The sequence below is a fragment of the Streptomyces sp. NPDC050759 genome (assembly GCF_044456945.1).
In the GTDB taxonomy this organism is placed as follows: Bacteria; Actinomycetota; Actinomycetes; order Streptomycetales; family Streptomycetaceae; genus Streptomyces.
The window spans coordinates 168,121-224,177 of the sequence record NZ_JBITGI010000002.1; the positions used below are offsets into that span (position 1 = coordinate 168,121).

The 56,057-nt window shown below is 70.8% G+C and carries 56 protein-coding genes (1 of these 56 running past the window's edge); 22 read left to right on the plus strand and 34 right to left on the minus strand.

The window, feature by feature from the left end:
* Positions 1–190: 190 nt before the first annotated feature.
* Positions 191–904, minus strand: a complete 714-nt coding sequence (locus tag ACIBJB_RS06540; protein WP_398927146.1) for a LuxR C-terminal-related transcriptional regulator — start codon at positions 902–904, stop codon at positions 191–193.
* A gap of 224 nt (positions 905–1,128) precedes the next feature.
* Here ACIBJB_RS06540 and ACIBJB_RS06545 point away from each other — a divergent pair, with 224 nt between their 5' ends.
* Positions 1,129–2,568 (plus strand): hypothetical protein, encoded by a 1,440-nt coding sequence (locus ACIBJB_RS06545; RefSeq protein WP_398928401.1) that lies wholly within the window; start codon positions 1,129–1,131, stop codon positions 2,566–2,568.
* 598 nt (positions 2,569–3,166) lie between these two features.
* Here ACIBJB_RS06545 and ACIBJB_RS06550 read toward each other — a convergent pair.
* From ACIBJB_RS06550 to ACIBJB_RS06575, 6 genes are all read right to left on the minus strand, one after another.
* The gene (locus tag ACIBJB_RS06550) at positions 3,167–4,816 is read right to left on the minus strand and encodes an alkaline phosphatase family protein (RefSeq protein WP_398927148.1); all 1,650 of its coding nucleotides are present in this window, start codon (positions 4,814–4,816) and stop codon (positions 3,167–3,169) included.
* Between the two features lie 336 nt (positions 4,817–5,152).
* Positions 5,153–5,521 carry a hypothetical protein gene (locus ACIBJB_RS06555; protein ID WP_398927150.1) on the minus strand — a complete coding sequence of 123 codons (369 nt, stop codon included), beginning with the start codon at positions 5,519–5,521 and terminating at the stop codon, positions 5,153–5,155.
* Between the two features lie 303 nt (positions 5,522–5,824).
* A complete protein-coding gene (locus ACIBJB_RS06560; protein WP_398927151.1) occupies positions 5,825–5,968 on the minus strand; it encodes a hypothetical protein in 144 nt (47 codons plus the stop codon).
* A 148-nt stretch (positions 5,969–6,116) separates the two neighbouring features.
* Entirely contained in the window at positions 6,117–7,073 is a 957-nt protein-coding gene (locus tag ACIBJB_RS06565; RefSeq protein ID WP_398927153.1) for an LLM class F420-dependent oxidoreductase, read from the minus strand.
* Positions 7,074–7,135: 62 nt separating this feature from the next.
* Positions 7,136–7,600, minus strand: coding sequence for a cobalamin B12-binding domain-containing protein (locus ACIBJB_RS06570; RefSeq protein WP_398927155.1), 465 nt, complete (start codon positions 7,598–7,600; stop codon positions 7,136–7,138).
* Positions 7,600–9,177 (minus strand): methylmalonyl-CoA mutase family protein, encoded by a 1,578-nt coding sequence (locus ACIBJB_RS06575; RefSeq protein ID WP_398927157.1) that lies wholly within the window; start codon positions 9,175–9,177, stop codon positions 7,600–7,602. Before ACIBJB_RS06575 ends, ACIBJB_RS06570 begins: the two co-directional genes overlap by 1 nt.
* A 129-nt stretch (positions 9,178–9,306) precedes the next feature.
* Between ACIBJB_RS06575 and ACIBJB_RS06580 the strand changes: the two genes are divergently transcribed.
* On the plus strand, positions 9,307–10,446 hold the full coding sequence (locus tag ACIBJB_RS06580) for an enoyl-CoA hydratase/isomerase family protein (RefSeq protein WP_398927159.1): 1,140 nt from the start codon (positions 9,307–9,309) through the stop codon (positions 10,444–10,446).
* Positions 10,439–11,854: an amidohydrolase family protein gene (locus ACIBJB_RS06585; protein ID WP_398927161.1), complete on the plus strand. Its 1,416-nt coding sequence runs from the start codon at positions 10,439–10,441 to the stop codon at positions 11,852–11,854. The genes ACIBJB_RS06580 and ACIBJB_RS06585 overlap by 8 nt, the downstream gene beginning before the upstream one ends.
* Positions 11,855–11,865: 11 nt before the next feature.
* Here the strand turns inward: ACIBJB_RS06585 and ACIBJB_RS06590 are convergent, their stop codons facing one another.
* The 8 genes from ACIBJB_RS06590 to ACIBJB_RS06625 form a co-directional block, all read right to left on the minus strand.
* Complete coding sequence (locus ACIBJB_RS06590; protein WP_398927162.1) at positions 11,866–13,281, minus strand: CoA transferase; 1,416 nt, start codon at positions 13,279–13,281, stop codon at positions 11,866–11,868.
* Positions 13,278–14,426, minus strand: coding sequence for an acyl-CoA dehydrogenase family protein (locus ACIBJB_RS06595; RefSeq protein WP_398927164.1), 1,149 nt, complete (start codon positions 14,424–14,426; stop codon positions 13,278–13,280). The genes ACIBJB_RS06590 and ACIBJB_RS06595 overlap by 4 nt, the downstream gene beginning before the upstream one ends.
* Positions 14,427–14,440: 14 nt before the next feature.
* Positions 14,441–15,589 (minus strand): thiolase family protein, encoded by a 1,149-nt coding sequence (locus ACIBJB_RS06600; protein ID WP_398927166.1) that lies wholly within the window; start codon positions 15,587–15,589, stop codon positions 14,441–14,443.
* Positions 15,582–16,445 carry an enoyl-CoA hydratase/isomerase family protein gene (locus ACIBJB_RS06605; RefSeq protein ID WP_398927168.1) on the minus strand — a complete coding sequence of 288 codons (864 nt, stop codon included), beginning with the start codon at positions 16,443–16,445 and terminating at the stop codon, positions 15,582–15,584. The genes ACIBJB_RS06600 and ACIBJB_RS06605 overlap by 8 nt, the downstream gene beginning before the upstream one ends.
* Positions 16,446–16,476: 31 nt before the next feature.
* Complete coding sequence (locus tag ACIBJB_RS06610) at positions 16,477–17,742, minus strand: CaiB/BaiF CoA transferase family protein (protein WP_398927170.1); 1,266 nt, start codon at positions 17,740–17,742, stop codon at positions 16,477–16,479.
* A gap of 59 nt (positions 17,743–17,801) precedes the next feature.
* Positions 17,802–18,569, minus strand: a complete 768-nt coding sequence (locus tag ACIBJB_RS06615; RefSeq protein WP_398927172.1) for an SDR family NAD(P)-dependent oxidoreductase — start codon at positions 18,567–18,569, stop codon at positions 17,802–17,804.
* A gap of 126 nt (positions 18,570–18,695) precedes the next feature.
* Positions 18,696–19,994 (minus strand): amidohydrolase family protein, encoded by a 1,299-nt coding sequence (locus tag ACIBJB_RS06620; RefSeq protein WP_398927174.1) that lies wholly within the window; start codon positions 19,992–19,994, stop codon positions 18,696–18,698.
* A 53-nt stretch (positions 19,995–20,047) separates the two neighbouring features.
* Complete coding sequence (locus ACIBJB_RS06625; protein ID WP_398927176.1) at positions 20,048–20,377, minus strand: hypothetical protein; 330 nt, start codon at positions 20,375–20,377, stop codon at positions 20,048–20,050.
* A 233-nt stretch (positions 20,378–20,610) separates the two neighbouring features.
* On the opposite strand from ACIBJB_RS06625, the gene ACIBJB_RS06630 reads away from it, so the two are divergent.
* Genes ACIBJB_RS06630 through ACIBJB_RS06640 form a run of 3 tightly spaced genes read left to right on the plus strand, consistent with a single transcriptional unit; the run spans position 20,611 to position 22,964 of the window.
* On the plus strand, positions 20,611–21,036 hold the full coding sequence (locus ACIBJB_RS06630; RefSeq protein ID WP_398927177.1) for a nuclear transport factor 2 family protein: 426 nt from the start codon (positions 20,611–20,613) through the stop codon (positions 21,034–21,036).
* The gene (locus ACIBJB_RS06635) at positions 21,033–22,151 is read left to right on the plus strand and encodes an acyl-CoA dehydrogenase family protein (protein ID WP_398927179.1); all 1,119 of its coding nucleotides are present in this window, start codon (positions 21,033–21,035) and stop codon (positions 22,149–22,151) included. The genes ACIBJB_RS06630 and ACIBJB_RS06635 overlap by 4 nt, the downstream gene beginning before the upstream one ends.
* A 6-nt stretch (positions 22,152–22,157) precedes the next feature.
* Entirely contained in the window at positions 22,158–22,964 is an 807-nt protein-coding gene (locus ACIBJB_RS06640) for an acyl-CoA dehydrogenase family protein (protein ID WP_398927181.1), read from the plus strand.
* 78 nt (positions 22,965–23,042) lie between these two features.
* Here the strand turns inward: ACIBJB_RS06640 and ACIBJB_RS06645 are convergent, their stop codons facing one another.
* On the minus strand, positions 23,043–23,381 hold the full coding sequence (locus ACIBJB_RS06645) for an alpha-L-rhamnosidase C-terminal domain-containing protein (protein ID WP_398927183.1): 339 nt from the start codon (positions 23,379–23,381) through the stop codon (positions 23,043–23,045).
* 55 nt (positions 23,382–23,436) lie between these two features.
* Here ACIBJB_RS06645 and ACIBJB_RS06650 point away from each other — a divergent pair, with 55 nt between their 5' ends.
* The 8 genes from ACIBJB_RS06650 to ACIBJB_RS06685 all read left to right on the plus strand — a co-directional run bounded on the left by ACIBJB_RS06650 (position 23,437) and on the right by ACIBJB_RS06685 (position 30,864).
* Positions 23,437–24,102: a TetR/AcrR family transcriptional regulator gene (locus tag ACIBJB_RS06650; RefSeq protein ID WP_398927185.1), complete on the plus strand. Its 666-nt coding sequence runs from the start codon at positions 23,437–23,439 to the stop codon at positions 24,100–24,102.
* Positions 24,103–24,163: 61 nt separating this feature from the next.
* The gene (locus ACIBJB_RS06655; RefSeq protein ID WP_398927187.1) at positions 24,164–24,961 is read left to right on the plus strand and encodes an SDR family oxidoreductase; all 798 of its coding nucleotides are present in this window, start codon (positions 24,164–24,166) and stop codon (positions 24,959–24,961) included.
* Entirely contained in the window at positions 24,958–25,743 is a 786-nt protein-coding gene (locus ACIBJB_RS06660; protein ID WP_398927189.1) for an SDR family oxidoreductase, read from the plus strand. Before ACIBJB_RS06655 ends, ACIBJB_RS06660 begins: the two co-directional genes overlap by 4 nt.
* 53 nt (positions 25,744–25,796) lie before the next feature.
* Complete coding sequence (locus ACIBJB_RS06665; RefSeq protein WP_398927191.1) at positions 25,797–27,260, plus strand: aldehyde dehydrogenase family protein; 1,464 nt, start codon at positions 25,797–25,799, stop codon at positions 27,258–27,260.
* Between the two features lie 9 nt (positions 27,261–27,269).
* Positions 27,270–28,049 (plus strand): carboxymuconolactone decarboxylase family protein, encoded by a 780-nt coding sequence (locus tag ACIBJB_RS06670; protein WP_398927192.1) that lies wholly within the window; start codon positions 27,270–27,272, stop codon positions 28,047–28,049.
* A gap of 12 nt (positions 28,050–28,061) precedes the next feature.
* On the plus strand, positions 28,062–29,180 hold the full coding sequence (locus ACIBJB_RS06675; protein WP_398927194.1) for an XdhC family protein: 1,119 nt from the start codon (positions 28,062–28,064) through the stop codon (positions 29,178–29,180).
* Between the two features lie 3 nt (positions 29,181–29,183).
* Positions 29,184–30,662, plus strand: coding sequence for a mycofactocin biosynthesis glycosyltransferase MftF (gene mftF, locus ACIBJB_RS06680; RefSeq protein WP_398927196.1), 1,479 nt, complete (start codon positions 29,184–29,186; stop codon positions 30,660–30,662).
* 88 nt (positions 30,663–30,750) lie between these two features.
* Positions 30,751–30,864, plus strand: a complete 114-nt coding sequence (locus ACIBJB_RS06685) for a DUF1963 domain-containing protein (protein WP_398927198.1) — start codon at positions 30,751–30,753, stop codon at positions 30,862–30,864.
* Between the two features lie 138 nt (positions 30,865–31,002).
* On the opposite strand, the gene ACIBJB_RS06690 is transcribed toward ACIBJB_RS06685, so the two are convergent.
* The 7 genes from ACIBJB_RS06690 to ACIBJB_RS06720 form a co-directional block, all read right to left on the minus strand.
* Positions 31,003–31,239, minus strand: a complete 237-nt coding sequence (locus tag ACIBJB_RS06690; protein WP_398927200.1) for a ferredoxin — start codon at positions 31,237–31,239, stop codon at positions 31,003–31,005.
* 33 nt (positions 31,240–31,272) lie between these two features.
* A complete protein-coding gene (locus ACIBJB_RS06695) occupies positions 31,273–32,475 on the minus strand; it encodes a cytochrome P450 (protein ID WP_398927202.1) in 1,203 nt (400 codons plus the stop codon).
* Positions 32,472–33,308 (minus strand): mycofactocin-coupled SDR family oxidoreductase, encoded by an 837-nt coding sequence (locus tag ACIBJB_RS06700; protein WP_398927204.1) that lies wholly within the window; start codon positions 33,306–33,308, stop codon positions 32,472–32,474. Before ACIBJB_RS06700 ends, ACIBJB_RS06695 begins: the two co-directional genes overlap by 4 nt.
* A 64-nt stretch (positions 33,309–33,372) precedes the next feature.
* Positions 33,373–33,990 (minus strand): SRPBCC family protein, encoded by a 618-nt coding sequence (locus ACIBJB_RS06705; RefSeq protein ID WP_398927206.1) that lies wholly within the window; start codon positions 33,988–33,990, stop codon positions 33,373–33,375.
* Positions 33,991–34,006: 16 nt separating this feature from the next.
* A complete protein-coding gene (locus ACIBJB_RS06710; protein WP_398927208.1) occupies positions 34,007–34,489 on the minus strand; it encodes a (2Fe-2S)-binding protein in 483 nt (160 codons plus the stop codon).
* Positions 34,482–35,360, minus strand: coding sequence for an FAD binding domain-containing protein (locus tag ACIBJB_RS06715; protein ID WP_398927210.1), 879 nt, complete (start codon positions 35,358–35,360; stop codon positions 34,482–34,484). Before ACIBJB_RS06715 ends, ACIBJB_RS06710 begins: the two co-directional genes overlap by 8 nt.
* Complete coding sequence (locus tag ACIBJB_RS06720; protein ID WP_398927212.1) at positions 35,357–37,705, minus strand: xanthine dehydrogenase family protein molybdopterin-binding subunit; 2,349 nt, start codon at positions 37,703–37,705, stop codon at positions 35,357–35,359. The genes ACIBJB_RS06715 and ACIBJB_RS06720 overlap by 4 nt, the downstream gene beginning before the upstream one ends.
* A 152-nt stretch (positions 37,706–37,857) precedes the next feature.
* Between ACIBJB_RS06720 and ACIBJB_RS06725 the strand changes: the two genes are divergently transcribed.
* Positions 37,858–38,463: a TetR/AcrR family transcriptional regulator gene (locus ACIBJB_RS06725; RefSeq protein WP_398927214.1), complete on the plus strand. Its 606-nt coding sequence runs from the start codon at positions 37,858–37,860 to the stop codon at positions 38,461–38,463.
* A gap of 7 nt (positions 38,464–38,470) precedes the next feature.
* Here the strand turns inward: ACIBJB_RS06725 and uidA are convergent, their stop codons facing one another.
* Positions 38,471–40,270: a beta-glucuronidase gene (gene uidA, locus ACIBJB_RS06730; RefSeq protein ID WP_398927216.1), complete on the minus strand. Its 1,800-nt coding sequence runs from the start codon at positions 40,268–40,270 to the stop codon at positions 38,471–38,473.
* A gap of 41 nt (positions 40,271–40,311) precedes the next feature.
* Between uidA and ACIBJB_RS06735 the strand changes: the two genes are divergently transcribed.
* Positions 40,312–40,695, plus strand: a complete 384-nt coding sequence (locus ACIBJB_RS06735) for a hypothetical protein (RefSeq protein WP_398927218.1) — start codon at positions 40,312–40,314, stop codon at positions 40,693–40,695.
* Between the two features lie 20 nt (positions 40,696–40,715).
* Here ACIBJB_RS06735 and ACIBJB_RS06740 read toward each other — a convergent pair whose 3' ends face one another.
* The 5 genes from ACIBJB_RS06740 to ACIBJB_RS06760 form a co-directional block, all read right to left on the minus strand.
* Entirely contained in the window at positions 40,716–41,564 is an 849-nt protein-coding gene (locus ACIBJB_RS06740) for an ATP-binding cassette domain-containing protein (RefSeq protein WP_398927220.1), read from the minus strand.
* Positions 41,561–43,342, minus strand: coding sequence for a dipeptide/oligopeptide/nickel ABC transporter permease/ATP-binding protein (locus ACIBJB_RS06745; protein WP_398927222.1), 1,782 nt, complete (start codon positions 43,340–43,342; stop codon positions 41,561–41,563). Before ACIBJB_RS06745 ends, ACIBJB_RS06740 begins: the two co-directional genes overlap by 4 nt.
* Positions 43,339–44,283, minus strand: coding sequence for an ABC transporter permease (locus ACIBJB_RS06750; RefSeq protein WP_398927224.1), 945 nt, complete (start codon positions 44,281–44,283; stop codon positions 43,339–43,341). The genes ACIBJB_RS06745 and ACIBJB_RS06750 overlap by 4 nt, the downstream gene beginning before the upstream one ends.
* 22 nt (positions 44,284–44,305) lie before the next feature.
* Entirely contained in the window at positions 44,306–45,868 is a 1,563-nt protein-coding gene (locus tag ACIBJB_RS06755; protein WP_398927226.1) for an ABC transporter substrate-binding protein, read from the minus strand.
* A 162-nt stretch (positions 45,869–46,030) separates the two neighbouring features.
* Positions 46,031–47,011, minus strand: coding sequence for a sugar-binding domain-containing protein (locus ACIBJB_RS06760; RefSeq protein WP_398927228.1), 981 nt, complete (start codon positions 47,009–47,011; stop codon positions 46,031–46,033).
* Between the two features lie 407 nt (positions 47,012–47,418).
* Here ACIBJB_RS06760 and ACIBJB_RS06765 point away from each other — a divergent pair, with 407 nt between their 5' ends.
* Complete coding sequence (locus tag ACIBJB_RS06765) at positions 47,419–48,054, plus strand: TetR/AcrR family transcriptional regulator (protein WP_398927230.1); 636 nt, start codon at positions 47,419–47,421, stop codon at positions 48,052–48,054.
* Positions 48,051–48,239 (plus strand): hypothetical protein, encoded by a 189-nt coding sequence (locus ACIBJB_RS06770; RefSeq protein ID WP_398927232.1) that lies wholly within the window; start codon positions 48,051–48,053, stop codon positions 48,237–48,239. The genes ACIBJB_RS06765 and ACIBJB_RS06770 overlap by 4 nt, the downstream gene beginning before the upstream one ends.
* 15 nt (positions 48,240–48,254) lie before the next feature.
* On the opposite strand, the gene ACIBJB_RS06775 is transcribed toward ACIBJB_RS06770, so the two are convergent.
* Complete coding sequence (locus ACIBJB_RS06775) at positions 48,255–48,860, minus strand: TetR/AcrR family transcriptional regulator (protein WP_398927234.1); 606 nt, start codon at positions 48,858–48,860, stop codon at positions 48,255–48,257.
* Between the two features lie 252 nt (positions 48,861–49,112).
* On the opposite strand from ACIBJB_RS06775, the gene ACIBJB_RS06780 reads away from it, so the two are divergent.
* From ACIBJB_RS06780 to ACIBJB_RS06795, 4 genes are all read left to right on the plus strand, one after another.
* Positions 49,113–50,315, plus strand: a complete 1,203-nt coding sequence (locus ACIBJB_RS06780; protein ID WP_398927236.1) for a glycoside hydrolase family 1 protein — start codon at positions 49,113–49,115, stop codon at positions 50,313–50,315.
* 118 nt (positions 50,316–50,433) lie between these two features.
* A complete protein-coding gene (locus tag ACIBJB_RS06785; RefSeq protein WP_398927238.1) occupies positions 50,434–51,753 on the plus strand; it encodes an MFS transporter in 1,320 nt (439 codons plus the stop codon).
* A 160-nt stretch (positions 51,754–51,913) separates the two neighbouring features.
* Complete coding sequence (locus ACIBJB_RS06790) at positions 51,914–52,228, plus strand: alpha-L-rhamnosidase C-terminal domain-containing protein (protein WP_398927240.1); 315 nt, start codon at positions 51,914–51,916, stop codon at positions 52,226–52,228.
* Positions 52,215–53,021, plus strand: coding sequence for an SDR family NAD(P)-dependent oxidoreductase (locus ACIBJB_RS06795; RefSeq protein WP_398927242.1), 807 nt, complete (start codon positions 52,215–52,217; stop codon positions 53,019–53,021). Before ACIBJB_RS06790 ends, ACIBJB_RS06795 begins: the two co-directional genes overlap by 14 nt.
* A 37-nt stretch (positions 53,022–53,058) precedes the next feature.
* Here the strand turns inward: ACIBJB_RS06795 and ACIBJB_RS06800 are convergent, their stop codons facing one another.
* The 4 genes in view from ACIBJB_RS06800 to ACIBJB_RS06815 are tightly spaced (at most 4 nt apart) and all read right to left on the minus strand, a layout consistent with a single transcriptional unit that may run on beyond the window.
* Positions 53,059–53,526, minus strand: a complete 468-nt coding sequence (locus tag ACIBJB_RS06800; RefSeq protein ID WP_398927244.1) for a hypothetical protein — start codon at positions 53,524–53,526, stop codon at positions 53,059–53,061.
* On the minus strand, positions 53,523–54,272 hold the full coding sequence (locus tag ACIBJB_RS06805; RefSeq protein ID WP_398927246.1) for an ABC transporter ATP-binding protein: 750 nt from the start codon (positions 54,270–54,272) through the stop codon (positions 53,523–53,525). The genes ACIBJB_RS06800 and ACIBJB_RS06805 overlap by 4 nt, the downstream gene beginning before the upstream one ends.
* 4 nt (positions 54,273–54,276) lie before the next feature.
* Complete coding sequence (locus ACIBJB_RS06810; protein ID WP_398927248.1) at positions 54,277–54,987, minus strand: ABC transporter ATP-binding protein; 711 nt, start codon at positions 54,985–54,987, stop codon at positions 54,277–54,279.
* Positions 54,965–56,057, minus strand: the 3' portion of a protein-coding gene (locus tag ACIBJB_RS06815; RefSeq protein WP_398927250.1) for an ABC transporter permease. Its footprint extends 1,025 nt past the window's final position; 1,093 of the gene's 2,118 nt are visible here — the last part of the coding sequence; the start codon falls outside the window, past its right edge; its stop codon occupies positions 54,965–54,967. Before ACIBJB_RS06815 ends, ACIBJB_RS06810 begins: the two co-directional genes overlap by 23 nt.

Here is a 56,057-nt window from a genome sequence, read left to right on the forward strand (position 1 = left end):
GGTGCGCAATCTGCCGGCGCTGCTCCCGCGCTCGGAGGCGAACCAGACCTGCTCGGAGCGGACGGCCACGGTCGCAGAGCTGACCGGGATGGTGCGGACGCACGTCGACGCAGATCCGGGGCACCCGCGCGCCGTCGGATTTCTCCTGGACCTGCGCCTACGCGATCGCGCTCCGGAACTCTCGCGATGTTCATGCCGTTCTGACCCTGACGGGTGGCTGCTCTGCGAGTGTGTCGCGTAGTGCTGCTCGTGAGCTGATGCCGAGCTCGGGGGACGCATTGTCCAGGTGGGTGCTCATAGTGCGGGGAGAGGAGTAGAGCCGTTCGCCAATCTGCTTTTTGGTGAGGCCCGCCGGGGCGAGCGCAGCGATCTCGCGTTGCTGCGGGGGCAGCGTGACGGTCGGTCCGGGGGCCGGGTGGGTGGTGGGTGTGCCGCTTGCGTGGAGTTCGGCGAGTGCGCGTGCCGCCCATGGGGCGGCGCCGAGGCGTTCGAAGGTGTTGGGGGCGTTCCTCAGTTGGTGCCGGGCATCGGAGGCGCACTGTGCTCGGCGGAGGTGTTCGGCGTAGGCGAGCCGGATCCGCGCCTGTGCGAACGGCCAGCGGCTTGCTCCCGGGGTGGCGAGCGCTGTGTTGAACGCCTCGCGGAACGACGCGGCCGGGGCCGTCATCCCGGCTGCAGCGGCCGCGACCATGGCGAGCCGGGGCGAGAGGTCGGCGACGCCTGAGGGGTGGATGTCGGCCAGGTGCGCGTTCGCTTCTGCCGTCCGTCCGGCGCGGACGGCCGCCTCGACGAGGTCGAGCAGAACCCACAGCGCCGCGGGTGTGCAGGCGGGCACCGTCTCTGGTGAGCAGATCTCGACCGGGTGGCGGTAGGCGGTCTCGAACTCTCCGTCGCTCCTCCACACAGCCTGACGCGCGGATTCGTCAACGTCACCCCGCCCGACGCCACTGCCTGACACAGAATCAACTTGCTTCCTTACAACGAGAGTTCGCGTCTCTGTGGCCGTGTTGTAGGTCACTCAGGATGGAGTGGCGACCCGACACCCTTCATGACATGCTCACACCCAGCTGACAGTTACCCACCGGTAACTCCAGATACCCTCCACCCCCCTCAGGACTGATCTTGCGCATTCGCAAGCGGCCCCTGCGCGCCCTCGTGCCCGCGCTCGCCGCCTCCGCCCTGTTCGTCGCAGCCGGCTGCTCCGCAGACCCCGGCTCCCACTCCCCCGCCGCCGAACGGATCCCGGACGCCGGAACCTCCGCGACCGCGACTGCGGACAAGGACCAGCCCCTCGCCGTGGCCGCCGCCCCCGCGGCGGCGCCCGCCTCGACGGCCGTCGCGCGGCCCGGCACGGTCGGTGGAAGAGCACGCAAGACCTCCCTCAAGGTCAGGTCGTACGACAGCCGTACCCGACGGGCTGTCATATCCGCTGCCGACAGCGGGGGTTCCTCGCCGTCGCCGAGCGTGACGCCCGGTGGCACCGCGGCCCCCCGCCCTTCCACCGTCGGTGACGTCATCGCCAGCGCACCCGCGCCCGGCGCACCGGACGGGCTCCTCGTCAAGGTCACCAAGGTGATCGACGAGACGGCCGAGGGCACCGAGGTGCAGACCGCACCGACGACCCTGGACACCCTGCTCGGCGACAGCCAGGCCAAGGGCACCGTCCCCGTCGACCCCGCCTCCTTCGACATCGAGCGCCTGCTGCCCGACGTGAAGGTCTCCTGGGCGAAGACGGGAGACATCCACTCAGGGCCCGAGGGCACGAGGGTGCCGCTCGGCAGCCTGCGGGTCGACGTCGCCACGAAGGTCGCCACGGCCGAGGGCGCACCGGCCTCGGCGGCGGCATCGGTGTCCGGGTTCGTCCAGGTCGCACCCGAGGTCGACTTCTCCTACGACGGAGGGGCCTCGGCCGGTTCCACCGGTTCCGGACCGGGGGCGGCCTCACTCGGTGTCGCCGGTGACTGGTCCTCCCAGTGGGCGCTCAAGGGGCGCGTCGCCGCCTCCGCGAAGCCGTACCGGGTGCCGTTCGCCAAGCTGCACGCCGACCCCGTGATCCAGGTGGGCCCGATTCCCGTCGTGGTGAACCTCGACCTGACCTGCTACTTCGAGGTCAGTGCGGACGGCAGCGTCACCGTCGACGTCCAGCAGAACTTCAAGGGCGACTTCAAGGCGGGCGGCACCTTCGTCACGGGCAAGGGCTGGACACCGGTCAGCGAATCCCACATGGCAAGCACCCCGGTCCGTACGTCCGTCACGGCCGCCGGACGCGTGAAGGCGGCCCTCGGTGTACAGCCCTCCGTCGGCCTCTACGGCGCCGTGGGCATCTCCGCCGACCTGGCCCCCTACCTGCGTGCCGAAGCCGCGGGCACTGTCACCGGCACCATCCCGGCCGGCTCCGACAGCAAGCCCGCTATCGGAGTGACCGGTGCTTGGACGCTCTACGGAGGCGTCGACCTGAGCGGCACCCTGGTGCTCCAGCTGTCCGTCTTTGGCACCCCCGTCTTCCAATACCCCATCCCCCTGGGCACGTTGCACCGGGAGTGGAAGCTCGCGGACGGCAAGGTGTAGCCCGGGCGGGTTCCCCGTACGTCGCCGTGTCCGACCGGCCCCGACCGGAGCAGGTCGGACACGGCGCTCGACCGACGGGCGCACCGCACAGCCTTCTGCTGCCGCCAGGGCGCTGTGCAGGCCACCTGCGTCCAGCCGCCAAACGCATCGCCCACTGCTCCTGCGCGCCCACGCGCGACCTACGACGACTTCGCCCTCGGCCGTGACACCGTCGCCGACACATCACAGGAGCCCGGCCAGCACTCCTCCGGCCCCCGTACGGCGTGATGTCGACCGCCGCTCAGCTGGCCGCCCACCGGCTCGATCTCACCCGGTGCTGTGGACCTGCTGACGCGAGGACTGGACATCCCGTGCCACACCGGCGTCCGTCCACCGCACGGTGACACCGACCTGGACGGAAGCGGCACCTCAGCAACGGCGCGACACCATTGCCGCAAGCCAGGCAATCTGCGTACAAGCACCGCACAACGCCGGACGGGGGCAGCTGATGTGCGTAGCAGCCTCATCGGCCGCACCAGTCATCACCTGGTGCGGCAGTCGGCCGGTGCGTTCGGCCGGTGCGCCCCCGCCCACGTCAGGCCGGGACGCACCGGACCGGTCAGCGGACCGGCAGCGCCGTGGTGTGCTCCTCGCGCACGGCCTGCAAGGAGCGAGGGTTCAGACCGAGCAGGCTCAGAATCGTCGGTGCGATCTGCTTGGTCTGCACGCTCGCGGAGTCGCGCACGCCGACCGGAACTGAGGCGCCCGAGACGACCAACGGGACTTCGAGGTCGTCGGAATGGGCGCCGCCGTGCTCGGCGATCTTCTTGGTGCCGCCGGTGTAGACGACCCCGTACTGTGCGAGGCCGAAGATGTCCGGGACACGGGCGTCGCCGGCTTCGACGTGGAAGTAGCGGGCCGCGGCGTTCCCGGCGTACACCTTGCTGAGCCCGCTGCGCGTGAAGGCCTTGGGTGCGGCGCTGATGTCGGTACCGGTGCCGTTCTGCGCGATCAGGTACGTCTTGGCGAAGTCGGTGGCGGCTTGCGAGCGGTCGGTCAGCCAGAGCAGCATCGCGTCGTCGTCCACGGAGTGCGCGACCAGGTCACCGGCGGCGGGATGGAGTTTCTTCCAGGCGGCGTTGAGGCCGTCCAGGAGCGGGCCGTCGTCGATCCGGGTGAGCGCGGTGGGGTCGGTGGGCGACTGGCCGTGCTTGGCGGACAGGACGATCGTGGTGCTGTCGGCCAGGTGCCGCTCGGCGATCTCCGAAGTCAGGGCGCCTATCTGCGCGTTGACGAAGTCCAGGTTCTTCGTCAGCAGCGGTCCGGGCACGTTCTTGGCGGTGTAGCCGCCTTGGAGGCCGTCGGAGGCGGGCAGCTTCTGCGCGGTGGAGACCGACTGGAAGTTGAGGCCGAAGATCGCCGGGGTGCCGACCTTACGGGTACGGCTGTGGTCGTAACCGTCGATCTCGTTGAGGACGGCCTTCACCTTGTAGCCGTCGTACTGCTCGGTGGCCTGGTTGTCCTTGGTCCAGTCGTCGCCGGCCGGGTAGCCGAGGGCGTCGCTGTTGATCTCGGGCGTGAACAGGTCCTGGATGCCGGTGCCCGAGGGCCCGCTGAGGATTTCGTACGCCGCGTGCTTGTCCGACCACGCGGTGCGCAGCCCCGCGCTGCGGGCCACCTCGAAGACGGTGTTCACCTTGAGGTAGGAGTGCGGGTAGACCGGCTTGCAGGTCTTGGGGTCGACCGGCAGCTTGGATGCGTTGATCAGGCTCGCCGGGTTGCCCGTCATCGACAGGATACTGTCCGGCAGGCCGGTGAGTCCCTGGCCGGCGTCGATGGATGCCTGGTTCTTGTCCAGGTCCTCCGTGAGGTCCACCTCGACACCGGGCTTGACGGCCTTGCAGCTGGTGGTCCCGGCGGGCAGGAGCGCCGCGTTGTAGGTGTCGTCGTAGTAGACACCGGTGGTGCCGGGGCCGCCGCCGGTCGCCTGGGCGACCATGCCGGGGAAGGAGTCGGACGGCGTGGTGGTCTTGGCGTGGGTGTACTCCACACCGCCGCGGACCAGCCGGGCCAGCGCGGAGTTCGGGTGCCGGGAGACGTACCAGGCCAGGTCCGACTGGTGCAGGCCGTCGACCGAGATCAGCAGGATGTGCCTGGCGGGGGCCCGGTGGTGGGAGGCGGCGAACGCCGAGGGCTGGACGGCAGTCACGCCGGTCAGGACTCCGGCGGCTACGAGGATGGAGGCGGGCCTGACGTAACGTCTGGACATATGGGTCTCTCAGGGTGTTCGGGGCGAACTGCGAGGGTCCGGCCCATCAGAGTCCCGCCTTGCGTACCGGGAACGGCGCATGCGTGAACGCACAGCGAAGGAGCGGTCCGGTCTTCATCAAGCAGGTCTGGTTCTCGCCAAGCAGGAGGGACGTCCGCCGCACCGGTGGGCAGCCCGACACGTTCGCCACCGGGACGGACGCCGAGCGCGAGCGTGCTTGCAAGAGCTCACTGCTCTGTTCGGTGAACTGGACGAGGACGTCGAATGTCGGCGACGGTGACCATCCCGGCGGACTGTCAACCGAACGGCAGGGGTGGCGACGTTTGTGGCCACTCGCTACGCAGCACGGACACCGCGCCACCCGCAGATGGCCTGGGCTGAGCCCCGACCATCACCAACTGTGCGCGGTCGCGCTGAGCGGCGAAAGACCTGCTCAAGGACGGGGTTGGCGTTCTGGGCTTCGTCGAGCAAGAGGAAGTCGTCCTTGACCTTCGGTTCCGTCAGGGGCGACATCTTCAGATAGTGGTCGTGCTCGAAGCGCACCACCCCTTCCTCGGGATTCCGCAGATCCGTCCTTGCCTTCCCGGCGAACGGCATCGTCGTGTCGGCGAGTTGGGCGCGCTCATCCGGTGTTCCGAACTTGCGCAGGACCGGTACGTGGCGTGGTGCCAGAGCCCGGTCGGCGGACTGGCAGAAGCGGGTCACCGTACGCAGCATCGTGTGGGACGGGGACCTGTGGCTGATCTCGTGATCACCAATCCGGACCGGTGATCTGATACCGAGGACCTGCCCGATCCGCCAAGCGGGCTGGCGGGGGCTGGTGAGACGGCGAGCGAAACAGTGGCCGATGGCTGCGTAGGCCGGGCGCAGCATTGCTCGCCGCGTGGTGCGGGCCGACGATGCCACCGTTGAGCGCCGCGAACGGAGGAGACGAACAAGGCGCGGACGCGGAGACCGTGGCACCGCACCGGCGGTCCCCGAGGTGCCAAGGCCTCACTTCTGCATCGCCTACTGCCCGGCCGACACCACGCTCCTGACGCTCACCTGCACCGAACCCGCCGAGCGGGGCCGGGCCTTCGGCGTGTACGGCGCCGTCTCCGGCGTCGGCGTCGTCCTCACCCAGTCCACGTCCTGGCGCTGGTGCGTGTTCATCACCCCGCCCCTCGCCCTGACCGCGATGGCCGGACCAGTGGTCCGGAGGAGCTGCAGGGACTGCGCACGCCGCACACGGAGAAGACTGTCGTGCTCTACGTCAGCCAGGCCCACCGGAGGTGACCGTCCCATACGGCAGGATGTCCTCTCAGCGAAGCTCCGCGGCGAGCGTCGCGATCAGTTCGCGGGTCCGGTGCTTGGAGGCGATCAGTTCCTCGCGGTTGTCCCCGATCGGGAGCAGGCGCACCGAGAGGTCGGTGGCGCCCGCGTCGGCGAAGCGGCGCAGACGGGACAGGATCGCCTTCTCGTCGCCCACCGCGCACAGGTCGCCGATGTCGCGGGCCTCGCCCTGCTCGAGAAGGCGCTGGTAGTTGGGGGAAATCTCGGCCTCGCCGAGAATGCGGTTGGCGCGCTCGCGGGCTTCGTCGACCCGCGAGGGCTCGCACAGACAGACGGGGACACCGGCCACGATACGCGGGGCGGGGCGGCCGGCGGCTTCGGCGGCCTTCGTGATGCGGGGAACGACGTGGTCGGCGATGGCGCGCTCGTCGGCCATCCAGAGGACCGTGCCGTCCGCGCGTTCGCCGGCGAGACGCAGCATGACCGGCCCCAGAGCGGCGACGAGGACGGGCAGCGGGGTCACCGGCCCGATGTCGAGCGGGTTGTGGACGTTGAAGGTGGGGTTCTCGACGTCGACCGGACCGGGGGCTGCGCGTGCCGCGTCGAGGACGTCGAGGTAGTCGCGGGTAAGGCCGGCAGGCTTCTCGTACGGCAGGCCGAGCATGTCGCGGATCACCCAGTGGTGCGAGGGGCCGACACCGAGGGCGAGCCGGCCGCCGGTGGCCGCGTGGGCGGAAAGAGCCTGGCGGGCGAGGGCGATCGGGTGCTGTGCCTGCAACGGCACCACGGCGGTGCCCAATTCGATCCGGGTGGTACGCGTGCCCATGAGGGTCACGGCGGTCAGCGCGTCGAAGTCGGTGGGGATCTGCGGGACCCACACCGTGTCGAGTCCCGCCGCTTCGGCCCACGCGACATCGTCGAGCATCCGGGCGGCTTTGCGGGCGCTGTCACCGCGCTCGGGGCCGATCATCACGCCTGTGCGCACGGTATGTCCTCCTGCTGGTTCGGGGCTGGCGCCGCGGACCTGTGCCGCGCGCAGGGGGCGGCTCACACGGCCCGGTCGGATGGGGCGGGTGGCGCGGGTGGCGCGGCGCCCCCGAGGCCCAGGGCCGCCGCGTCCGCCTGGGCTGTCAACTTGCGCACGTTGTGGACGAGTTCGTCCAGTGGCACGCCGGTCGGAAAGACCGCGGCCGCCCCTGCGTCGAGGAGCCGGGGCACGTCGCCCGCCGGGACGGTGCCGCCCACGACCACCGCGATGTCCTCGGCGCCCGCGGCACGCAGTGCTTCCACCGTGCGGCGGGTCAGCGCCAGATGGGCGCCGGACAGGATGCTCAGTCCGACCACCGCGACGTCCTCCTGGACCGCGGTGGCGACGATGTCGTCGATGCGCTGCCGGATGCCGGTGAAGATGACCTCGAAGCCCGCGTCGCGCAGCGCACGTGCGACGATCTTCGCTCCTCGGTCGTGTCCGTCGAGTCCGGGTTTGGCGACGAGGATGCGGGCGCCGGCCATCAGTACACCACCGGTTGCCGGAACTCGCCCCACACGTCCTTGAGCGCGGTCACCATCTCTCCGACCGTGCAGTACGCGAGGGCGCAGTCGACGAGCAGGGGCATGAGGTTGTCCGTCCCTTCGGCAGCGCGGGCCAGTGCAGTGAGCGAGGTCCGTACGGCCGAAGGGTCGCGTTCCGCCTTGACCCGGGCGAGCCGGTCGAGCTGCAACTGGCGCCCCTTGGCATCGAGTTCGTAGGTGGCGATTTCCGGCGCGGGTTCGTCGGAGACGAAACAGTTGACGCCCACCACCGGCCGCTCGCCCGACTCGGTCGCCTGATGGATGCGGTACGCCTCGTCGGCGATGAGGCCTTGCAGATAGCCGTCCTCGATGGCGCGGACCATGCCGCCGTGGGCGTCGAGGTCGTCCATGATCTCGACGATGCGGGCCTCGGTGGCGTCGGTGAGGGCTTCGACAAAGTACGAGCCGCCGAGCGGGTCGGCGACGCGCGTGACACCGGTCTCGTGGGCGAGGATCTGCTGGGTGCGCAGGGCGAGCGTGGCCGACTCCTCGCTGGGCAGCGCGAACGGCTCGTCCCAGGCCGCGGTGAACATCGACTGCACGCCGCCAAGCACGGAAGCGAGCGCCTCGTAGGCGACGCGCACGGTGTTGTTGCGGGCCTGCGGCGCGTACAGGGAGGCCCCGCCCGCCACGCAGCCGAAGCGGAACATCGCGGCCTTGTCGCTTTCCGCCCCGTAGCGCTCGCGCACGATCGTGGCCCACCGCCTGCGCCCGGCACGGTACTTGGCGATCTCCTCGAAGAAGTCGCCGTGCGTGTAGAAGAAGAACGAGACCTGCGGCGCGAACTGGTCGATGGTCATCCGGCCGCGCGCGAGGACCGTGTCGCAGTACGTGACTCCGTCGGCCAGCGTGAACGCCATCTCCTGCACGGCGTTGGCTCCCGCGTCGCGGAAGTGCGCTCCGGCGACCGAGATCGCGTTGAATCTCGGCACCTCGGCGGCGCAGAACTCGATGGTGTCCGCGATCAGGCGCAGGGACGGCTCCGCGGGCCAGATCCAGGTGCCGCGCGAGGCGTACTCCTTGAGAATGTCGTTCTGGATGGTGCCGGTGAGCTTCTCCCGCGGCACGCCCTTGCGTTCTGCCGCCGCCACGTAGAAGGCGAGGAGGATCGCGGCGGTGCCGTTGATCGTGAAGCTGGTGCTGATCCGGTCGAGCGGTATCCCGTCGAAGAGCACCTCGGCGTCCGCGAGGGTGTCGACGGCGACACCGACCCGGCCCACTTCCTCGGCCACCTCGGGGTCGTCGGAGTCGTATCCGCACTGGGTGGGCAGGTCCAGGGCCACGGACAGACCGGTGCCTCCCTGGTCGAGGAGGTAGCGATAACGCCGGTTGGATTCTTCGGCGGTGCCGAAGCCCGAGTACTGGCGCAGAGTCCACAGGCGGCCCCGGTAACCGGTCGCGTAATTGCCGCGGGTGAAGGGATAGCTGCCCGGCGGGGGCGGCTCGGCACCACGGTCCTGCGGTCCGTAGACCGGCTTGAGCGGGATGCCCGACGAGGTGTGCGAGGAGGCGTCCATCGGTGGATACGTTACTTGCGGAATACGAGAATGCCAATACCGCTTTCGAGAACAAGGGGATGGATCAGCGACTGGAAGCTTCACGCAGAGGGCTGTCGGCGGCCTCGACTCTCGTTCTACCCTTACGGGGTGAACTGGGAGAACGCAGGTTTCCCGGAGTGGGAGGGCACGACCGTGTCAGCAGCACGGGCGGCCGCCGCCGACGCCGGTCTGCTGCCGGGCCCGGAGGGAGCACCGGGTCGGGTGCTGCACTTTCTGGATCTCGACCGGTGGCACGCCGCCGGTGACACGGAGATCGTGCGGTGCGCCACGGCTGTACGGGGGATGCTGCCGATGGTCGTCGGCGTGGCCCGGCACACGCCGCCGCAGCGCCTCGCCCCCCTGCTCGACGCCCTGACCCTGACCCTGGCCGGGCCCGATGTCATCGCCGAACGGCCGGAGTTGATGCCGGTCGCGCACGTCGGTGAGGCGTACGCCCAGCTCGAGGAGGCTGTCGCGCACCGGCTCGGGGCGGGCCTGGCCCTCGGGCATCTGCTGCGGCAGACGGCCTGCCTCGACACGGTGCGGGGTCTCGCGGCGGAGGCCGCCGTGTACTCCATGCTGCTCGGCGGACCTGAGTTCGCGCGATGGCTCGCCGAGCGCACGGCTCCGCGCCCCGCTGCCCCGGTGGGGCCTCTCGTACGGGCGACGCGCGACGGCGGGCTGCTCACGATCGAGCTGGACCATGCGGAGCGGCGCAACGCGCTGTCGGCCCTGATGCGCGAGGAGTTGTACGCGGCGTTGGAGGCGGCGGTGTGGGATGCCGGCATCGAGCGGGTCGAACTCCAGGGCGCGGGGCCGGCGTTCTGCAGCGGCGGTGATCTGGCCGAGTTCGGCTCCGCTCGCGATCCCGTGGCGGCGTACGTCGTCCGGCTCGATCGTGCGCCGTGGCGCCTCCTGGACGCGGTGCGCGACCGGGTCAGGGTGCGGGTGCACGGGCCCGTGATCGGTGCGGGCCTCGAACTCGCCGCGTTCGCGGGCCTGGTGACCGCGGCGGCCGATGCGCGCTTCAGGCTCCCCGAGCTGTCGATGGGGCTGATTCCGGGAGCCGGAGGCACGGTCAGCGTCACCCGCCGGGTGGGCCGGTGGCGGGCGGCGTGGCTGATGCTGACCGGGGAGGAGATCGGCGCGGGGACGGCATTGCGGTGGGGGTTGGTGGACGAGGTGGAGGGGCTCGACGCGGCCACGGTACAAGGGAGCCGGATGGTCGACGGTGTGCCGCATGGCTGACCTCCCGGGCGGCTCCGTCTTGTTCAGATCCGTGGAAGTGGCGCCCGGTCACCAGGGCGACTGCCGCGTACGGGGCGGGCGCATCGTCGCCCTCGCGCCCCGCCTGCGGGCCGCACCGGGTGAAAACGTGGTGGACGGCGGCGGTGGCGCCCTGCTCCCGGGCCTTGCCGATCACCATCTGCATCTGACCGCGATGGCCGCGCAGGCCGCGTCCGTCGATCTGTCGGGCCGCACGGCCCCCACACTCGGCCGGACCATCCGCGGCGCGGCCCCCGGTCCGGACGGCTGGATCCGAGCGACGGGCTACGACGACGGCGCACACGGCCCACTGGACAGGGAGATTCTCGACACCTGGGCCGACGGGCGGCCCGTGCGGGTGCAACACCGTTCGGGCGCCCTGTGGGTGGTCAACTCCGCAGCCCTGCAACGCCTCGGCGCCGACTCGGCCGCCGCGCCACCCGGGGTGGAGCGGGACGGCTCCGGCCGTGCGACGGGACGGCTCTGGCGCGTGGACGGCTGGCTGCGCGAGCGCATCGACGCCCGTCCGCCCTCTCTCACCGCCATCGGTGCCCGGCTGGCCGCCTTCGGGATCACTCACGTCACGGACGCGACCCCCGATTCAGCCGCCGTGCCCGTACTGGCCGGTGCACTGCACCGGGGCGAGTTGCCCCAGTACGTCACGTCTTTGGTCACGCACCGCCCTACCCCTGTCAGCCACCCACGGCTGCGGCTCGGCGCCCGCAAACTGGTGGTCGCCGACCATGAGCTGCCGGAACTCGCCGCCCTCGCAAGGGAGATCTCCGCATCCCATGCCGCGCGCCGCCCCGTGGCGGTGCACTGCGTGACGCCCGCCGCGCTCGCCCTCACCCTCGCCGCACTCGACGAAGCCGGACATCACGCCGGCGACCGCATCGAGCACTGCGCCCTCGCGGATACCGCGGCCGTCCGCGAACTCGCCGCACGCCGGCTGCGCGTGATCACCCAACCGACGTTCATCGCCCGGCGGGGCGACGCCTACCTGGAACGCACCCCGCCCGCGGAACACGCCGACCTTTGGCGCTACGGAAGTCTGCTGCGCGCCGGCGTCACCACGGCCCCCGGCAGCGACGCCCCGTACGGCGATCCGGATCCGTGGGCCTGTCTGCGAGCGGCCAGGGACCGGACGACTCCCTCGGGACGAGTCCTGGCACCGGGCGAACGGACGTCGCCGGCACGGGTGCTGCGCGGCATGCTGTCCCGTCCGTGCGACCCCGGCGGCCCGCCTCGCCGTCTCACCACCGGGGCGCGCGCCGATCTCGTCCTGCTGCACGTACCCCTCGATGAGGCCCTGCGTCACCTGGACTCGGCTCTGGTGCGGGCCACATATGTCAGAGGTCGGGCGGTGTACGGCCCCCTGCCCCCGCGTTGACGGCTCACCGTTCACCGGCGTGACGCCGCCACCTCGTCGAGGACTCTGACGGTGTCCGCTCCCAACTCCGGCGCACTGCCCCGTGGTTGAGGTGGCAGCGGTGACCGTACAGCGTGTGTCTGCCGCAGCCGTGGGCAGTGCACGCTCCAGGCACCGTTGTCGCCGTGCAGTGGGTGAGCCGCCGGCGGTGGGCCGCCGGTGAAGGCCGCAACGACCTCCCTCATCGCCACGTCGATCAGGTGACCGCCACCGGTCGCGAGGGAGGCAAGTACTCCGAGCCCGGCCACAAGACCGGTGAGCGGGTCGGCGACGGCATCGGCGCAGAACACCGGCTCGCCGCCCGTCCAACCGACGAGGCCGCCCGCCACTGCGGCGTCGTCCCCGAAAGCCACCCGGTCGGGGTGTGCACGGCCGTATCCGGTGATGGCAAGCCACACCTTGCCCGGGCGGTGTGTCCGCTGTTCCGGGGCCACCCCCAGCTGCCGCAGTGCGCGTGGCCGGGAGGCCTCGATGACCACGTCGGCGGCGTCGATCAGGGCCGCCAGGGCGGTGCGGCCCTCGCGGGTGGTGAAGTCGACGGCGACGCTTTCGTGGCCGGCGTGCAGCCAGTCGTAGAAGAGGCGCTTGCCGTTCCGCGTGCCGTCGGGGCGGCGGGTGCTCTCCACCTTGATCACGCGCGCGCCCGCCTGGTGCAGCAGGTCGGCACACAAGGGTCCGGCCCAGAGCGAGGAGAGGTCGACAACCAGTGGGCGCCGGCCGGGCACCGGGCGTGCCGAGGGCGCAATACGTTTGACCTGCCAGGGAGTTGGAGGGACCGATGGTGCGGGCGAGAGCCCCGCGGCCGGGATACCGAGCATCTGGGCGCGCTCCGCGACGTCCCCCGCCGGCATGCGCCGCACGGCCCGGGTGAGTGCTCGCCAGGGGTCGTCCACGTCGGTACGCCCCAGGAGTGCCGGGAGCAGTTCGAGGTCGTCGGCGCGGCCGAGGGAGACAGCGCACCATCCGTCCGCCGCCCGCAGCAGCCGGGTCGCCCCACCCGCGGAAAGGCGACCGTGCCGGGTCAGCCCCAGTGCGCCCGCGCGCCCGGTGAGCAGGGCCAGGGGGTCCACACGGACCGGGTGGGCGAGGGCAGCTCCAAGAGGCTGGAGTGCGGAAGCGGCGGCCCGCAGCAACGGGACGGCGCTCGCCGGTGAGAGCACGGGCGGGCCGGAGGCGTGACCGGTCAGGGACATGGCGCCGGACGTGGCCCAGTCCCGGCAGGGGCAGTCGGCCGTCCCGGTCGGGGTCGGCGGATCGGCCAAGGTCGACGGGCGGGTCGAGATCGTCGGCCCGGTCAGGACCGGCGGCCCGGGTGCGTCGTCGATCGCGGCCAGCCAGCGCCGTACGGTCGACGGCCCGTCGCCGCCGGCCCGCGCGTGGTCGTTCACAGCCCCAGCGACTTCGCGACGATCACCTTCATGACCTCGCTGGTGCCCCCGTAGATCCGCGTGATCCGGGCGTCGGTGTACAGCCGGGCGATCGCCTGCTCCTGCATGTAGCCGTATCCGCCGAAGAGTTGGAGGCACCGGTCGACCGCCCGCGCCTGCATCTCGGTGCAGAACAGCTTCGTCTTCGCCGCGTCCGGACCGGACAGGTCACCCGCGACCAGGGCGAGGACGGCCCGGTCGAGCATCGCCTGGGCGGCCTCGATCTCCGTTGCCACGGCGGCGAGTTCGAACTTCGTGTTCTGGAAGGACGCGACCGGCTTCCCGAAGGCCTTGCGCTCCTTGACGTAGGCGATGGTCGCCTCCAGGGCGGCGGCGGCTTGTGCGACCGAACCGACGGCGACCGTGAGGCGCTCCTGAGGCAGGTTGTGGCCGAGGTAGCCGAATGCGGCGCCCTCTTCGCCGAGCCGGTTCGCCACGGGCACGCGGACGTCGTCGAAGGCCAGCTCGACGGTGTCCTGCGCTTTGATGCCGATCTTCTCCAGGGTGCGGCCGCGGGTGAAGCCGGGCATGCCGTCCTCGACGACGAGCAGGGTGAGGCCGGCCCGCCGGTCGTCCGGGTCGGTCGACGTACGTGCCACGACGATCACCAGGTCGGCGAGGAGACCGCCCGTGATGAAGGTCTTCGCGCCGTTGACGAGGTAGTGGTCTGCGTCGCGTACGGCGGTGGTGCGGATGCCGGCGAGGTCGGAGCCGGTGCCCGGTTCGGTCATGGCGATGGCGGTGAGGAGACTTCCGGTGGCCAGGCCCGGGAACCAGCGCTCGCGCTGTTCGTGGTTCGCGTACGCGAGGAAGTACGGGAGGATCACGTCGAGTTGGGTGCGTACGGTGCCCAGCGTCACCAGGGCACGGGCGGCCTCCTCCTGGAGGACCACGTTGTAGCGGTAGTCGGCGACGCCCCCTCCCCCGTATTCCTCGGGGATCGCGACGCCGAGCAGCCCCAGGGAGCCGAGCTTGTGGAACACCTCGCGCGGCAGCTGCCCGGCCTTCTCCCAGTCGGAGTAGTGCGGGACGACCTCCTTGGCGATGAAGTCGCGGGCGAGTTCGCGGAACGCCTCGTGGTCGGGGGTGAAGAGGTCGCGGCGCATGGTTCCGGTCCCCTTCAGTGAGCGGCGAGTTCGACGACGGTGGCGTTGGCGGTGCCGCCGCCTTCGCACATGGTCTGCAGGCCGTAGCGGATGCCGTTCTCGCGCATGTGGTGGATCATCCGGGTCATCAACACGGCGCCGGATGCGCCGAGCGGATGGCCCAGGGCGATGGCGCCGCCGAGCGGGTTGAGCAGGCGGGGGTCGGCGCCGGTCTCGGTGAGCCAGGCGAGAGGTACGGGCGCGAAGGCCTCGTTCACCTCGTACACCCCGATGTCGGCGAGGGCGAGGCCCGCCTTGCGGAGCACCTTCTCCGTGGCGGGGATCGGACCGGTGAGCATCAGTACGGGGTCGGCGCCGACGACCGCACCCGCCCGGTACCGGACCAACGGGGTCAGGCCCAGCTCACGGGCCTTGTCCGGTGTCGTCACCAGGAGTGCGGCCGCGCCGTCCGAGATCTGGGAGGCGTTGCCCGCGTGGATCAGGCCGTCCTCGCTGAAGGACGGCCTGAGAGAGGCGAGCTTTTCGACGCTGGTGGTGCGGCGTACGCCTTCGTCCGCGCTCACCGTCGCGCCCTGCGCGGTCACCGGGACGATCTGGCGGTCGAACGCGCCGGCGTCCTGCGCGGCCGCGGCACGCGCATGCGACAGGGTGGCGAACTCATCGGCCTGGGCACGCGTGATGCCCCACTTCTGCGCGATCTTCTCCGCGGATACGCCTTGGTTGAAGTCGAATCCGTCGTAGCGGGCCAGGACTTGAGGGCCGTACGGCTGCCCACCCGCCCTCGCGGCGCCCAGCGGCACCCGGCTCATGACCTCCACGCCGCCGGCGACGACCACGTCCATCTGCCCGGACAGGACGGCCTGCACGGCGAAGTCCAGAGCCTGCTGACTGGAGCCGCACGCGCGGTTGACCGTGGTGCCGGGCACGGACTCGGGCCAACCCGCCGCGAGGACCGAATAGCGGGCGATGTTGGCGGACTGGTCGCCGATCTGTCCCACGCAGCCCCACACCACGTCGTCCACCACGGCCGGATCGATACCGGTGCGGTCGACGAGTGCGCCCAGGACCACGGCGGAGAGGTCGGCGGCATGGACGGCGGACAGGCCTCCGCCCCGTTTGCCCGCGGGAGTGCGGACCGCCTCGACGATCACTGCTTCAGGCATCGCGGGGTTCCTCCGGTGACGTGGTGACGGGCGCGACGGCGGACGCGGGTACGGCCCAGGTCCCCGTGAAGACAGGTGCGCGTTGCTCGGCGAAGGCCGCGTAGGCCTCGGGGGCGTCCGACGTCGCGAAGTTGACGGCCTGTGCGCGTGCCTCCGCGGAGAGGGCCTCGCGCAAGGTGTGGCCCATGCCCTCGTTGAGCAAGGCCTTGCTCTGGGCGAGTGCGATCGCGGGTCCCTGGGCGAGGCGGACGGCGAGCTCCTCGACGTAGCCGTCGATCTCCTCCTCGGGCACCACCCACGTCACGAGCCCCATGGCGTGGGCCTCTTCCGCGTCGATCGTCTCCGCGAGCAGCGCGAGCCGCTTGGCCTGCTGCAGTCCGACGTGCCGGGGCAGCAGCCAGGAGCCGCCGAGGTCGAGGGAGAGGCCGCGGCGCGCGAAAATCTGTGAGAACCGGGCGCCCGGAGAGGCCGCGACGAGGTCGCAGCCGAGAGCGAGGTTCCAGCCCGCTCCGACGGCGACCCCGGTGACCTTGGCGATGGTGGGCACGGGCAACTCGTGCAGCAGCAGCGCCACGTCGGTCAGGGTCCGCATCCGGTGCAGGGGGTGGGTGTCGGGACGGGGGCTGCTGAGATCGGCGCCCGAACAGAACGCTCCCCCGGCACCCGTGAGTACCAGGGCCCGTACGGACCGGTCCTCGCCGACCGCCACGAGCGCGTCGTGCAGCGCGGACCAGAGGGCGGTGTCCAGGGCGTTCTTGCGGTGCGGGCGGTTGAGGGTGAGGGTGCGGATGCCCTCGGGGGTGTCGTGGGTCAGCAGAACGGGGGTGGTTCCGTTCCGGGCCTCGTACGCCGTCACGCCGGCCCCCTGGCCTCGGGGGCTTCCCCGATCACGCCGGCCCTCTGGCCTCGGGAGCGTCCCCGATCACCCCGGCCTCCCGCAGCGCGGCGATCTCCCCCGCGCTCAGGCCGAGTTCGCCGAGCACCGACTCCGTGTGCTCGCCGAGGCCCGGTACCGCGCCCATCCGCGCCTCGTAACCGGAGATCACCGGTGGCGGCAGCAACGCCGGGATCTCGCCCGCCGGGGTGGCCACGCCGCGCCAGCGGTCGCGGGCGGTGAGCTGCGGGTGAGTGTTGACGTAACTCGGGGTGTTGTAACGGGAGTTGCCTATGCCGGCCCGGTCGGCGCGGTCCTGGACCGTGCTCAGGTCGTGGCGGGCGCACCAGACGGCGATCTCCTTGTCGAGGAGTTCACGGTGGGCGCACCGGCCGGTGTTGGTGCGGAAGCGGTCGTCGGCGGCGAGGTCGGGCCGCTGGATCAACTCCGTGGCCAAGCGCTGCCACTCGCGGTCGTTGGTCGTGCCGAGGACGACGGTCTGGCCGTCGGCGGTGCGGTACGCCCCGTACGGCGCGACGGCCGGGGAGCTCATGCCGAGCGGGTCGGGTTCCAGGCCCGAATGGCGGGTGTACGTGAGCGCGTAGCCCATGAGCTCGGTCATCGTGTCGAAGAGGCTGACGGCCACCGAAGGCGCGGGGTCGCAGCCGGATCCGCGTGCCCTGTCGAGCCCAGGCCCCCGTTCCCCGTCGAGCCCGGGTCCGCGCCTCTCGTACAGCAGTGCCACGATGCTCAGCGCCGCGTACAGACCGGTCGTGGTGTCGGCGACCGGCGGTCCCGGTTTCGCGGGGGCGCCGGGGTGCCCGGTGATCGAGCAGGCGCCGGACTCGGCCTGGACGAGAAGGTCGTACGCGCGTTTGTGGGAGAGCGGGCCGCCGGGGCCGTAGCCGTCGATCTCCACACCGATGACGCCGGGGTGGCGGGCGGCGAGGTCGTCCGGCGCCACACCGAGCCGGGCCGTGGTGCCCGGCGTGAGGTTGGAGACCAGGACGTCGGCCCGGTCGAGCAGCCGGTGCAACAGGTCCAGGCCCGGCTCGGTCTTCAGGTCGAGGGTGACCGACTCCTTGCCTCGGTTGGCCCACACGAAATGCGCGCCGAGTCCGCCCACCACGTCGTCGTAGTGACGGGCGAAGTCACCCCCGCGCGGGTTCTCGACCTTGATGACGCGGGCCCCGAGGTCGGCGAGCGTGCGGGTGCACATGGGGGCGGAGACCGCCTGTTCCAGAGCGACGACGGTGACGTCGGCGAGCGGTCCCCGCACTCGATGTCCCTGCACTCGATGGCCCCGCCCTCCATGTCCCCGCCCCCCGGTTCCGGGCATCAGATCACCAGGCCGCCGTCGACGGGCAGGACCTGCCCGGTGACGAACGACGCGGCGTCGGAGGCGAGGAAGACGAAGGCCGGGGCGACTTCCTCCGGCTCGGCCCACCGGCCCATGGGGATACGGGCGAGCATGGGCCCGGCGAACTTCTCGTGCGTACGGATGGTTTCCGTCATCGGCGTGGCGGCCAGCGGTGCCACGGCGTTGACCGTGATCTGCTTCCGTGCCAGCTCGCGGGCGAGCGACTTGGTCATCCCGATGATCCCGGCCTTCGCGGCCGAGTAGTTGACCTGGCCGAGCGTGCCGGTGAGCCCGGCGGACGAGGTCACGTTGATGACGCGTCCGCCACCGCCCACGGGCAGGAACGGCAGCGCGGCCTGCGCGCAGCGGAACGCGCCCATCACATGGATGTCGACGAGCCGCGTGACGCTCTCCTCGGTGAGGTCCGCGAACATGGCCGGCGCGGTGACACCGGCGTTGTTCACGAGGATGTGGAGGCGACCGTCGGCGAGTTGGGCGGCCCGCGCGCAGGCGGCGTCGGCGGCGGCCCGGTCCCGTACGTCGAGAACCGCGCTCTCCGCCTTGCCGCCTTCGGCACGGATCCTCTCGGCCCTCGCCTCGGCCGCCACGCCGTCGAGGTCCGTGACCAGCACGGTGGCGCCGGCCCGGGCGAGTGCCTGCGCCACGGCGGCACCGATGCCCGCCGCGGCGCCGGTGACGAGGGCCGAACGGCCGGTGAGTGCGAAGGGGTTGGCGGCGTCCGCCACGGTGCGACCTCCTGGGTCCGGCGAGGAAAGGGCTATGACGGGCTGCTTCGACGGTCCGGGGGCCGGGCCGGTCGGCCGGGCCGGTCGGGCCGGTCGGGCCGGTCGACGGCGTGTGAGCCGATCGGGCTACTTCGACGCTGCGGCGACCGCCCGCTGCGCCCGCTCCCGGTATCCGGCGAGCTTCTCGGCGGGCGCGACGACCCGGTGGCTGCGCGACTGGACGCTCACGTCGTGCCCGGCCGCCGCCGCCCGCAGCGCACCCACCGTCGCCTGCTCGCGCGGCACATGCGAGAAGGGGTCGAAGGAGAACCAGCGCATGGCGTTCGCGTACGTCATCTTGTCGATCTCGTCGTCCGGCACCTGGCAGGCGTCCATGACCCCGCCCAGTTCCTCGGGCGCGCCGGGCCACATGGAGTCGCTGTGCGGGTAGTCGGCCTCCCAGCAGATGTTGTCGATGCCGATGTCGTGCCGCAGCCGCACGCCCAGCGGGTCGCTGATGAAGCAGGTCAGGAAGTGCTCGCGGAAGACCTCGCTCGGCAGCTTTCCGCCGAAGTCCTGCAACGTCCAGGTGGAGTGCATCTCGAAGGTCCGGTCGACACGCTCGAGGAAGTACGGGATCCATCCGGTGCCGCCCTCGGACAGCGCGATCTTCAGGTCGGGGTAGTCCTTGACGGGCTTGGACCAGAGCAGGTCGGCCGCGGCGGTGACGATGTTCATCGGCTGCAGGGTGATCATCACGTCCGGCGGGGAGTCGGCGGCCGGGATGGTGAGCCGGCCAGAGGAGCCGATGTGCACGGACATCACGGTGTCGGTGTCGACGAGGGCCTTCCACAACGGGTTCCAGTACGCGTCGTGGAAACTGGGATAGCCGAGGGCGGCCGGGTTCTCGGTGAAGGTGAGCGAATGGCAGCCCTTGGCGGCGACCCGCCGCACCTCGGCCGCGCACAGCTCCGCGTCCCAGATCGCCGGCAGCGCCATCGGGATGAAGCGGCCAGGATAGGCGCCGCACCACTCGTCGATGTGCCAGTCGTTGTACGCGCGCACCAGGGCGAGGGAGAAATCGGGGTCCTCGGTGGCGAACAGGCGGGCTGCGAAGCCGGGGAACGAGGGGAAGTTCATCGAGGCGAGCATGCCGCCCGCGTTCATGTCCTTGATGCGTTCGTGCACGTCGTAACAGCCGGGCCGGATCTCGTCGAGACCCTGCGGCTCCATGCCGTACTCCTCCTTCGGCCGCCCGGCCACCGCGTTGAGCGCGGCGTTCGGGATGACCGTGTCGCGGAAGGTCCACACGTCGGTGCCGTCGTCCCGGTGCACCAGGCGCGGGGCGTCGTCGCGGTACTTCTTCGGCAGGTGGTTCACGAACATGTCGGGCGGCTCGATGATGTGGTCGTCGACGCTGATCAGGATCATGTCGTCCCGGTGCATGACGGGCCTCCAAGCGCGTACATACGCATGAGTACGAAGGTGTGCGGGCGGGCTCAGTCGGACGCGGGCAGCGGCTTGGCCGCCTTGACCTCCATCACGGTGCCGTCGCAGGCGAGCGGCCCCCTGCCCGCGGCGGTGCACAGCAGCTCCAGGGAACCGGAGGCGTCGACATAGCGCTTGCCGATGAGAGTGCCGGCGTTCTGCGTGGCGGGCGCGGCTGTGGCCGCCACGGGCGCCGCTTCGGCCGCCGGCACCATCGGCTCACCTCCACAGGTGAGCCGCGGACGGGCGTCGGCCTGCGCCTTCACCACGACCACACGGGTACCGCAGACGGTGCTGGCCAGTTGCGCTCCGGGGCGCAGCCCCAGGGCCGGTGACGTCATGCCGACTTCCCTTCCCCTGCCGGACAGGATTCCCCTCTCAGCAAACGGAAACTATCTTCTCCTCATCCGCGAATCAACCATTCGGACGCAACATTGCGCGATACGCGGGGCATTTCCGCCGCGCACGCCCGACGCCCGCCCCCGGTTTGCACGTTGACGGCACACCACCCCCGTGGAACCCTGAAGATAACCACCGAGAACAGCATTCTCGTGTTCGAGAACGGAGTGAACAGGTGACCTCACCCCGCCCGACCGACGACCTCATGGAGATCCACCAGCTCCTGGCCCGCTACGCGGTGACGATCACCCAGGGTGATATCGACGGCCTGCTCGAGGTGTTCACCGAGGACGGGACGTACAGCGCCTTCGGCGAAACCTACCCGCTCTCCGACTTCCCCGCGCTGGTCGCCGCCGCGCCCAAGGGGCTGTTCCTCACCGGCACCGCGCTGGTGGAGCCGGCCGGGGACAGCGCCACGGGCACCCAACCACTCTGCTTCGTCGACCATGCCACCCACGAGTTGCGCATCGGCTACTACAACGACACCTACCGGCGCACCGAACGCGGCTGGCGGCTGCGCACCCGCGCGATGACCTTCATCCGCCGCAGCGGCGCCCACGACTCCGGGCGTCCGCACGCCTTCGACCCGGCGGGCGCGTGAACGCCCAGGAGAGCCATGAGATCGCGCAGTTCCGCGCGGACCTGACCGCCTGGCTCGACGCGCACGACCTCACACCGGATCCCGCCGATCGCTCCCTGGACGCCCAGGTTGCGCAACTGGCCCGGGTACGCAGGGCGTTGTACGAGGCGGGCTGGATGCGCCACGGCTGGCCCGCGTCCGTCGGCGGGCTCGGCGGACCCGCCGTCCTGCGGGCCGTGCTCGGCGAGGAGGTGGCCACCCGCGGGCTCACGGAGCCCGGCATCTACTCCATGGTCGAAGTGCTCGCCCCGACGATGATCTCGTACGCCTCGCCGCAACTGGCCGCCGAAATGGTCCCGTTGCTGCTCTGCGGCCGTGAGCAGTGGTGCCAGGGCTTCTCCGAACCGGACTCCGGCAGCGATCTCGCCTCGCTCGCCACCCGCGCCCGGCCGCTCGGCGACGACTGGGTGGTCTCCGGCCAGAAGGTCTGGACCAGCCTCGCCCAGTACGCCGCCCGCTGTGTGCTGCTCACGCGGACGGGAGAGCCCGGGCACGGCGGCATCACCGCCTTCTTCGTCGACATGGACTCCCCGGGCATCACGGTCCGCCCTCTGCGCACGATGCACGGCGTCGACGAGTTCGCCGAGGTCTTCTTGGACGACGTGGTGGTTCCCGGCGCACGGATGCTCGGCCGACCGGGCGACGGCTGGCGCCTGGCGATGGACCTGCTGCCGCACGAGCGCTCCACCTGCTTCTGGCACCGCATCGCCCACCTGTACACGCGCCTGGACCGTCTCATCGAGGAGTGCCGCAACCCGGACGACACGGCCATCGGCGAGGCTTATCTGGCCCTGCACACCGCGCGCTGCCGGTCCCGCGCGACGCAGCGGCGGCTCGCGGACGGTGCGGTGCTCGGTCCGGAGACCTCGGTCGACAAGGTCCTTCTGGCCACCGCCGAGCAGCAACTGTTCGACACTGCGCGGGACTTGCTCCCGGGTGTGGTCGAGCTCACGGACGCCAACGACACCTGGCGCACCGAGTTCCTGTACTCGCGCGCGGCGACCATCTACGGCGGCACCGCCGAGGTGCAGCGCAACATCGTCGCCCGGCGGCTGCTCGGCCTCGGCAAGGAGTGAAGCCGGATGAACGCTGACACAACCGAGTTGGACCTGCTCGCCGAGGCCCTGCGCAAGACGATGACCGACCACACGGGCGCGGCCCTGGATGCCGCACTCGACGGCATGGGCTGGCGGGACATGCTCACCGAACTGCCGCATGAGACGGTTCCGCTGGTCTTCCGTCTGCTCGGCGAGACGGGTGCGCACGCCTCGGTGCTCAACGACGTGGTGCTCCACGAGGCGGGCCGCCCGCTGGGCGGCAGCGTGCCCCTGCCCTACGCCGGCGGTTCCCAGGTCGTCTGGGAGCGCGGCACCGATCTCACGCCCGCCGATGCACTGGACCGGGAACTGCCCTGGCGTCTCAGCCCCACCGGGACCGACGCGCCGCCTCCCGCCGCGGGCCGCCGAGCCCTGGCCTGGTGGCTGACCGGAACGGCCCGCGCCATGCTCGCCCTGGCCCGTCAACACGCCCTGGACCGAACACAGTTCGGTCGCCCGATCGCCTCCTTCCAGGCCGTACGCCACCGCCTGGCGGAAACCCTGATCGCGATCGAGGGCGCCGAAGCGGCTCTGACCGTGGCGGACGACGACCGCGGCGACCTGAGCTCCCTGCTCGCCAAGGCCGCCGCGGGCCGCGCGGCCCTGACCGCCGCCCGCCACTGCCAGCAGGTCCTCGGCGGCATCGGCTTCACCGCCGAGCACGCGCTGCACCGGCACGTACGGCGGGCGTACGCCCTGGACGGACTGCTCGGCAGCGCACGGGAGCTGACCCGCGAGGCGGGCGCACGGATCCGCAGCGAAGGCAGGGCCACGCGGATCGCGCAGCTGTGAGCGCCTCGCGGATCGCCCCATTGCCGGGAGCCGCGCGGATCGCCCGTTGGCAAGGACGACCCGCTCGGCCCGCCCCGCTCAGGCGTTGAAGCGATAGGACCCCGCACGCCGTCCGGGACGCGCCCAGATCTCGGCGTCGGTGTTGTACGGCACGGTCACCGCCAGTTCGATCCTGCCGTCCGCCGCCCGCCGGTGCCACTGCGAGGACACCTCACCGTGCACCGTTTTGATCGAGGCGCTCACCCGGTCCAGGGGTGCGGGCGCGAGGTCGAGATCCGACGTGTCCACGGGGAGACGGCTGTTGAAGGCCACGGCCGGGATGTACGGGCCCGAGTGCAGCACAGCGCTCGCGACGACCACATTTCCGCGCGCTTTAAGGCGGTTGACTTCCCCCAGCCACCATGCTTCGATTCCCATCGTACGGAAACGCCATTCTCACAGCACGCAACAACCCTCTCGTACGGGTGGTGTCGTGGTGCAACTTTCCGTGAAGGAGCGGATCCTGCTGGCCGCGGAGCGTCTTTTCGCCGAGCGCGGTCTCGACGGGGCCTCCCTGCGACAGATCAGCGCGGCCGCCCACAACGGCAACAACACGGCGGTGCAGTACCACTTCGGCTCGAAGGAGCGCCTGATCCAGGCGATCTTCGAATACCGCCTACAGGATCTCAACGAACGCCGCGCCGCCCTGATCGTCGGCCGGCGTCCGCAGAATCTGCGCACCTGGGTGGAGTGCCACATCGTCCCGGTGCTCGAACAGGGCGAACGGGAGGGCAGCCACTACCTCAGCTTCGTGGCGAAACTCCAGCAGCACGGCCGGCGGGACGTCCTCGACCGGCTCGCACCCGAACTGCTCGCACCGACGCACGTCTTCCGCGAGCGGGCCGGGGCGCTGCTGCCGCACCTGCCTGAGCCGCTGCGCGGCCACCGCATCGCCCACGCGATGGCGTTCAGCGTGCACGCCGGGGCCGAGCGCGAGCAGAGCCGGGCCCGTGACGAGGAGGTACTGCCGTACGCCGTCCACGTCGGGGGTCTCCTCGACGGCCTGGTCGGGTTCCTGCAGGCGCCGGTGTCGTCGGCCACCGCGTCGGCCCTGACGGAGGCCGGGGCGCGTGAGATCGCGCTGCCCGTCCATCCCTAGGGCCCGCACCACCTCACCCAGCTCCAACACCTACCCGTGCGCCAAAGGGAGTTCGATCACCATGGATCTACGGGACGCCGTCACGGTCGTCACCGGCGCGGGCAGCGGGATCGGACGGGCCGCCGCGCATGCCTTCGCCCGCCGGGGCGCGCGGGTGGTGGTCACCGACCTCGAGGCCGAACGGGCAGAGACGGTCGCCGCCGAACTCGCCGCACTGGGGCCCGACGCTGCGCGTGCCGTCGCCGCCGGTTGCGACGTCACCAGCCTCGACGACCTGCTGGCGGTAGGGGACTTGACGCTCGAGCGGTTCGGCCGGGTCGATCTCGTCATGAACAACGTCGGCATCCTGGCCGTCGGCCCCGTCGAGGACATCCCGCTCGAAGCGTGGCAGCGCGTCATCGACGTGAACCTGCTGAGCGTCGTACGCAGCAACCTCGTGTTCCTGCCGCTGCTCCTGGAGCAGGGGTCCGGACACGTGGTCAACACCGCCTCCACAGCAGGCCTGTTGCCCTACGGACACGACCGCCTTCCGTACACGGCGACGAAGCACGCCGTCGTCGGACTCTCCCAGTCCCTCGCGCTCTCCCTGCGGCCGCGGGGCATCGGTGTCTCCTGCCTGTGCCCGGCCGGAGTGGCCACCAACATCGTCGAGCAGATCACCTTCTACGGGGAGCCGGCACCCCCCAAGGGACCCCGATTCCCTGTCCTGGACGCCGAGTCGGTCGGCGAGCTCGTCGCCGACGGCGTCAGCGAGGACCGGTTCCTCATCCTCACCGCTCCCGAAGCCGCCGACGAACTGCGCGAACTCGGAGCCGACGTCGACCTCTACCTGTCCCGACTGATCAAGGACGCCTCATGAACGCACCGAGCAGCACCCTCGACCGGATGAGCCTGGGCGGCAAGGTCGCCGTGATCACCGGCGGCGCCGGCGCCATCGGCCAGGTCTATGCCCGCGCCCTTGCCGAGGCCGGGGCGCGGGTCGTCCTCGCGGACCTCGACGCCGAGGGCGCCGAACGGGCCGCCGAGTCCCTGTCCGCCGACGGGCTGCACGCGCTCGGCGTACGGGTGGACATCACCGACCGGGACTCCGCGGCCGAGATGGCACAGCAGGCCGTCGACGCCTTCGGCGGGATCGACATCCTCGTCAACAACGCCGCGCTGATGGCCGACATCCCCCAGGTCGACCTGCTCGATCTGCCCGGCGAGTGGTTCGAGCGCGTCATGCGGGTCAATGTGTTCGGCGCCATCGTGTGCGCGAAAGCGGTCAAGGCCTCGATGGTCGAGCGCGGCGGCGGGCGGATCATCAACCAGGTGTCGGCCGGTGCGTTCATGGGCGGCGGGATCTACGGGGTGAGCAAGCTCGCGCTGGTCAACGTCACGGTCGGGCTTGCCCGTTCACTCGGTCCGCACGGCATCAACGTCAACGCCATCGCACCGGGGCTCGTGGAGAACGAGCCCGGTTTCAAGAGCCTGCCGGCCGACCACCCGGCGCGCGCCGCGCTCGCCTCGGCCATCCCGGGCAAGAAGTCCGCCCCGGCCGAAGACCTGCTCGGCACACTCCTGCTGCTCGCCTCGGACGCCGGCGTGTGGATCAACGGGCAGACCATCAGCGTCGACGGCGGCTGGGTCACCCGGCTGTGAGCCGGGTTCACGACGGTGCCGTAGACGGTTCCGTAGGAGGAGAGGGGCACACCGTGAGCGACGAACTCGGCGTCACCGGACCGCTGGTGAACGGCACCTGGCTCGAGAAGACATCCATCGGCACGATCGACCACGTCAATCCGGCGACGGCCCGCGTCAACGGCTCCGTGCTGGTGTGCGGCCCGCAGGAGGTCGACGCGGCCGTGGCTGCCGCGAAGGACGCGTATCCCCAGTGGCGGGCCATGTCCCCGGACAAGCGCCGCCGCATCCTGCAGCGCATCGAAGAGCTGATGCTCGCCCGCGTGGCCGAACTCGGCCGCCTCACCACGTTCGAACTCGGCGCGCCCATCGCCGTGTCGTCGGCGCTCGCGTATCTGTGCTCCGGCTGGTTCGGGTACTACGCCGGCTGGGCGGACAAGATCGAGGGCGCGACGATCCCACCGAGCCCGGTCATGGCCCCGGGCCTCGACTACACCGTCCCGGAGCCGTACGGCGTCGTGGGGATCATCCTCACCTGGAACGGCCCGATCATGTCGGTCGGGATGAAGATCGCGCCAGCGCTCGCCGCCGGGAACTGTGTGGTCGTCAAGTCGCCCGATCTCGCGCCGTTCACGGTGGCGAAGTTCGCGGAGATCGCGCTGGAGGCCGGGCTGCCGCCCGGCGTGCTGCACATCCTGCCCGGTGGTCCCGAGGCCGGTGAGCACCTCGTGCGTCATCCGGACGTCGGCATGATCTCCTTCACCGGCGGCATACCGACCGCCAAGAAGATCCTCGACTCCGCCCGTCACACCCTCAAGCCGGTGCTGCTCGAACTCGGCGGGAAGACGGCGAGTGTGGTCTTCCCCGACGCCGACATCGACGCGGCCGTCACGGAGACCGTCCGCTCCTGCTTCAACCTGTCCGGTCAGGGCTGCAACCTCACCACCCGGATGCTGGTCCACCGCGAGGTGTACGAGCGGGTCGTCGAGGCCGCCGGGATTGCCGCGAAGGCCCTGACCGTCGGGGATCCGTTCGCACCGACGACGGCGCTGGGTCCGGTGGTCGGTGCTCAGGCACGGGACAGGATCCTCGGTGCGATCGACAAGGCGGCGGCCGACAGCCGGCTCGTGGCGGGCGGTCACGCCGTCGACAAGGCGTCGCTCCCGCCGCAGGTGCAGGGCGGTTTCTTCGTCCAGCCGACCGTGCTCGCCGATGTGGACCCGGGCAGCGAGGTCGCCCGGCACGAGGTGTTCGGCCCGGTGTTGTCGATCATCCCGTTCGACACGGAGGAGCAGGCCGTCGAGCTGGCCAACTCCACCCCGTACGGCCTCGGCGCGGTCCTGTTCACCCACGACGTGGCGCGGGTGCAGCGCATCGTGCCGCAGCTGCAAGCGGGCACGGTGCATGTCAACGGGCCGTCAGGGCAGCCGCCGGGGGCTCCGTTCGGCGGGTACAAGCAGAGCGGTCACGGCCGTGAGGGCGGCAAGGAAGGGCTGTACGAGTTCCTGCAGACCAAGAACGTCTTCATACGCGCGTAGGGGGTTGTGATGGACGTATCGACGCAAGAGGGCCGCGGGGAGCAGACCGCCGCCGAGGTTCTGGGATCGGCTGAACTCCCTTCCGCGCAGACGCCGTTCGGCCGTGCGTCCCGCGACTTCCTGTACGGGCAGGTGTGGTCGCGGCCGGGTCTGAGCCGGCGGGACCGTCGCTTTGTCACCCTCACCTGTGTGGCGGCCGCCGACGCGCCGGAGCCGATCGAGGAGCAGGTGCACGCGGCGCTCGCGAGCGGGGACATCTCGCTCGACGAGATGCTCGAACTCGTCCTGCACTTCGCCGTGTACTGCGGCTGGCCCAAGGCCTCCCATCTGGAGGGCGCCATCGCACGCCAATGGGACCGCATCCACCGCGAACGCGGTGAACCCGCTCCTTCCTGGCCCGAGCTGGACAACCTCACGCTCGGACCCGGCGACATGGAGAAGCGCATCGCGCGCGGCGTGGAGGAGTTCATCGACGTGAACCTCACGCCCGCGCCGCCGGTCACCTCGCCCTACCGGCACGCCGGCATCCTGAACTTCGTGTTCGGCCATGTCTGGCAGCGCCCCGGTCTCACCCGCAGGGAGCGCCGGATCATCACGGTCGCCAGCGTCGCGCTCGACGACTCGCCCGTTCCCCTGCGCACACATGTCGCGGCGGCCCTGCACTCCGGCGACATCACCAAGGAGGAGATGGACGAGATCGTCCTGCAGTTCGCGGCCTACTACGGCTTCGCGAAAGGCGATGCGCTCGCGGACTCGGTGGAGGCGGCGTGGGCTGGGCGGCCCGCGTGACGCGTCACGGCCATGCGTGAGATCGCCGCGCGGCTCAGGGCCTGGGACCGGGCGGGCACCCGCTTCGCCCTGGCGACCGTCGTCTCGGTGAGCGGCAGCGCGCCCCGCGCACCGGGCGCCACCATGGCGGTGTCCGAGACCGGGGAGGTGCTCGGGAGCGTGTCCGGCGGGTGCGTCGAGGGCACCGTCCACGAGCTGTGCCAGGAGGTGCTCTCGACGGGCGCGGCCATGCGGGAGAGCTTTGGTTACTCGGCCGACACGGCGTTCGGGGTGGGCCTGAGCTGCGGCGGCACGATCGAGGTGTGCGTGCGGCCGCAGCCGCCGTCCGCCGTGCTCGATGCCGTGGCCGACTGGACACCCGTCGCCGTGGCACAACTCCTCGACGGCAGCGGCGCGATCCTGGCCGTCGGCCCCGAGCAGGTCCGCGGATCCACGGGGGCGGCGGAGGTGGACGCCCTGATCGCCACCGAGGCACGCGCCATGCTGGACGTCGCGGCGAGCGGCATCCGCGCGGTGCGCTGCCGCTTGGGTACCAAGGTGTTCATCGCCTCGCACGCACCGCGTCCACGGCTCCTCGTGTTCGGTGCGACGGACCACGCCGGGGCGGTCGCGTCGTTGGGCGCTTTCCTCGGATACGAGGTCACGGTCTGCGACGCCCGCTCGGTGTTCGCCACGCCGGCACGCTTCCCGGACGCCGATGAGGTGGTGGTCGACTGGCCGGACCGTTTCCTCGCCCGCACACCGGTCGATGGCCGCACGGTCGTCGTGGTCCTCACCCACGACGCCAAGTTCGACGTGCCGCTGCTCGAAGTGGCGCTGCGGCTGCCGGTCGCGTACGTGGGGGCGATGGGATCCCGGCGCACGCATCACGAGCGGCTCGACCGGCTGCGCGAGGTGGGCCTCACCGAGCGGGAACTCGCCCGGCTGCGTTCGCCGATCGGCCTGGACCTGGGGGCACGTACGCCCGAGGAGACCGCGGTGGCCATCGGGGCGGAGATCGTCGCGGTGCGGCGGGGCGGTGGCGGGCTGCCACTCCGGGACACGGACGGGCCCTTGCACGACGATCCGTACACGCCCTGGGGGACGCGCCAGTCCGCTGGATCCAAGCGCGTTGGAAATCAAGGGAGTTGAAGGATGGCGTCCTCCACTGCGTCGAACAGTCGACCGCTGTCCCCGCCCGGTCTGCCGATCGCACTCGACCGCGCCGCGTCCTTCTACGGCGGCGGCCGGGTGGTGACCGGCGGCTCACCCTGGGGCGTCGCGCGCATCAAGGCGGCCGCGCTGCCCCAGCTCGCGGCCCTCCGGCGGGCGGGCCGGCACGGCCTGACACCGGACACGACGGTGGGGCGCGCCCTGGCCCGGCAGCTGCTCGACCGCGGCCTCGCCCACCCCGTGCCCCCGACGCGCGGCGGACCCCATCCGGTCACCGTGGTCGTCCCCGCATACGGACGCACAGCCGAACTGGCCCGCTGCCTGGACGCGTTGCGCGGTCTGGAGGTGATCGTCGTCGACGACTGCTCACCGGATCCCGCCGCCGTGCGGGCGATCGCCGAGGCCCACGGGGCCCGTCTGGTCAGGCACGCGGTCAACCGAGGGCCCGCGGCGGCGCGCACCACCGGCGCCGCACTCACGACCACACCACTCGTCGCGTTCGTCGACTCGGACTGCCGCCCCGAGAAGGGCTGGCTCGACCTGCTCGTCCCGGCCTTCGACGATCCTCAGGTCGCGGCCGTCGCACCGCGGATCCTGCCGGATGTTCCGTATCCCCCGAAGGGCCTGCTCGCCCGCTACGAGGCCGCGCGATCCGCACTCGACCTGGGCCGTGAGCAGGCCGTGGTGCGCCCCGGCGCGCGGGTCGGCTTCGTGCCCACGGCCACGCTGGTCGTGCGCACGGACGTCCTGTCCAAGGTCACGTTCGACGAGGAGTTGCGGCTCGGCGAGGACGTCGACTTCGTCTGGCGGCTGCACGACCACGGGTTGCAGGTGCGCTACCAGCCGCGGGCCCGCGTCCTGCACACGCCCCGGCTCGCGTGGCGAGAGGCGCTCAAACGCCGTCACGAGTACGGGACTTCGGCGGCCGCACTGGCCGAACGCCACCCCGGTCGGGTCGCCCCGGCCCGCCCGTCCGCGTGGAATCTGCTGACGCTCGGCTTCCTTACCCATGGCCGCCCGGGCGCCGCGGCGCTCAGCACGCTCACGTCCGCGGCGCTCCTTCGTCGCCATCTGTCGGGCACCCCCGCCGCGACGGAACTTTGCGCATCCGTGGTGGCGCAGGGCCTGCTCGCCGACTCCATGGCGCTCGGACTCGCCCTGCGCCGCGAGTGGTGGCCCCTGGGACTGCTGTGCCTGGGCGCGGCGCCCAGCAGCCGCACCGCCCGGGCGGCCACGGCGGCCATGCTCGCCCCCGTCCTGGCGGAGTGGGTGGCGCGCCGGCCGCCCCTGGACCCCGTGCGCTGGACGGCCCTGCGCTGCCTGGACGACCTGGCGTACGGCACGGGCGTGACGGCCTCGGCCTGGCGCCATCGCGCCCTCGCGCCGCTCCTGCCGAAGGTGGGCCTGCCCTTTGTGCGCCGGTCCGCCGCGAGTCGCGCCAAAGATTCCCGAGCCGTGTAGACCCGCCTCCCGCATGGGGCCAAGGGCACCACTGGGCAGGCAACGGCCTGACTCGACGGATGCCGCGGTACGAGATCACGAGTGAGGCATGCGGCAGCATGCACGCGTGGGCGACGTGGGTTCGCTCTACTGGCTGATCCGCCCCGATGGCCTCGCCGCCCACCGCTTCGGCCATGTCCGGCTGACCATGCAGTGCAGGTGATCCGGCCCTGAGCAGGTCGCTCACCTCGTGTGCCGCTTCTCGTCTGCGCCCATTCCTCGGCGGCGACGATGGTCCGCCAGGGGCTTGATCGCACCAGGGCGGCACGAAGCATCACGCCTCGCAGCCGCCCCGGTCCCCTCAGTCATCAGGTGGAAAGACCGCCTTCCCGGACTCCGCGTCCGCGATCGAAATCGCCTCGATGGGGCAGGACTCGGCGACCTCCAGGACCTCCTCCGAGGCCGGCAGGACCTCCGCGGTGGCGCGGCCCTGCCCGGTCGTCTCGTCGAGCTGGAACTCCTGTGGCGCGGAGGCCGCGCACAGCCCCGTACGGACGCACATGCGCGGGTCGACCGTGACTCTCCAGTGCTCGGTCATGAGCGGGCTCCCTTCCTCAACTCCGCATCCCCCTCAGGGCTTCTGGATGACGAGCGGCAGTGTCTTCCAGCCCCGTACGGTCGAGGTCTGGGCGAGCTCCGCGCCCGCCCAGTCGACCTCCCAGGCGGGGAAGCGCCGCAGGATCTCCTCGGCCGCCACCTTTCCCTCCAGGCGGGCGAGTGCGGCGCCCAGGCAGTAGTGCGCGCCGACGCCGAACGACATGTGCTGCGACACCCGGTGGATGTCGAAGACATCCGGGTCGGGGAAGCGGTCCGGGTCGCGGTTGGCGGCCGCCTGGATGAAGAGGATGGCGCTGCCGGCCGGCACGGTGGAGCCGTGCAGCTCCACGTCCCGGGTCACATAGCGGGCCGTGAACGGTCCTGTCGGCTCGAAGCGCAGGATCTCCTCGATGGCGTTGGGGATGAGGGCGGGCTCGGCCACCAACTCCCGGCGGGCCTCGGGATAGCGGGCCATCAGCGCGCCGAACCAGCCGATCAGCCGGCCGGTCGTCTCATTGCCCGCGCCTGCGACCACGGTGCAGTACGTGAGGACTTCCTCGTCGGTGAGGGTGCGCCGGGTGCCGTTCTCGTCCTCGAACTCGGCGGTCATCAGCTCGGTCATGAGGTCGTCGGACGGGTGCTTCTTGCGCCAGTCGATGTAATCCTGGAATCCCTCGGCGTTGAGGATCTCGCCGGAGTCGATGCGACCGCCGTCCCCGGTCTCCAAGGTGGCGTCGGTACGGTCCCGATAGCGCACCTGGTCGGCCTCGGGGATGCCGAGGAGCATCCCGATCACACGCATCGGCATCTCGGCGCCGACGGCCGCCACGAGGTCGAAGCGGTCGGCTCCGGTGACCGGTTCGAGGACGCGCTCGCAGTACGCCCTGATCTTCGGTTCGAGTTGGGCGATACGGCGTGGAGTGAAGACGCGGGCGAGCAGGCGCCGGTGGATGTCGTGGACGGGCGGGTCCTCGAAGATCAGGGTGCCCGGCGGCAGTTCGATGTCCGCCTGGATGATCTCCAGGATGTCGCCGCGCGCCGAGGAATACGTCTGCCAGTCGGCGAGACCGCGCTGGCAGTCGGCGTAGCGGCTGACCGCGTAGAAGTCGTGCCGCTCGTTGTGGTAGAGCGGGGCCTCTTCGCGCAGGCGCGCGTAGACGGGATACGGGTCGCGGGCCAGGGCCGCGTCGAAGGGGTCCCAGTAGACGGGCTCGGTGGTGGTGTCGGAGACGGTCATTTCAGCATCGCTCCCGCGTCGATGACGGTGGTGGTCCCGGTGACGAAGCGCCCGTCGTCGGAGGCGAGGTAGAGCACGGCGGCGCTGATGTCGCGCGGCTCGACCCAGGGGGTGGGCAGCAGGTGCATGCTCTGCGAGACGGCGGCGAAGTCGTCGACCGTGGGGTTCTCCAGGTCCGGACGGAACATCCGGTACGTGTCCTCGTGCATGACCATCGGCGTGTTGACCTGGGAGGGGTGGATGGAGTTGACCCGGATGCCGTGCTCGCCGAGCTCCCAGGCAAGGGTGCGCATCAGGCCCACGACGCCGTGCTTGGCGGCGATGTAGTGACCGATGTTGGCGTGCCCGCGCAGACCGCCGACGGAGCTGGTCAGGATGATCGAGCCGCCGCGTCCGCCGGCGACGATGTGCGGGATGGAGACCTTGGCGGTCAGCCAGACGCCGGTCAGGTTGACGTCGATCATGTCGCGCCAGGTCTTCTCGTCCATGACGTCCAGGCGGGCGCCGTCGCTGCCGAGGCCCGCGTTGGCACAGACGATGTCGAGCCTGCCGAACTGGGCGACGCCCTCGTCGACGGCGGCCTTGAGCGCGTCGTGGTCGCGTACGTCCGCCTGCACGGCGTGGATGCGCCGCCCCAGCTTCTGCACCTGGTTGACCGTCTCGTCGAGATCCTCGGGCGTCGACATGGGGAACCTGACGCCGTCGAGCTGCTTGCAGACGTCGATCGCGATGATGTCGGCGCCTTCTTCGGCGAGACGGATCGCATGGCTGCGGCCCTGTCCTCGCGCCGCGCCGGTGATGAAGGCGACCTTTCCTTCTACGCGTCCGGGCATGGGGAACCTCGTTTCTGGGTGGACGTGCTCGGGTGAAGGAGGTGCGGGTGGTGTGCCTGTGGCGTTACGCGGCGCGGCGGCGCCGGGCGCGCAGGCGGCCGAGCGTGAGGATCAGCAGGGCCGCGGCCACAAGCGGCGCCATCCGCTTGAGAGCCGTGGCGCCGGTGGCCTCGATCAGGTCCAGTGGTGCGGCGGAGGGCGCCGGCGTGGGTGAATGCGCGGCCGGTTCGGGTGAGTTGGCCGCGATTTCGGCGGCGAGGTTTTCGGCGAACCGTTCCATGAGGGCGCCGGACACCTCGGCGAGGGTGCCACGGCCGAACTGGGCGGGCTTTCCGGTGATGCTGAGGTCGGTCTCCACGTGCACGGCGGTACGGCCGTTACCGGCGTCGCTGAGGCGGCAGGTGACGAGGGCCTTCGCGGTGCCGTTGCCGCGCGCCTCGCGACCGCGTGCCTCCAGCACCACGACCTTCGCCTGCTCGTCGCGCTCGAGGAAGGTGACCGTGCCGCTGTAGGTGAGCGCGATGGGGCCCAGCTTCACTTTGATCCGGCCGCGGTGTTCGTCGTCGTCGCTCGCGGTGAGCGTCGCACCGGGCACACAGGGCGCGACGCGCTGGACGTCGAGCAGGACCTGCCAGGCGTCGTCGACGGCGACGGGGATGCTGAGGGTGTTCTCCAGCTTCACAGCGCCTCCTTCCCCGTCACGCCGTGTCCTGTGCCGCGGCCCGGACGGCGTTGACGATCCCCTGGTAGCCGGTGCAGCGGCACAGGTTCCCGGTGAGCGCCTCGCGGATCTCCTCGTCGGTGGGTTTGGGATTCTCGGCCAGGAACGCGGTCACCGAGACGACGAATCCGGGGGTGCAGAAACCGCACTGCAACCCGTGATGCTCCCTGAACGCAGCCTGCACCTTGGACAGTTCACCGTCCGGCCCGGCAAGACCCTCGACGGTGGTCACCTCGCCGCCGTCGGCCTGCACGGCGAACACCAGGCAGGCGCGGACGGGTTCGCCGTCGAGCAGCACGGTGCACGCGCCGCAGACGCCGTGCTCGCAGCCGAGGTGGGTTCCGGTCAGGGAGCAGGTGACGCGCAGGAAGTCGGCGAGGGTGAGCCGGGGCGCCACGGCCGCCCGGCGGCCGGCGCCGTTGACCCGTATGTCGATGTCGATGGTCTCGGCGTCAGTCATGGAGTGCCTCCTGTACGGCGCCGTGCCAGGCGCGGGCGACCATCGCGGCGCCCACGCGGATGCGGTAAGGGGCCGATCCGTGCAGATCGGAGGGGACGGAGTCGAGGTCTTGGGTCGCGAGCCGGCCGATGTCCTCGGCGTCCGTCTCCAGCGGGTCCGTGCCGAGCAGGGCGGTCTCGGCCGCTGTGGCCCGCCGCGCGGTCGGGCCGAGCCCGAACAGGCCGATGGCGCACCGGTCGAGACGGCCCGCAGGGTCCACGCGGAGGGCGACCGTGGCACCGGCAATGGCGAAGTCCCCGCTCCTGCGGGCGAACTCCTCGACGGCGAACCCGCAGCGCCCGTTCCACACCGGGAACCTGACACCGGTGAGCAGCTCGTCCTCGGCGAGGGCCGTGGTCCAGACACCGTTGAGGAAGTTCGCTGCCGGGATGGTGCGCCGGCCACGCGGCGACAGCGATTCCAGCTCGGCGTCCAGGGTCAGGGCCACCGCCGGATACTCGGCCGCGGCATCGGCGTGCGCCAGCGAGCCGCCGACGGTGCCCCGGCTGCGAATCTGGAAGTGACCGATCAACGGGGTGGCACGGGCGAGGAGCGGAACCGCGGCGCGCACCTCCTCCGACCGCTGCACGGCGGCCTGAGTGGTGGCCGCCCCGACCCACACGGTGTCGTCGTCCCGGCGCTCGATCCCGCGCAGTTCGTCGAGGCGGCGCAGGTCGACGAGGTGGCCGAAGGACGCCAGGCGCAGGGCCAGCATGGGGACGAGGCTCTGCCCTCCCGCGATGACCTTCGCCTCGTCCCCCCACTCCCCCAGCAGACCGACGACCTCGCCGGGAGTCTCGGGGGCGTGGTACCTGAAGGGCGCCGGCTTCATGAGCGTGCCCCCTGCGCCTGCCCCTGCCGCTGCTTCTCGATGAGTCCCACGATCGAGGCGGGGGTCAGCGGCAGTCGCTCGATCCGTACCCCGAGCGGGGCGAGCGCGTCGGCGACCGCGTTGACGACGGCGGGCGCGGAGCCGATCGCGCCGCCCTCGCCGACTCCCTTGTAGCCCCCGGGCCCGGGGCTCGGCGTCTCGACATGGCCCACTTCGATGACCGGCACCTCGGTGGCCGTGGGCAGCAGATAGTCCATGAACGTGGTCGACACGGGGTTGCCGTCCGGGTCGTAGGCGAGCTCCTCGTAGAGCGCGCCGCCGATGCCCTGAACGGTGCCGCCGTGGATCTGGCCCTCCACCACACTGGGGTTGATCATCGGGCCGCAGTCCTCGCTGACGATGTACCGCAGGAGTTTCACCTCTCCGGTGACCACGTCGACTTCGCAGGTGCAGACGTGGGTGGCGTTGGCCCAGATCATCAGGTGCGGGGTGTGGTAGCGCCCGCTCGCTTCGAGCCCGGCGGGCACTCCGGGCGGCAGGGCGTGCACCTGGTAGTACGCGATGTCGGCTATCTCCGCGAGGGACAGTGACCCGTCCGCGCCCTTGGCTGCCGCCTGCCCTCGCGCGAACTCGACGTCCGCCGGCGGCACGTGCAGCCGGTGCGCCGCGATGGCCCGGATGCGCTCCCGCAGCACCTTGGCCGTCTCCTCGATGGCCCCCGCCGTCATGGGCCCCGAGCGGCTGCCGCCGGTGCCGGCTCCGTACGGTGTGATGGCCGTGTCGCCCTGCACGGTGCTGACGTCCTCGATGGCGACGCCGAGCGCGTCGGCGGTGAGCTGGACGACCGTGGTCTCCAGGCTGTTGCCGCAGGACCCGCCGGCGACGTAGACATTGACCTTGCCGGAGGGTTCGACGCGGATCGTCGCCCCCTCGGTGGCGTGGAACGGCGTGGCGCCGGCGGTCGGTTCGACGTATGTGCACGTTCCGACGCCGAGGTAGCGGCCCTGCTGCCGGACCTGTTCCTGCTCCTTGCGGAAGGCCTCGTAGTCGAGCATCTGCAGGGCCTGCTCGAAGGTCTCGCGCGGGGAGATGTGGTCGTACGGCATCCCGTTGAAGTTCGCCGTGGGCAGCTCGTCGCGGGTGAGCATGTTCCGGCGGCGTAACTCCACGGGGTCGAAGCCGAGTTGGCGGGCCGCGGTGTCCAGGAGAGTTTCGCGGGCCATGGACTCGTACTGCCAGGGACCGCGGTAGGCGACGCGGCCGCTGGTGTTGGAGTAGACGAAGCGCGACGAGAACGTGCCTTCCGGGATGCGGTAGGGGCCGGGGAAGAGCATCCCGACCGCGATGCCGCTCTGCACGGGGGACGGCGTCGGGTACGCACCGGCGTCCTGGACGTGGTCGAGCGTCGCGGCCAGGATGCGGCCGTCCTCGTCGAGGGCGATGCGCGCCTCGCCGTGTTCGTGGCGCGCCTGGCCTGCCGCGAGGAGGTGCTCCTGGCGATCCTCGATCCACTTGAGTGCGGCGGGCAGCTTGCGGGCCGCGAGCATCACGCACATGTCCTCGCGCTGCGGCAGGACCTTCTGCCCGAAGCCGCCGCCGGTGTCCCGCATCACGACCCGCACCCGGTGCTCGGCGATGCCGAGCAGCCGCGCGCAGAAGGACCGGACCTCGTGCGGGGACTGGGTGGAGGCCCAGATGCTCATCTCCCTGCCGGCCGGGGCCCACTCGGCGACGATCCCGCGGGTCTCCATCGGGACCGGGCCGTGCGACTGCTGGTACAGGGTCTGGCCGACGACGTGCGGCGCGCTCGCGAAGACGGGATCGAGGTCGGCCATCGGGCGTCCGCCGAGCTGACCGACGAGGTTGCCGGGATGCTCCGCGTGCACGGACTCCGGAGAGTCGAGGGCTGTCGCGTAGTCGACGACCGGCACGAGCGGGTCGTAGTCGACGATCACCGACTCCGCGGCGTCCTCCGCGAGGTAGCGGTCGCCGGCCACGATCATCGCGACCGGGTCGCCGACGAAGCGCACCTCGCCCTCGGCGAGCGGAGGACGCGGGGTGTCCGGGTCGTCGCGTCCGTTGAGCGTGTACCACTGCTCGTGGACGCCGGGGTTGAGGTCGGCGGCGACGAACACGGCGTGCACGCCGGGGAGTTCGCGGGCCTCGGAGGCGTCGATGCCGAGGATGCGAGCGCGCGCCATCGGGCTGCGCACGAAGCACACATGGAGCATGCCGGGGCGTACGACGTCATCGACGTAGGTGCCCGTGCCGGTCAGGAGTCGCGCGTCCTCGACGCGCGGGGTGCGGGTGCCGGCGTATGCGGCGGCGCGCCCGGTTGGTGCCATCGGTCCGTTCCTCCGTTCACATGCGGAACTCAGGAGCTGAACTCAGGGGCCGAACTCATGTGCCGTACTCACGTGCTGAACGAGTGTTCAACTTAGGTGCTGAACGACTGTTTAACACCCGCCGTTCGAGGGCGTCAAGCACAATGACGGGCATGACTGCCACGCCTCGCCGGATGGGTGCCGAAAACTCCAAGACGCGTCTGCTGCTGCTCGACACCGCACAGCGCCTGATGCTGGAGGAGGGGTACGCGGCCGTCGGCGTACGGCGCGTTGCACGCGAGGCCGAGGTGGCGCCTGCCCTGGTCCTCTACTACTTCCGCACGCTCGACGACCTGTTCCTCGCCATGCTGCGGCGGCGCGCGGACAAGGAACTGGAGCGCGCCGAGCGGCTGCTGAGCGGACCGCAGCCGCTGCGGGCGCTGTGGCGGCTCAGCAGCCATCCGGGCAACGCCCTGACCACGGAGTTCGCGGCCCTCGCCAACCACCGCAAGGCGATCCGCGCCGAGCTGGCCGCGATCTCGGAGCGCTATCGCGAAGTCCAGCTCGAAGCCCTCACGCGCGGCCTCGAACAGGCGGGCACCCGGCTGCCGGCCGGGATGTCCCCGGCCGTGCTGCTCGTGCTCACCAATGCCGTCGGCCGCAACCTGATGATGGAGCGGGCCCTGGGTATGACGACCGGGCACGAAGAGGCCCTCGCCTTCGTGGAGCAGGTGCTCCACGACTACGAGGGCGACCCCGCGCGGGCCGCCGAGCGGTGAGGCTCCGTCAGCTCTCCGCACCCGAGGGCTTCCGGCCGCCGAGCCCCCGCCAGCGTCGCCGCAGTTCGTGCGCGGCCGCCTTGGGCTTGCGGTCGCGGGTGAAGACGCCCTTGCGGTTGCCGTCGACGCGGTGGATGCCGTGGGAGGTCTGGAAGTCGGCGAAGTTCCACACGTGTTCGCCCACCACCGCCTCGATCCGGTCGAACGCCCGGTGGCTCGCCGCCAGATAGGCCGCCTGGTACTCCTCCGTCCACGGCTGGTCCCACACCGAGTGCAGACCGGGCATGGTGTCCGCGCCGTACTCGCTGAGGATGAGCGGCTTGCCGAACTTCTCGGCCCAGCCGCGCAGATCGCCCTCCATGTACCGCTCGGCCGCCGCGAGGTCGCCCGTCGCGACGTACCAGCCGTAGTAGCGGTTGATGCACAGCACGTCGAAGAGGTCGGCGATCCTGTCGTTCTCCGAGGTCGCGAACATCACGGCGGCGTAGGTGACCGGGCGCGTGGCGTCGAGCTTGCGCGTCAGCTCCACGAGCGGCTCGAAGTACTCACGGGCTCCTTCCTCGTTGGAGGCCGGCTCGTTGGCGATGGACCACATCACGACGCTGGGGTGGTTCTTGTCCCGGGCGACCAGCTCGCGGATCGCCTGCGCGTGGGCGGCGCGGGTGTCGTCGTTGAAGGTGTCGGGCGAGAAGGTCGGCCGCGGCGGGGCGCCGAGCAGTCCGGCTTCCACCATCAGGTTGAGGCCGACGGCCGCCGTCTCGTCGATGACGACGATGCCGTGCCGGTCGGCGAAGTCCATCACCTCTTCCGCGTACGGGTAGTGCGCGGTCCGGAAGGAGTTGGCGCCGGTCCACTCCATGAGCTGGAAGTCGTGCACGAGGTAGGCGTCGTCGTGCCCCTTGCCCCGCACGGCGGTGTCCTCGTGCTTGCCGAAACCGGCGAAGTAGAACGGCTCGCCGTTGATCAGGAACTGGGGGCCGCGGACCTCCACGGTGCGTACACCGAACGACTGGGTGTAGGTATCGAGGACCCCTCCCGAACCGTCGACCACCTCGGCGACCAGGTCATAGAGGTACGCCGCACCGGGGCGCCAGGGCGTCACGTTCTCCAGCCTGACGCTGCCGCTCGCCCCTTCGGACGCGGCGACCTCCGCGCCCGTCGCGTCCAGGATCCGCACGCGCACGGTGGCGGGCGCGCTGGTCTCCACCTCGTACTCCACCGTGCCGGTCCTGTCGTCGATGCCGGTCACGACGGTGATGTCCGCGATGTGCACGGGCGGCAGGCTGTGCAGCCACACGGAGCGGGCGAGACCCGCGTAGTTGTAGAAGTCGTGCAGGTAGGTCTGCTTGCGGCGGCCGTCCTGAGTGACGGTGATGCTGCCCGGCGGAATCGTCGTGTGGGTGAGTTCGTTGCTGACGCCGACGGTGAGCCGGAACTCGCCCCCGGCGCTGACGTGTTCGGTGATGTCGGCCTCGAACGGCGTGTAACCGCCGACGTGTTCGGCGACCAGGACGTCATCGACGTACACCCTGCCCTCGTGCGTGGCGGCGTCGAGGCGCAGCATCACGCGCTCGCCCGACCAGCCGCGCGGGACGCGGACATGACGCTGGTACCAGACCCAGCCGACATGGTCGCGGATGGCGCTGTCGGTGAACTGGTCGTTGTAGCTGGCGGGTACGGCCGCTTCGAGCGGGGTGTCGAGCGGTCCGGTCCAGGGCTGGTCGCCGACGGCGGCAGACGTGGCGAACCGCCACAGGCCGTCGAGGTTGACCTGCTCACGGGTGGCGGTGGGGCGGGGCTTCAGCATGGGATCTCTTTCTTTGCGTAGTTGACAGGAATAGGGGCCTGTTGCCGGGCGTACTCGAGCTGCGCGACCGGCGCTGCACCTCGTTCCTCGAATCCGCCGAAGCACTCGACGCGGCGGCGCGTCCGCTGCAGGCGCTGCGCGGCATGCGCGCCGTACTCGCGGACAACGAACTGCAGCCCGGGCTCGTCGAGCTGCACTGCGTCCTGTCGGCCGAGGCGGCGCAGCCCGGCCAGCCGGTGCACGCCTTCTACGCCGAGCGCTACCGCGGGCTCCACCGGTTCTACGCGACGGTCTTCCGCGCGCCGGCCGAGCGCCACGAGCTCTCCTCGTCCTTGCAGCAGTGGCTCTTCGACCGGGAGGCGGTGGAGGTGGAGCGCACGATCCGCACCTTCCTGATGTCGGTGGTCCCGGCGCCGGCGAAGTGAGCCGGTCGGGCGGTCGCGAGTCACGCCACCTCCGCCCCACCCGCGGCCGCAAGACGTTGGCGTTCCACACGGCGCCGGCGCTGTGCGACCGGATCGGCAACGGGCGCGGCGAGCAACAACTGCCGCGTGTACGGGTGTTCCGGCGCCGACGTGACCCGACCGGCCGAACCGGTCTCGACGATCTCGCCTCTGCGGATCACGCTCACGCGGTGACTGACATGCCGGATGACGGCCAGGTCGTGCGAGATGAAGAGATAGGCGACCGACGTACGGCGCTGAATGTCCACGAGCAGGTCGAGGACGCGGGCCTGAGTGGACAGGTCGAGTGCGGAGACCGGCTCGTCGCAGACGATGAGCCGCGGCGCGGGCGCCAGCGCACGGGCGATCGCGACGCGCTGGCGCTGTCCCCCGCTGAACTCGCGCGGCAGCCGCTCGGCGGCGTCCTTGGGCAACCCCACCTGGTCGAGCAGGCCAGCGACCTGGGCCCGCGCCTCACGTGCGGTCACGCCCTGCACCACCAGCGGTTCGCTGAGGATGTCGCCGACGGTGAGGGACGGGTTGAGCGAGCTGTACGGGTCCTGGAAGACGACCTGCAGGTCGCGGGCCAGCGCACGGCGCTCCTTGCCCGTGGCGTGGGTGATGTCCTTGCCCTGGAAGTGCACCGTGCCACCGCTCGGCGCGGCGAGGCCGAGCACGGCGCGGCCGATGGTCGTCTTGCCGGAACCGGACTCGCCGACGAGTCCGACGGTCTCGCCCTCCCCCACGCTCAACGACACACCATGCAGGACCTCGTGCGGCCGGGCGCGGAAGCCCCGTCCGGGGAAGGCGACACGCAACTCGCTTATGTCCAGCAGGTGTTGCGCAGTCATCGCAACTCCGTTCCGAGTGCATCCACGGTGGCGGCAGGATCCGCGCGGAGTGTGTCCTCGTCGAGAATGGAATCGAGGAGCATCCGGGTGTACGGATGCCGGGGCTCGCGGAACAGGTCCTCCGTGTCGCCGGTCTCGACGACGGTGCCGTTCTGCATCACGGCCACCCGGTCGCAGATGTCGGCGACCACACCGAAGTTGTGGGTGACCAGGAGCACCGCCATGTTCAGTTCCTTCTGCAGATCGCGCAGCAGGTCGAGGATCTCCGCCTGCACGGTCACATCGAGCGCGGTGGTGGGTTCGTCGGCGATCAGGAGCAGGGGCCGGCTCGCGACGGCGCCTGCGATCAGGACGCGTTGCGCCATGCCGCCGGATATCTGGTGCGGATACGAGCGGAAGGTGCGCGCGGGGTCGGGGATGCCGACCTTGCGCAGCAGGGCGAGCACCGTGTCCCGGGCTTCCTTGCGCGACATGGGTGACTCCGCGGCGGCGCGTACTCCCTCGACGAGCTGGGCGCCGACGGTGCAGGACGGGTCGAGGTTGGACATGGGTTCCTGCGGTACGTAGGCGATGGAGGTGCCGCGTACGGCGCGCAGTTCGGACTCGCGCAGGCCGAGCAGTTCACGGCCGTCGAGCCGTATCGAGCCCCGCGTCACGACCGCTTCCGCGGGCAGGACGCCGAGGACGGCGAAGGCGGTCTGGGTCTTGCCGGAGCCCGATTCGCCGACCAGGCCGACGGTCTCGCCCGCCTCCACGGCGAGGGTCACGCCGCTGACGACCTCCTTCAGGTCTCCGGAGGGCGTCGGGTAGGCGAGGGCGAGGTCCTCGACGGTGAGCAGGCCCGTGACCGTATGCCCTGCCGTGCCGGCGTCGGGGCGCCGCTCGGGTGCGGTGATCTTCACCGGCTTGGGGCGGCCGCCCTCCAGCGCGTCGCGCAGCGAGTTGCCGAGCAGGACGAGCGCGGCGGTGATCATGCCCAGCGACAGGCTGGGCCACAGGAACTGCAGGGGCTCCTGGTAGAGATTGCCGAACCCTTCGGAGATCATCGCGCCGAAGCTGGGCACCGTGCTCTCGCCGACGCCGAGGAACGCCAGGCCCGACTGCACGGCGATGGACGATCCGGCGAGGAACGCGGTGGCGATGACGACCGGTCCGCGGACCACCGTGAACACATGGCGGCGCAGGATGCGCCGGTCGGGCAGGCCGGAGACGCGGGCGGCGTCCACGTACAGCTCGTTCTTGACGCCGACGACGAGGTTGCGCACCAGGCGGTAGATCCCGGGTGAGAGCAGCACGCCGAAGACGACCATCGTGGCCCGGAAGTCGCCCTTGGTCACCGGCATGAGCACGATCAGCAGGAGCAGTCCGGGGAACGTCATGATCAGGCTGAACACCCACTCGGTGACGCCCCGCACCCGTCGCCCGAAGTACCCGCCGACGAGTCCGAAGGTGACGCCGATGGCGAGGGCGATGCTCGCACCGATCAGGGCGGAGACCACGCTGGTGTTGATGGAGTGCAGGAGCCGCGTGAAGATGTCGCGACCGCTCTTGTCGCCGCCGAGCAGATAGCCGTGTTCACCCACGCCGGCGTTGACCGCGTCGAGGTCAACCGCGTTGGCACCGTGATCGGTGAGAAGCGGGGTGAGCAGACCGAGCAGGACGACGACGAGCAGCAGGCTCGCGCTGATGACGGCCTGTGGATCCTTGAGGAGTGTGCGCAGGGCCGATCGGCGGTGCGCGGTGGGGGCCGTGGCCGCTTGAGAGGAGTCCGTAGTCAACTGACCATCCTTGCCTTCGGGTTGAGCCAGCCGTTGACCAGGTCGACGACGAGGTTGACGCACACCACGAGCAGCACACCGAAGAGGCTGATGCCCATGATGATCGGGACGTCGCCCTGCAAGGAGGCGTTGAACGCGTACTGGCCGAAGCCCGGCAGCGCGAAGACCTGCTCGATGATCAGCGCGCCGCCCAGCATCTGGATGAACTCCAGGGACAGCACGGTCAGCGCGGGACCCGCCGCGTTGCGCAGCGCGTGCCGCAGCACGATCGATCGGGTCGCAATGCCGCGGGTGCGCAGGGTGCGTATGTAGTCCTTGCGCAGTTCACCGATCATCGCGCCGCGGATCTGCGCGGTCAGGCTCGCGATGCCGCCCATCATCAGGGCGGCGACCGGGATGGCGATGCTGCTCGCCCAGCGTCCGGGGTCCTCGGAGAAGGGGGTGTAGCCGGTGGCCGGGAAGACGTGCAGCTTGATGGCGAGTACGTAGACGAGGGCGATGGCGATCAGCAGATTCGGGATGAGATAGCCGGCCATCGAGGCGCCTTGGGCGATCCGGTCGACGGCGCCGCCGCGCGAGGCGGCGAGCACCCCGAGCACCACGCTGATCACGCAGGTGATGAGGAGCGCGACGACGACGATGGACAGGGTGACGCCGAGTCGTGCGGTGATGGCCGAGCGTACGGGTTCGCTGGTGAAGTAGGAGAGCCCGAAGTCTCCGGTGACGGCGTGGCCGAGCCAGTCGGCGTACTGGGTGAACAGGGGCCGGTCGAGGCCCATGTGGGACTTCTGGGCGGCGATGGCCTCCGGTGTGGCGCCGGTACCGACGAGGCTGGTCGCCACGTCGTCGAAGGAGAGGCTCAGAAGCAGGAACGTGATCATGGTCACCAGAACCGCGAGCACCAGGCCCGAGGTCAGGCGACGCACTACGTAGAGGATCATCTCGGCGGCTCGTTTCGGTGGACTAGTCGGCGACGCCGAACTGCCGGACGGTGGAGAACGTCGAGGAGCCGTCGCCGAGGTAGGCGATGCCCTTCTTGGTGGCCCAGTCGCTGCCGATGTAGAAGAGGGGCGCCTGCCAGGCATTCTCGACCCCGAACTTGTTGATCTCCTTGTAGATGCCGGTGGCCTTGGCCGGGTCGAGCTCCTTGTCCGCCTGCTGCAGGAGCTTGGTCAGCTCCGGGTCGGTGGAGCCGAACACGTTGCGGAAGCCGGTCGGGCCGTAGAAGTTGCGGGTCTCGATGGGAGTGGTGTTGAGCCCGTCCACGACCAGGAACATCGGGTACTTCCGCGACAGCAGGGCCGAGACGCTCTGCTGGGCCGGGACCGGCTCCCACTTCACCTTGATGCCGATGTCACCGAGCGCCTGGGTGATCGCCGGCTCGTTCTGCTTCGTGTAGAAGAGGCTGGGCATCGTGACCGAGAAGCCGTTCGGGTAACCGGCCTCGGCGAGCAGCTCCTTCGCTCCGGACGGATCGTAGGCGTACGCCTTCTCGAGCGCGGGGTCGTAGGCCTGGCCCTGAGGGTTGTACAGCTGCCGGGTCGCCTTGCCGGAGCCCTGGAGCAGCTGCTTGACCATCTTCTCCCGGTCGAAGGCCATATTGATGGCCTTACGGACCCGTACGTCACCGAGCGCCTTCAGCTTGCTGCCGCCGCGGTCGGCCAGGACCAGGGTGGCGCCCGCGGTCGCCTGCACGTGCTTGACATCGAAGCCCGCCGCCTTGATGGTGTCGACCTGCGAGACGTCGACCGTGCCCACGTTCGTCTCGCCGGCCTTGAGGGCGTTCGCCACCGCGGTCGGATCGGCGATGACCCGGATCTTCACCGTCTTGAACGGGTAGAACTTCTTGTTCCAGTAGTCGTCGCGCCTGGTGAGCACGTAGACGGAGCCGTTGACCGTCGCCTTCTTGTCGAGGGTGTACGGGCCGGACCCCACGGGATTCAGGGCGGCGGCCTTGGTGGTCATGGTCTTCGGGTCGCCGATCACTCCGGCCTGCGAGGTCAGCGACCACAGCAGGGAGCCGTCGGGCTGCCGCAGCTTGAGCACCACCGTGGAGGCGTCGGGGGCCTCGACCGAGGAGACCGCCGCGAGGGCCGCCTGCCCCTGGCCCGGGGTCTTGCGGATGTGCTCCATGGTGGCCTTCACCGCGGCGGAGTCGACCGCGGCGCCCGAACTGAACTTCATGCCCGTACGCAGCTTGAGGGTGAGCGTCCGCGCGTCCTTGGAGTACTCCCAGCTCTGCGCCGCGCCGGGCTGCAGCTCTCCCTTGTTGTCCTGGATCAGGAGCGTGTCGAAGACCGAGTCCCAGACGTAGGTCTGCTGCCCCTCGACGAGCTGTGCGGGGTCGAACGAGTTCGGCGTGCCGAATATCGACAGCGCGAGCGTCTGGCCGGCGGCGGAGGACGACGACGCGTCGGTGGGCCGGCTGTCGCACGCCGTCGCCGCCAAGAGCGCCGAGGAGACGGCGAGCGCTGCGATGATCCGCGTTCGTGAACGCGGCCGGAGGTACTGAGAGGGAATGCGCATGGTGGGATTCCTTCGTCCGGGAATCGGAAAACGGGGACTTGATCAGTTCGTCGGTGACCTCACGTGCAGCCCCGAACGAGGCGGCACGTGAAGGTGGTTCAGACTTGCGGCGGGAGTACCTGACGGATGATCAGGAGAGGCGGGCTCGCTCCCCGTCAGTCGTCACGCGCCCAGGACGCGCGCGTCCGGTGGGATGGCCACAGCGCCGTCGCGACCCAAGAGGCCGTAGCGGGACCGGGCCGCCGGGTTGACGGCGTTGACCTCCCCCAGATGGAAAGTCGCCGTGCCGGGCCGGAGGGTCGGATGGGAGTGGCGGGTCACCATCTCCGCCGCGTCGCGCACCTGCGGCTCCAGCGGTGCGCCGGACGCCTTCAGGCTCACCAGGCCCGAGAAGTCGAAGTCCGCCGGCAGGAGCGGCTCGGGCCGTACGGTGCGGGCGTAGGCGGACCGGCTCACGTTCGCCGTCGCGAGGCGTGGGTTCACCGGCGTCGTGCGGGTCCGCCCCAGTACCTGGATCCTGACGCTCCAGCCCGAGTCCGGCAGATGGTCGAGCCCTGCGGTGAGCACCTCCACGTCGAGATCGCCGTTCACGCCCCGCGGGTCGTAGTCGGCGAACACCCTGACGTCGGCCGGCCGCGTGTCCACCACCGTGTACACGAAAACCGGGCGGCTCCGTCCCGAGTGCCACCAGTGATCCTGATCCTCCAGGTAGCTCGCCTCCGACCACTTGTCCACGGAAAGCCGAAGCGTGTTCACCCCCTCGATCACCGGGTCCGAGATGTCGAACTCGGCGGCCAGGTGGGAGTCCGTACTGATGCCCAGATCATGATCGTTGACCGTGACGCGAAGCAGACCCGCGGCCGCCCCCACGTCCAGGACGGCCCGTCGCCCGGCACGCGGCGAGAGCTCGACCACCCGCTGGTGGACTCCTACCGGGTTCACCCGAGGCACGTGCGGCGGCCCTTCGGAGAACGGCATCGGCATGTTGGTGTGGTGCGGCCGGTCGTCGGCCTCACGCATGGTCCACAGCTCCGGCACCTGGACCACCTTCCAGGTGCCATGTGGCAGCAGCCGGAACTGCCACTCGCCCGTCAGATCGACTTCCGGATCACGGCGCAGTCCGTGCATGGGCATCCTGGCCATCGCTGCCCCTCTCCGCAGCCGGCTCTGCCGTGCCGCGCTGCTGGTTGGCGGCGCCGCGAGTCCTCGCCTCGGAACGTGCGGGTCCCGGGCACTGAGACGGCGGTACGCCGAAGTCATGGATCTTCAGGGGGAACGGGGGTCTTGGCGGCGGGCCGCGTCAGGCCGCCCCGCACGGTTCACCGAAACCGCGACCGAGCCAACTCTTACCAATCGGTTGGTTTTCACTGGGAACGTAAGGCGCGGTGACCAGCACAGGAAGTGCGCGGTTCAGCTTCGTAATCAGACCGTGACCTGACTGAAGGTCAGAAATGAGGGCCTCTTGCCTTCCTGACTCCCACTGGAGACACTCCGATCAGCCGCCCAATGCCGACCACGTGGTAACCACCGGGCGGGAAAGGACATGCACTGTGACCGAGGCCAAATCCCGTGGGCCGTACGCCAAGACGGCGGCCCGGCGGGCCGAGATCATCCGGGCGGCGCGCGACAGTTTCGCGGAGCACGGCTACAGCCGGGCCTCCCTGCGCGATATCGCCGAACGGGCCGGCATCACCCACGCCGGACTCCTGCACCACTTCCGCAACAAGGACGAGCTGCTCGCCGAGGTGCTTGCCGACCGGGACTCCGAGGAGTGGCAGCACGGCCTGGCGCAGGTCAGCGAGATGGACCAGCTGGCGCCGTATCTCGGCGATCTGCTGCGGCAGCACCAGAAGTCGCCGGAGCTGATGCGGCTGTGGATCGAACTGGCCGCGGCCGCCTCACGCCCTGACCATCCGGCGCACGACTACTTCGCCGAACGCTACGACCGGGTGCGCACCCGACTCGGGGCGGGCATGCGGGAGCGGGCAGAGCTCGGCAAACTGCACGAAGGCCTGACGCCCGAGCACACGACGGTGCTCCTGCAGGCCGTGCTCAACGGCCTCCAACTCCAGTGGCTGCTCGACCAGAACCTCGACATCATCGGACCGCTCGGGTCGTTTCTGCGCCTGGCGTTCGGAAGTGACCCGGCATCCAGCACTGACCCGACAGGAGACACCGACACGTGAACCCGGCCGTCACCGGCACCTTGTCCGTACAGCTCTACAGCGTCCACGGAGACGCGGCAGCACTGCGCGCGGGCCGGTACCTGCGCCGGCACATCACGGAAATCGACGACACGGAGGGCGACCGGTTCGAGCTGCTCGCCACCCATCGCCGGACCCTCCTCGACGGCGGTCTCACCGCAGCCTGAAAACCCCCTGGCGGGTTACTGGCCCTCCCCAGGGCCGATCACCGTCTGCATGAAGATCTCCAGCAGCCGCAGCATGTCGCGAGACGGATCGAGCAGCGCCTGCATCCGCAGACCGTCCATCATCGCGAGCACCATGACGACCTTGTCGTCCGCGGTCAGGTCCGGGCTGTCGTGCGCGGTGTTCAGCGGGCCGCTGCGGAACCGCGTCCGCATCCGCTCGCGGCGCCCCGCGAAGAACTCGTGCGCGGGGTGGGCCGGGTTGGTCGCCGCGATCGCCAGGGCAAGCCAGTTGCGCTGATACTCCGGGTCCTCGAACTCGTCGGCGAGCACCGCACCCAGTACGGCCGATCCCGCGGTGCCCGCCGCGAGGATCCGCGCCGCTTGTGCCTCCTCGTCCGCCTCCCGCTGCGCGAGCGCGGCCAGGAGCAGTTCCTCCTTGCCGGAGAAGTGACGCAGGAGCGCCGCGTGCGTCACCCCGGCCCGCGCCGCGATGTCCCGCAGCGAGGCGCGCTCATAGCCGTGTTCGGCGAAACCCGCGAGCGCCGCGCGCGCGATCTGCGAGCGCCGCGCGGGCGTCGTCGCGTACGGACCGCGACGACGGGTGCTCGGGGTCGAACTCATGCTGTCTCCTGCGTCTTGGAGGTGACTCGCGGTCGGGGTCTTGCCATCCGCAGACCCGGGAGTTTAATCTCCACGAAATGTAGCCACGATGGTGACATTCTAGTGAAGCACCCGCTTGCGCAGCAGCCCGCGAATGGCCCGCGACGGCTCCTCCCACGCGCTCCGCCGCAGCTCGACCCCTACGCCTCCTGCGCCGATCTCCTCGCGCACCCTCTCTCTGCCCATGGCACCCGAGCACCCGAAGGACCCGATATGCCCGACGAGACCCGCTTCCTCTGGGGAGCCGCCACAGCCCCGCACCAGATCGAGGGCAACAACATCAACAGCGACTGGTGGACGCGCGAAGGCCAGGTGCCGGGCCTTGAGCGCAGCGGCGACGCCTGCGACAGCTATCACCGGTACGAGGAGGACATGCGCCTGCTCGCCGACGCCGGCCTCAACGCATACCGCTTCGGTGTGGAGTGGGCGCGGATCGAGCCGGTCCCGGGTGAGTTCTCACGGGCCGAGCTCGCGCACTACCGCCGGATGATCGACACCGCGCTGGGGCTCGGCCTCGCGCCGGTGATCACCCTGCATCACTTCACCAACCCGCGCTGGTTCGCCGAGGAGGGCGGCTGGCTCGGCGACCGCGCGGTCGACCGCTTCACCGCCTACGTCGAGCGCGTGACCGAGATCCTCGGCGACGTCCCGTACGTCGCGACCATGAACGAGCCCAACATGCTCGCGATGATGATGACCATGGAGCAGCAGATGCTCCGGCGGCAACAGCAGCAGTCCGACGTGTGGCAGAGCCCTACCGTCGACAACGACTTCCGCCCGCAGCTGCCGGCCCCGGACACGTCCATCGGCGAGGCCCTGGTCAAGGCGCACCACGCGGTCCGCGACATCGTGCGCACCCACACCGACGCGGCCGTGGGCTGGACGGTGGCCAACCGGGCCTTCGCCGCCCGCCCGGGCGCGCAGGAGAAGCTCGCCGAGTTGCAGTACGTCTGGGAGGACCTGTACCTGGAGGCCTCGCGCGGCGACGACTTCGTCGGCGTCCAGTCGTACTCGAGCCAGTGGGTCGGCAAGGACGGCATCGAGCCGCATCCGCAGCTGCCCGACAACACCCAGGTCGGTACGGCGTACCGGCCCGACGCGCTCGGCATGGCGGTGCGGCACACCTGGGACGTCACGGGTGGCATCCCGATCGTGGTGACCGAGAACGGCATCGCCACCGACGACGACACCCGCCGCATCGCCTACACACAGGAGGCCCTGCGGCATCTGTTCGCGGCGGTGGACGACGGCATCGACGTGCGCGGCTACACGCACTGGACCGCCCTGGACAACTTCGAGTGGGGGCACTGGGGTCCGACGTTCGGCCTGATCGCCGTGGACCGGGAGACCTTCGAGCGCCGCCCGAAGCCGAGCCTCGCCTGGCTCGGTGACGTGGCCCGACGCGGCCGTCCCTGAGCACCGCCGGCCGCCCGTACGGGCGCGGGGCGAACACCTCACCCTCGCCCGTCCTTCCCTCGCTCCCCTCACACACTCTGAGCTGCTGCCGCACTGACATACGGACGACGGAGTCACCGTGCCCGAAGGATCCCTGTCCGCCGAGGCGGACGCAGCGCCGAGACCACAGCCGCCCGCCGCCCCGGCCCATGAGCGTTCCGGGCCGCCGCTGAAGCGGGTGAGCAGGGGTTATCTCTTCTGGATGATGGCCGCCAACTTCGGCGTGGGCATGGCCTACATCCTCCCGCTCTCGTACACCCTCACCTTGCGGATCGACGACCTCGCCCCCGGCCGGGAAGAGGTCCTCGGCTACATCACCGGCATCGCCCAGGCCGTCTTCCTCGTCGCCAGCCCGCTCATCGGCGTCTGGAGCGACCGCACCCGCAGCCGGGTCGGACGCCGGCGTCCCTTCCTGGTCGGCGGCGGTGTTCTCGGCTTCCTTGCCCTGGCCGGTATCGCCGTGGCGCCGAACCTTCTCCTGATCGGGGTCGGCTGGGTGCTCGCGATGCTGGGGTGGGCGACGGCCACCCAGGCGATCCTCACCGTCCAGGCCGACCGCATCCCCGAGGAACAGCGCGGCAAGGTCTCGGGCCTGACGGGCCTCACCAGTCAGATCGGCCCGGTCGTCGGCATCGGCATCGCCTCGGCGCTCAGCAACACCTTCCTGATCTTCGTCCTGCCCGGACTGCTCGGCGTCGTCTGCGCGGTGGCGTTCGCCGTACGCGGCTCGGAGCCGGACTCGCGCCCCATGGGACCGGCCGCGCCGGTGGCCATGAAGGAGATCCTGGGGAGCTTCGTCTTCAACCCGCGCAAGTACCCCGACTTCGCCTGGAACTGGCTCGGCCGGTTTGTCTTCTTCATGGGGCTGTACTTCAACACGACGTTCGCCACCTTCTTCTACGCCCAGCGGCTCGACCTCCCGGTCAAGGAGGTGGCCGGGGCTGTCGCGGTCGTCGGTCTGGTCGGCATGGCGGCGGCGATGGCGGGCGCGATCGGCGGCGGGTTCCTGTCGGACAAGCTCGGGCGCAGAAGGCTGTTCGCGCTCGTCGGGGCACTGCTGTTCATCGCCGGAGCCGTCGTGGAGGCGTCCGGGTACTCACTGCCCACCCTCATGGTCGGCTCGGTCCTGATGCAGCTCGCCATCGCGCTGTTCAGCTCGGTGGACCAGGCGATCGTCATGGCAGTGCTGCCGGATCGGGCCGAGGCAGGACGGTATATCGCGGTGGTGGCGTTCTCACAGAAGATCCCGAGCGCGCTCGCCCCACTGATCGCTCCGCTGATCATCAGCGTCGGCGCCGCGGACGGCGTCAAGAACTACACCGCGCTGTATCTGACAGGCGCCGCGTTCGCCCTGATCGGCGGCTTGCTGATCTTCACCCGGGTGCGATCCGTCCGCTGAGTCCGGCGTTGTCGGCAGCACCTCCCCCCTTCTTGCACCAACCGTTACGGAGAACCATGTCCGAGCCCGGCCACGCCCCGACGCATCTCAGGATCGACAGCGGGGGTGGCGCCTTCGTCCTGGTCGCGCGGACGCCGGATACGCCGACGTCGCGTACGCCGTGCTGACCCCCGGCAAGCCGGCCCGGGAGTCGTTCGTCGTAGCCCCCGTCCTGGGCGCCCACCTCACCTGGGCGTCGGGGATGTTCGACGGACCGCAGGGCACCATCGGCGTCGACTGGTCGGCCGACAGGGAGACCTTCTGGATCGACGTCACGGTGCCCCCGGGTTCGACGGCCACCGTCGTCCTGCCTGACAGCACCTCGCCGCGTGCCGGACCCGGCCACCTGCACGGCGAGTGCACGCTCCCGCCCGCATCCCATCCGCTGCCCATCCACCACCACACCCTCGAAGGAGCACCTCATGCCCATGCCTGACGTCTCGACCCGCTCGCTCAACGATCTCGTCTCCCTCGACGGCCGCACCGCCGTGGTGACCGGCGCCGGACGCGGCCTCGGCAAGGCGATCGCCGCACGGCTCGCGGAGGCCGGTGCCCGGGTGCTGGTGGCGGACATCGACGGCGCACTCGCGAAGACCGCCGCCGCAGACCTCGCCGACCGCCATGACACCGACATCGTGGGCGTCCAAATGGACGTGACGGACTCGGGCAGCGTGCGCGAAGCCGCGGACCTCGCCGTCGAACGCTGGGGCCGCCTCGACGCATGGGTCAACAACGCCGGAGTCTTTCCGTACATCCCGATCGCGCAGATGGACGACGCGGCCTGGGACACCGTCTTCGCGGTGAATGCCCGGGGGACACTCGCCGGCACGCGGGAAGCCGCCCGGGTCATGACCGCGGGTGGACACGGCGGAGTGATCGTCAACATCTGCTCCACCGCGGGGTTCGAGGGCACCGCGCCCGGCATGGGCGCGTACGTGGCATCGAAGCACGCCGTACGGGGGCTCACCCGGCAGAGCGCCCTGGAGCTGGCGCCGCACGGGATCCGTGTGCTCGGGGTGGCTCCCAGCTATGTCCCGACGGAGGGCAACACCCTCGCAGCAGGCGACGGCCCCGTCGAACCTGACGCCATGCCGCTGATGATGACCAGCCCGGTCGGGCGCGTCGGCACCCCGGACGACATCGCCCGCGTCGCCTTCTTCTGCGTCAGCGACCTGTCGACGTTCATGACCGGCAGCACCCTCCTCGCGGACGGCGGCACGACGGCCTGACCCCACCGCCCCGTACGTCAAGCGGGCAGCGTCGCTCTCAGCGTGGGCCTGCGCCGTTGGGCACGTCGGCTTCGGGTGCCGGGACGACGGTGGCGGCCGGCTCCGGCTGGGCGGCGGGTGTGAGCCGGTCGCCCAGTTCGGAGAGGTCGTACGCCTGACGCGCCAGCCAGAAGCGCAGGAAGCCGGTGAGCGAGTAGCGCAGGTACAGCACCCCGCCCACCACCGCGCACACCACTGCGGTCAGGCCGATGGCCAGGGCGTCGCGCTGGGCCAGTGGATCCTCGCTCGCATGAGCGAGAGGGTAGGTCAGCGCGCCGAGGACCAGGCCGGCCAGGAGCAGCAGCCCTCCGGTGCGCAGCCACAGGGTGTGGCGTGCGGCGGCCGGGTCGGGGATCTTCAGGGCGGCCAGGTCGCGGGCGAACCGGTCGGCGCGGGTGGGGACTTGGGGCTGGTCGGCGCGCGTGAGGGTGTGCGGTTCTGTCGTGGTCTCGGTGGTCGGCGTCATGCCGCGCTCCCCAGGTAGTAGGAGGACAGTTCGGCGTGCAGGGAGCTGTCGGGGTGGCCCTGCCACTGGATGCGGCCGCGTACGAGGACGGCCGCGTGGTCGGCGATCTTCAGCACGGCGGCGGCGAACTGCTCGACGACGAGCACCGCCACGCCTTGGCGGGCCAGTTCGGCGACGTGCTCGTACAACTCGGCGACCACCACCGGCGCAAGGCCCATGGACAGTTCGTCGAGGAGCAGGACGGCCGGGTCGGTGGCCAGTCCCCGGGCGAGCGCGAGCATCTGCTGCTGCCCGCCGGACAGGGTGCCCGCGGCTTGCCGGGCGCGTTCGCCGAGGATCGGGAATCGGCTGTAGGCGAGCTCCTCGATCTCCGCCAGGCCGCGCCCGCTGAAGGTCATCATGCGGAGGTTGTCGCGTACGGAGAGGTTGGGGAAGATGCCCCGGCCCTCCGGGATGAGGCAGACGCCGGCCCGGGCGAGGTCGCGCGGGCGCGCGCCGGTGGCGTTGCGGCCGCCGAGGTGCAGGGTGCCCGCCGAGGGATGGTGCGCCCCGGCGGCGACGTTGAGGGTGGTGGTCTTGCCGGCGCCGTTCGGGCCGAGCAGCGCCACGACCTGGCCTGCGGCGACGGTGAGGTCCACGCCGTGCAGCACGGTGATGCGGTCGTACGCCGCCTGGATGCCGCGTAGTTCGAGCAGCGGGGGCTGGGTGCCTTCTGTCACTGGGCGCAACGCAGGGTTCTCGGACATGTGCTCACGCCTCCCCGAGGTAGGCCGCCAGGACCGTCTGGTCCTGCTGTATTTCCTCGGGCGTGCCGTGGGCGACGACTTTGCCGAGGTCGAGTACGTACATCTCGTCGCAGACGCTCATCACGAGGCTCATGTCGTGCTCGACGAGGACCACGGCGCGTCCCTCGCCCGCGACGTCCCGCAGCAGCGACGCGAAACGCCGGGTCTCTTCGGCGTCCTGGCCCGCGGCCGGTTCGTCGAGGAGCAGCACCCGCGGCCGGCCGGCCAGCGCTCGGCCGACTTCGAGGAGCCGCGCGGCCCCGGTGGGCAGGGCGTCGGCGAGGGTGGCGGCGTCCGCGGTGAGGCCGACGCGTTCCAGGATCTGGTCGGCGATGCGGTCCGCTTCGCGGCGTCGTGGGCCGAGTTCGGCCGCGACGCGCAGATTGTCGCGGACGCTGAGCCGGCCGAAGAGTTCGAGGCGCTGGAAGGTGCGGGCCATGCCCTTGCGGGCCCGCTGCGCCGGGGTGCGCCGGGTGATGTCCCGGCCATCGAGGCGGACCTGGCCCGTCTGGGGTCGGCGCAGTCCGGAGACGACGTCGAACAGGGTTGATTTGCCGGCCCCGTTGGGCCCGATGAGCCCGGTGATCCGGCCCGCCTCGGCGGCGAATCCGGTGCCGTCGAGCGCCCGTTTCCCGCCGAACGCGACGGTCACGTCACTTGCTTCCAGCAAGGCCACGCGCGATCACCTCCCGGTCCTCGGTCCGCCACGGTCGCCGCAGGCCCCACCACTCGACGGGGTCGGGCACGGGCCGTGGGCCCTGGAGCCGTGCGGTGGCGCGGACGCGCAGCGCGGTGCCGACCGCCACGGCGGTGAGCAGGAACAACGCGCCGCCGATCAGGTCGCTCGCGTACAAGGCCCAGAGCACGGCGAGTACGCCACCGGTGACCGGCAGGAGCAGCCGGTCACGCGCGAGCGGTGCCCACTCGGCCCTGAAGCGCGGGGCGATGCCGCCCGGGCTGTGTGCGAGGCCCATGCCGGCCAGGGCGATCATGAGCGTGGAGACGTCCTGCGCCCAGTCCCCGAAGTGGCCGAGCAGATGCGGTGGCGCCACGAAGGCGATGCCCGTGAACAGTCCGGTGCCGACCGCGCCGAGGCCGCCGATCACCGCGACCAGGAAGATCGGCAGGTTGGCGACGAGGTTGAACTGCTCGGCGGTGACGGTGCGTTGTTGCATCCCGTAGAGCGCGCCGCCGAGACCGGCGATCGCCGCGGACAGGGCGAACACCAGAACTTTCGAGGCGAGAGGACGCCCGCCGAGGGTGGCGTACGCGGCTTCGCTGTCGCGCAGCGCGATCAGGCTCCGGCCGAAGCTGCCGCGCCGCAGCCACGCCACGGCGAGGGAAGCGAGCGCGAGGAACACGGCGGCGAGCAGCAGGAGTTCGGTGTCCGAATCGAGGCGCCAACCGAACAGGTTCGGTCCCGCCGCTTCCACGGACCCTTGATCGAACAGCGCGATACGGACGCCGAGGATCTCGAACGACGGGAGGGTGAACACCCAGCGGTCGAGGATCACGGCGAAGGCGGCCGTGCCGAGGGCCAGATAGATGCCGGACAGGCGCAGTGCCGGAATGGCGATCAGCGCCCCGACGACGCCGGCGACGAGGACGGCGACGGACAGCGCCCACAACTGCCCCTGTGCTCCCAGGTGTCCCCACACCACGGCCCCGATCCCCGCGATGCTCAGCTGACACAGGGAGATCTGACCGGCGTACCCGGCGAGCGGCACGTAGGAGAGTGCGACGATG

Coding starts and splice junctions, on each gene's coding strand:
- ACIBJB_RS06550 (WP_398927148.1), bottom strand. CDS start 4,816: ATGTCCAGACGTTACGTCAGGCCCGCCTCCATCCTCGTAGCCGCCGGA.
- ACIBJB_RS06560 (WP_398927151.1), bottom strand. CDS start 5,968: ATGAACACGCACCAGCGCCAGGACGTGGACTGGGTGAGGACGACGCCG.
- ACIBJB_RS06570 (WP_398927155.1), bottom strand. CDS start 7,600: ATGGCCGGCGCCCGCATCCTCGTCGCCAAACCCGGACTCGACGGACAC.
- ACIBJB_RS06575 (WP_398927157.1), bottom strand. CDS start 9,177: ATGGACGCCTCCTCGCACACCTCGTCGGGCATCCCGCTCAAGCCGGTC.
- ACIBJB_RS06585 (WP_398927161.1), top strand. CDS start 10,439: ATGGCTGACCTCCCGGGCGGCTCCGTCTTGTTCAGATCCGTGGAAGTG.
- ACIBJB_RS06595 (WP_398927164.1), bottom strand. CDS start 14,426: ATGCGCCGCGACCTCTTCACCCCCGACCACGAGGCGTTCCGCGAACTC.
- ACIBJB_RS06600 (WP_398927166.1), bottom strand. CDS start 15,589: ATGCCTGAAGCAGTGATCGTCGAGGCGGTCCGCACTCCCGCGGGCAAA.
- ACIBJB_RS06620 (WP_398927174.1), bottom strand. CDS start 19,994: ATGCACCGGGACGACATGATCCTGATCAGCGTCGACGACCACATCATC.
- ACIBJB_RS06625 (WP_398927176.1), bottom strand. CDS start 20,377: ATGACGTCACCGGCCCTGGGGCTGCGCCCCGGAGCGCAACTGGCCAGC.
- ACIBJB_RS06640 (WP_398927181.1), top strand. CDS start 22,158: ATGAACGCTGACACAACCGAGTTGGACCTGCTCGCCGAGGCCCTGCGC.
- ACIBJB_RS06645 (WP_398927183.1), bottom strand. CDS start 23,381: ATGGGAATCGAAGCATGGTGGCTGGGGGAAGTCAACCGCCTTAAAGCG.
- ACIBJB_RS06655 (WP_398927187.1), top strand. CDS start 24,164: ATGGATCTACGGGACGCCGTCACGGTCGTCACCGGCGCGGGCAGCGGG.
- ACIBJB_RS06660 (WP_398927189.1), top strand. CDS start 24,958: ATGAACGCACCGAGCAGCACCCTCGACCGGATGAGCCTGGGCGGCAAG.
- ACIBJB_RS06670 (WP_398927192.1), top strand. CDS start 27,270: ATGGACGTATCGACGCAAGAGGGCCGCGGGGAGCAGACCGCCGCCGAG.
- ACIBJB_RS06675 (WP_398927194.1), top strand. CDS start 28,062: ATGCGTGAGATCGCCGCGCGGCTCAGGGCCTGGGACCGGGCGGGCACC.
- mftF (WP_398927196.1), top strand. CDS start 29,184: ATGGCGTCCTCCACTGCGTCGAACAGTCGACCGCTGTCCCCGCCCGGT.
- ACIBJB_RS06685 (WP_398927198.1), top strand. CDS start 30,751: ATGCGGCAGCATGCACGCGTGGGCGACGTGGGTTCGCTCTACTGGCTG.
- ACIBJB_RS06690 (WP_398927200.1), bottom strand. CDS start 31,239: ATGACCGAGCACTGGAGAGTCACGGTCGACCCGCGCATGTGCGTCCGT.
- ACIBJB_RS06695 (WP_398927202.1), bottom strand. CDS start 32,475: ATGACCGTCTCCGACACCACCACCGAGCCCGTCTACTGGGACCCCTTC.
- ACIBJB_RS06700 (WP_398927204.1), bottom strand. CDS start 33,308: ATGCCCGGACGCGTAGAAGGAAAGGTCGCCTTCATCACCGGCGCGGCG.
- ACIBJB_RS06710 (WP_398927208.1), bottom strand. CDS start 34,489: ATGACTGACGCCGAGACCATCGACATCGACATACGGGTCAACGGCGCC.
- ACIBJB_RS06715 (WP_398927210.1), bottom strand. CDS start 35,360: ATGAAGCCGGCGCCCTTCAGGTACCACGCCCCCGAGACTCCCGGCGAG.
- ACIBJB_RS06720 (WP_398927212.1), bottom strand. CDS start 37,705: ATGGCACCAACCGGGCGCGCCGCCGCATACGCCGGCACCCGCACCCCG.
- ACIBJB_RS06725 (WP_398927214.1), top strand. CDS start 37,858: ATGACTGCCACGCCTCGCCGGATGGGTGCCGAAAACTCCAAGACGCGT.
- uidA (WP_398927216.1), bottom strand. CDS start 40,270: ATGCTGAAGCCCCGCCCCACCGCCACCCGTGAGCAGGTCAACCTCGAC.
- ACIBJB_RS06740 (WP_398927220.1), bottom strand. CDS start 41,564: ATGACTGCGCAACACCTGCTGGACATAAGCGAGTTGCGTGTCGCCTTC.
- ACIBJB_RS06750 (WP_398927224.1), bottom strand. CDS start 44,283: ATGATCCTCTACGTAGTGCGTCGCCTGACCTCGGGCCTGGTGCTCGCG.
- ACIBJB_RS06755 (WP_398927226.1), bottom strand. CDS start 45,868: ATGCGCATTCCCTCTCAGTACCTCCGGCCGCGTTCACGAACGCGGATC.
- ACIBJB_RS06760 (WP_398927228.1), bottom strand. CDS start 47,011: ATGGCCAGGATGCCCATGCACGGACTGCGCCGTGATCCGGAAGTCGAT.
- ACIBJB_RS06775 (WP_398927234.1), bottom strand. CDS start 48,860: ATGAGTTCGACCCCGAGCACCCGTCGTCGCGGTCCGTACGCGACGACG.
- ACIBJB_RS06780 (WP_398927236.1), top strand. CDS start 49,113: ATGCCCGACGAGACCCGCTTCCTCTGGGGAGCCGCCACAGCCCCGCAC.
- ACIBJB_RS06795 (WP_398927242.1), top strand. CDS start 52,215: ATGCCCATGCCTGACGTCTCGACCCGCTCGCTCAACGATCTCGTCTCC.
- ACIBJB_RS06800 (WP_398927244.1), bottom strand. CDS start 53,526: ATGACGCCGACCACCGAGACCACGACAGAACCGCACACCCTCACGCGC.
- ACIBJB_RS06805 (WP_398927246.1), bottom strand. CDS start 54,272: ATGTCCGAGAACCCTGCGTTGCGCCCAGTGACAGAAGGCACCCAGCCC.